The organism is Halodesulfurarchaeum sp. (assembly GCF_036626455.1).
Taxonomy (GTDB): Archaea; Halobacteriota; Halobacteria; order Halobacteriales; family Halobacteriaceae; genus Halodesulfurarchaeum.
Genome location: NZ_JAZKRK010000012.1, coordinates 1 through 53,784 on the forward strand (window position 1 = coordinate 1; position 53,784 = coordinate 53,784).

51 protein-coding genes are annotated in these 53,784 nt (G+C 57.5%); 38 read left to right on the forward strand and 13 right to left on the reverse strand.

Going from position 1 to position 53,784, the window contains the following annotated elements:
* The first annotated feature begins 36 nt into the window (after nt 1-36).
* Nucleotides 37-726 (forward strand): type 1 glutamine amidotransferase, encoded by a 690-nt coding sequence (locus V5A26_RS05390; RefSeq protein WP_332320984.1) that lies wholly within the window; start codon nt 37-39, stop codon nt 724-726.
* Here the strand turns inward: V5A26_RS05390 and V5A26_RS05395 are convergent.
* Nucleotides 723-983, reverse strand: coding sequence for a hypothetical protein (locus V5A26_RS05395; RefSeq protein ID WP_332320985.1), 261 nt, complete (start codon nt 981-983; stop codon nt 723-725). The genes V5A26_RS05390 and V5A26_RS05395 overlap by 4 nt on opposite strands.
* A gap of 429 nt (nt 984-1,412) precedes the next feature.
* Between V5A26_RS05395 and V5A26_RS05400 the strand changes: the two genes are divergently transcribed.
* From V5A26_RS05400 to V5A26_RS05470, 15 genes are all read left to right on the forward strand, one after another.
* Complete coding sequence (locus tag V5A26_RS05400; protein ID WP_332320986.1) at nt 1,413-2,519, forward strand: hydrogenase small subunit; 1,107 nt, start codon at nt 1,413-1,415, stop codon at nt 2,517-2,519.
* A 24-nt stretch (nt 2,520-2,543) separates the two neighbouring features.
* Nucleotides 2,544-4,085 (forward strand): nickel-dependent hydrogenase large subunit, encoded by a 1,542-nt coding sequence (locus tag V5A26_RS05405; RefSeq protein ID WP_332320987.1) that lies wholly within the window; start codon nt 2,544-2,546, stop codon nt 4,083-4,085.
* Nucleotides 4,085-5,083, forward strand: a complete 999-nt coding sequence (locus V5A26_RS05410) for a cytochrome b/b6 domain-containing protein (protein ID WP_332320988.1) — start codon at nt 4,085-4,087, stop codon at nt 5,081-5,083. Before V5A26_RS05405 ends, V5A26_RS05410 begins: the two co-directional genes overlap by 1 nt.
* A gap of 2 nt (nt 5,084-5,085) precedes the next feature.
* A complete protein-coding gene (locus tag V5A26_RS05415; protein ID WP_332320989.1) occupies nt 5,086-5,628 on the forward strand; it encodes a hydrogenase maturation protease in 543 nt (180 codons plus the stop codon).
* Nucleotides 5,629-5,756: 128 nt separating this feature from the next.
* Nucleotides 5,757-5,960, forward strand: coding sequence for a hypothetical protein (locus tag V5A26_RS05420; protein ID WP_332320990.1), 204 nt, complete (start codon nt 5,757-5,759; stop codon nt 5,958-5,960).
* A complete protein-coding gene (locus tag V5A26_RS05425) occupies nt 5,960-6,364 on the forward strand; it encodes a HypC/HybG/HupF family hydrogenase formation chaperone (protein WP_332320991.1) in 405 nt (134 codons plus the stop codon). Before V5A26_RS05420 ends, V5A26_RS05425 begins: the two co-directional genes overlap by 1 nt.
* Nucleotides 6,357-7,463, forward strand: a complete 1,107-nt coding sequence (gene hypD / locus V5A26_RS05430) for a hydrogenase formation protein HypD (RefSeq protein ID WP_332320992.1) — start codon at nt 6,357-6,359, stop codon at nt 7,461-7,463. Before V5A26_RS05425 ends, hypD begins: the two co-directional genes overlap by 8 nt.
* A 26-nt stretch (nt 7,464-7,489) precedes the next feature.
* A complete protein-coding gene (hypE, locus tag V5A26_RS05435; protein WP_332320993.1) occupies nt 7,490-8,560 on the forward strand; it encodes a hydrogenase expression/formation protein HypE in 1,071 nt (356 codons plus the stop codon).
* Nucleotides 8,560-8,967: a hydrogenase maturation nickel metallochaperone HypA/HybF gene (locus V5A26_RS05440; protein ID WP_332322260.1), complete on the forward strand. Its 408-nt coding sequence runs from the start codon at nt 8,560-8,562 to the stop codon at nt 8,965-8,967. The genes hypE and V5A26_RS05440 overlap by 1 nt, the downstream gene beginning before the upstream one ends.
* On the forward strand, nt 8,918-9,850 hold the full coding sequence (gene hypB, locus V5A26_RS05445) for a hydrogenase nickel incorporation protein HypB (protein WP_332322261.1): 933 nt from the start codon (nt 8,918-8,920) through the stop codon (nt 9,848-9,850). Before V5A26_RS05440 ends, hypB begins: the two co-directional genes overlap by 50 nt.
* Before the next feature lie 3 nt (nt 9,851-9,853).
* Entirely contained in the window at nt 9,854-12,229 is a 2,376-nt protein-coding gene (hypF, locus tag V5A26_RS05450) for a carbamoyltransferase HypF (RefSeq protein ID WP_332320996.1), read from the forward strand.
* A gap of 206 nt (nt 12,230-12,435) precedes the next feature.
* Nucleotides 12,436-13,107 carry an energy-coupling factor ABC transporter permease gene (locus tag V5A26_RS05455; RefSeq protein WP_332320997.1) on the forward strand — a complete coding sequence of 224 codons (672 nt, stop codon included), beginning with the start codon at nt 12,436-12,438 and terminating at the stop codon, nt 13,105-13,107.
* The gene (locus tag V5A26_RS05460) at nt 13,107-13,418 is read left to right on the forward strand and encodes a hypothetical protein (RefSeq protein WP_332320998.1); all 312 of its coding nucleotides are present in this window, start codon (nt 13,107-13,109) and stop codon (nt 13,416-13,418) included. The genes V5A26_RS05455 and V5A26_RS05460 overlap by 1 nt, the downstream gene beginning before the upstream one ends.
* A 12-nt stretch (nt 13,419-13,430) precedes the next feature.
* On the forward strand, nt 13,431-14,243 hold the full coding sequence (gene cbiQ / locus V5A26_RS05465; RefSeq protein WP_332320999.1) for a cobalt ECF transporter T component CbiQ: 813 nt from the start codon (nt 13,431-13,433) through the stop codon (nt 14,241-14,243).
* Nucleotides 14,240-15,151, forward strand: a complete 912-nt coding sequence (locus V5A26_RS05470) for an energy-coupling factor ABC transporter ATP-binding protein (RefSeq protein ID WP_332321000.1) — start codon at nt 14,240-14,242, stop codon at nt 15,149-15,151. Before cbiQ ends, V5A26_RS05470 begins: the two co-directional genes overlap by 4 nt.
* 6 nt (nt 15,152-15,157) lie before the next feature.
* Here the strand turns inward: V5A26_RS05470 and V5A26_RS05475 are convergent, their stop codons facing one another.
* The 6 genes from V5A26_RS05475 to V5A26_RS05500 form a co-directional block, all read right to left on the reverse strand.
* Nucleotides 15,158-16,330 (reverse strand): cystathionine gamma-synthase, encoded by a 1,173-nt coding sequence (locus V5A26_RS05475; RefSeq protein WP_332321001.1) that lies wholly within the window; start codon nt 16,328-16,330, stop codon nt 15,158-15,160.
* Nucleotides 16,327-17,313 (reverse strand): PLP-dependent cysteine synthase family protein, encoded by a 987-nt coding sequence (locus tag V5A26_RS05480; protein WP_332321002.1) that lies wholly within the window; start codon nt 17,311-17,313, stop codon nt 16,327-16,329. Before V5A26_RS05480 ends, V5A26_RS05475 begins: the two co-directional genes overlap by 4 nt.
* 631 nt (nt 17,314-17,944) lie before the next feature.
* A complete protein-coding gene (locus V5A26_RS05485; protein WP_332321003.1) occupies nt 17,945-19,870 on the reverse strand; it encodes an ASKHA domain-containing protein in 1,926 nt (641 codons plus the stop codon).
* 78 nt (nt 19,871-19,948) lie between these two features.
* Nucleotides 19,949-21,394, reverse strand: coding sequence for a trimethylamine methyltransferase family protein (locus V5A26_RS05490; protein WP_332321004.1), 1,446 nt, complete (start codon nt 21,392-21,394; stop codon nt 19,949-19,951).
* Between the two features lie 6 nt (nt 21,395-21,400).
* Nucleotides 21,401-22,054 carry a cobalamin B12-binding domain-containing protein gene (locus V5A26_RS05495; protein WP_332321005.1) on the reverse strand — a complete coding sequence of 218 codons (654 nt, stop codon included), beginning with the start codon at nt 22,052-22,054 and terminating at the stop codon, nt 21,401-21,403.
* A 538-nt stretch (nt 22,055-22,592) separates the two neighbouring features.
* Complete coding sequence (locus V5A26_RS05500; RefSeq protein WP_332321006.1) at nt 22,593-25,193, reverse strand: heavy metal translocating P-type ATPase; 2,601 nt, start codon at nt 25,191-25,193, stop codon at nt 22,593-22,595.
* A 288-nt stretch (nt 25,194-25,481) separates the two neighbouring features.
* On the opposite strand from V5A26_RS05500, the gene V5A26_RS05505 reads away from it, so the two are divergent.
* The 13 genes from V5A26_RS05505 (at nt 25,482) to V5A26_RS05565 (ending at nt 36,594) form a co-directional block, all read left to right on the forward strand.
* Nucleotides 25,482-25,679 (forward strand): heavy-metal-associated domain-containing protein, encoded by a 198-nt coding sequence (locus V5A26_RS05505; protein WP_332321007.1) that lies wholly within the window; start codon nt 25,482-25,484, stop codon nt 25,677-25,679.
* Between the two features lie 159 nt (nt 25,680-25,838).
* A complete protein-coding gene (locus V5A26_RS05510) occupies nt 25,839-26,072 on the forward strand; it encodes a DUF2249 domain-containing protein (protein WP_332321008.1) in 234 nt (77 codons plus the stop codon).
* Between the two features lie 338 nt (nt 26,073-26,410).
* Nucleotides 26,411-26,977 carry a hypothetical protein gene (locus V5A26_RS05515; protein WP_332321009.1) on the forward strand — a complete coding sequence of 189 codons (567 nt, stop codon included), beginning with the start codon at nt 26,411-26,413 and terminating at the stop codon, nt 26,975-26,977.
* Nucleotides 26,970-27,560 (forward strand): QcrA and Rieske domain-containing protein, encoded by a 591-nt coding sequence (locus V5A26_RS05520; protein WP_332321010.1) that lies wholly within the window; start codon nt 26,970-26,972, stop codon nt 27,558-27,560. The genes V5A26_RS05515 and V5A26_RS05520 overlap by 8 nt, the downstream gene beginning before the upstream one ends.
* A gap of 2 nt (nt 27,561-27,562) precedes the next feature.
* Nucleotides 27,563-28,870, forward strand: a complete 1,308-nt coding sequence (locus V5A26_RS05525; RefSeq protein WP_332321011.1) for a cytochrome b — start codon at nt 27,563-27,565, stop codon at nt 28,868-28,870.
* A complete protein-coding gene (locus tag V5A26_RS05530; protein WP_332321012.1) occupies nt 28,870-29,061 on the forward strand; it encodes a hypothetical protein in 192 nt (63 codons plus the stop codon). Before V5A26_RS05525 ends, V5A26_RS05530 begins: the two co-directional genes overlap by 1 nt.
* Nucleotides 29,058-31,895, forward strand: coding sequence for a molybdopterin-dependent oxidoreductase (locus V5A26_RS05535; RefSeq protein ID WP_332321013.1), 2,838 nt, complete (start codon nt 29,058-29,060; stop codon nt 31,893-31,895). Before V5A26_RS05530 ends, V5A26_RS05535 begins: the two co-directional genes overlap by 4 nt.
* Nucleotides 31,892-32,947, forward strand: a complete 1,056-nt coding sequence (locus V5A26_RS05540; RefSeq protein WP_332321014.1) for a 4Fe-4S dicluster domain-containing protein — start codon at nt 31,892-31,894, stop codon at nt 32,945-32,947. Before V5A26_RS05535 ends, V5A26_RS05540 begins: the two co-directional genes overlap by 4 nt.
* Nucleotides 32,944-33,765, forward strand: a complete 822-nt coding sequence (locus V5A26_RS05545) for an ethylbenzene dehydrogenase-related protein (RefSeq protein ID WP_332321015.1) — start codon at nt 32,944-32,946, stop codon at nt 33,763-33,765. Before V5A26_RS05540 ends, V5A26_RS05545 begins: the two co-directional genes overlap by 4 nt.
* 4 nt (nt 33,766-33,769) lie before the next feature.
* Entirely contained in the window at nt 33,770-34,411 is a 642-nt protein-coding gene (locus V5A26_RS05550; RefSeq protein ID WP_332321016.1) for a molecular chaperone TorD family protein, read from the forward strand.
* Nucleotides 34,411-35,271 (forward strand): hypothetical protein, encoded by an 861-nt coding sequence (locus V5A26_RS05555; protein WP_332321017.1) that lies wholly within the window; start codon nt 34,411-34,413, stop codon nt 35,269-35,271. Before V5A26_RS05550 ends, V5A26_RS05555 begins: the two co-directional genes overlap by 1 nt.
* On the forward strand, nt 35,268-36,041 hold the full coding sequence (locus V5A26_RS05560; protein WP_332321018.1) for a HEAT repeat domain-containing protein: 774 nt from the start codon (nt 35,268-35,270) through the stop codon (nt 36,039-36,041). The genes V5A26_RS05555 and V5A26_RS05560 overlap by 4 nt, the downstream gene beginning before the upstream one ends.
* Before the next feature lie 313 nt (nt 36,042-36,354).
* The gene (locus V5A26_RS05565; protein ID WP_332322262.1) at nt 36,355-36,594 is read left to right on the forward strand and encodes a hypothetical protein; all 240 of its coding nucleotides are present in this window, start codon (nt 36,355-36,357) and stop codon (nt 36,592-36,594) included.
* Between the two features lie 70 nt (nt 36,595-36,664).
* Here V5A26_RS05565 and V5A26_RS05570 read toward each other — a convergent pair whose 3' ends face one another.
* Nucleotides 36,665-37,903 (reverse strand): P-loop NTPase, encoded by a 1,239-nt coding sequence (locus V5A26_RS05570; protein WP_332321020.1) that lies wholly within the window; start codon nt 37,901-37,903, stop codon nt 36,665-36,667.
* 282 nt (nt 37,904-38,185) lie between these two features.
* Here V5A26_RS05570 and V5A26_RS05575 point away from each other — a divergent pair, with 282 nt between their 5' ends.
* From V5A26_RS05575 to V5A26_RS05585, 3 genes are all read left to right on the forward strand, one after another.
* A complete protein-coding gene (locus tag V5A26_RS05575) occupies nt 38,186-40,765 on the forward strand; it encodes a bacterio-opsin activator domain-containing protein (protein ID WP_332322263.1) in 2,580 nt (859 codons plus the stop codon).
* A gap of 264 nt (nt 40,766-41,029) precedes the next feature.
* Nucleotides 41,030-41,692 carry a helix-turn-helix domain-containing protein gene (locus tag V5A26_RS05580; protein WP_332321022.1) on the forward strand — a complete coding sequence of 221 codons (663 nt, stop codon included), beginning with the start codon at nt 41,030-41,032 and terminating at the stop codon, nt 41,690-41,692.
* A 91-nt stretch (nt 41,693-41,783) separates the two neighbouring features.
* Entirely contained in the window at nt 41,784-42,404 is a 621-nt protein-coding gene (locus tag V5A26_RS05585; protein WP_332321023.1) for a cyclodeaminase/cyclohydrolase family protein, read from the forward strand.
* A gap of 44 nt (nt 42,405-42,448) precedes the next feature.
* Here V5A26_RS05585 and V5A26_RS05590 read toward each other — a convergent pair whose 3' ends face one another.
* Nucleotides 42,449-45,130, reverse strand: a complete 2,682-nt coding sequence (locus V5A26_RS05590; RefSeq protein WP_332322264.1) for an efflux RND transporter permease subunit — start codon at nt 45,128-45,130, stop codon at nt 42,449-42,451.
* Nucleotides 45,123-46,709, reverse strand: a complete 1,587-nt coding sequence (locus V5A26_RS05595; protein ID WP_332321025.1) for a COG1361 S-layer family protein — start codon at nt 46,707-46,709, stop codon at nt 45,123-45,125. The genes V5A26_RS05590 and V5A26_RS05595 overlap by 8 nt, the downstream gene beginning before the upstream one ends.
* Before the next feature lie 110 nt (nt 46,710-46,819).
* Between V5A26_RS05595 and V5A26_RS05600 the strand changes: the two genes are divergently transcribed.
* A complete protein-coding gene (locus tag V5A26_RS05600; protein ID WP_332321026.1) occupies nt 46,820-47,458 on the forward strand; it encodes a helix-turn-helix domain-containing protein in 639 nt (212 codons plus the stop codon).
* Between the two features lie 359 nt (nt 47,459-47,817).
* On the opposite strand, the gene V5A26_RS05605 is transcribed toward V5A26_RS05600, so the two are convergent.
* Complete coding sequence (locus V5A26_RS05605; RefSeq protein WP_332321027.1) at nt 47,818-48,120, reverse strand: DUF2249 domain-containing protein; 303 nt, start codon at nt 48,118-48,120, stop codon at nt 47,818-47,820.
* A gap of 143 nt (nt 48,121-48,263) precedes the next feature.
* On the opposite strand from V5A26_RS05605, the gene V5A26_RS05610 reads away from it, so the two are divergent.
* A complete protein-coding gene (locus V5A26_RS05610) occupies nt 48,264-49,604 on the forward strand; it encodes a hypothetical protein (protein ID WP_332321028.1) in 1,341 nt (446 codons plus the stop codon).
* A gap of 15 nt (nt 49,605-49,619) precedes the next feature.
* On the opposite strand, the gene V5A26_RS05615 is transcribed toward V5A26_RS05610, so the two are convergent.
* Both V5A26_RS05615 and V5A26_RS05620 read right to left on the reverse strand, forming a co-directional pair.
* Complete coding sequence (locus V5A26_RS05615; protein WP_332321029.1) at nt 49,620-50,084, reverse strand: hypothetical protein; 465 nt, start codon at nt 50,082-50,084, stop codon at nt 49,620-49,622.
* Nucleotides 50,085-50,145: 61 nt separating this feature from the next.
* Nucleotides 50,146-50,793, reverse strand: coding sequence for a helix-turn-helix domain-containing protein (locus V5A26_RS05620; RefSeq protein ID WP_332321030.1), 648 nt, complete (start codon nt 50,791-50,793; stop codon nt 50,146-50,148).
* 130 nt (nt 50,794-50,923) lie between these two features.
* Here V5A26_RS05620 and V5A26_RS05625 point away from each other — a divergent pair, with 130 nt between their 5' ends.
* From V5A26_RS05625 to V5A26_RS05640, 4 genes are all read left to right on the forward strand, one after another.
* On the forward strand, nt 50,924-51,349 hold the full coding sequence (locus V5A26_RS05625; protein WP_332321031.1) for a hypothetical protein: 426 nt from the start codon (nt 50,924-50,926) through the stop codon (nt 51,347-51,349).
* Nucleotides 51,350-51,478: 129 nt separating this feature from the next.
* Nucleotides 51,479-52,600 (forward strand): TIGR04053 family radical SAM/SPASM domain-containing protein, encoded by a 1,122-nt coding sequence (locus tag V5A26_RS05630; RefSeq protein ID WP_332321032.1) that lies wholly within the window; start codon nt 51,479-51,481, stop codon nt 52,598-52,600.
* Between the two features lie 160 nt (nt 52,601-52,760).
* Nucleotides 52,761-53,156 (forward strand): pterin cluster protein, encoded by a 396-nt coding sequence (locus V5A26_RS05635; protein ID WP_332321033.1) that lies wholly within the window; start codon nt 52,761-52,763, stop codon nt 53,154-53,156.
* An 80-nt stretch (nt 53,157-53,236) separates the two neighbouring features.
* The gene (locus tag V5A26_RS05640; RefSeq protein ID WP_332321034.1) at nt 53,237-53,659 is read left to right on the forward strand and encodes a universal stress protein; all 423 of its coding nucleotides are present in this window, start codon (nt 53,237-53,239) and stop codon (nt 53,657-53,659) included.
* Nucleotides 53,660-53,784: the final 125 nt, after the last annotated feature.

The following is a 53,784-nucleotide window of genomic DNA, read 5'->3' on the forward strand; positions in this document are numbered from 1 at the left end:
CACAATATAATACGCATCGGCCGCGTAGGACCTGTTGTGTCAAATACGCTGCTCATCGATGCGTCGATCGGGGAGACACCGGCCCAAGAAAATCTGGAACGGATGACGGAGGGCGAGACGACGACGTACAAAGTCAGTGAAGATGACATCCCCCCTCCACCTACTGACGACGCGTGGGTGTTCGATGGCGTCATCATCAGTGGCTCCCAGGTCTCGGTGTACGAAGACCGCCTGTGGATCCACGACCTCACCGATTGGGTTCGACAGGTCCATGCCGCCGGCGTTCCAGTTCTCGGCATCTGCTGGGGGCATCAGTTCCTCGCGCAGGCGTTAGGTGGGAGAATCGTGGCGATGGGCGAATACGAACTGGGATACAAAACGATTTCTCAGGTTCAGGAAAGCCCGTTATTCGAGGATATTCCGACCGAGTTTGTCGCCTTCGAAACCCATTCGGACCGAGTGTACGAACTGCCGGAGAGCGCCACGCTTCTTGCGGAAAACGAAATGGGCATTCAAGCGTTTGCCATCGGGCGAAGCTGTGGAATCCAGTTCCATCCCGAATACGATATGGAGACCGCCGAGCATGTGACCAAACGCAAGGACCTCCCTGAATCGCGGATCGAGGCGGTGCTTGACGGAATCACGGACGAAACCTACGAGAAAGCGAAATTCGCCGCGCAGGTGTTCGATAACTTTGCCTCGATCATCGAAAGCAAACGGTGTTAGGTCTCTCGTGTCACGATAACTTCGTCGGTTTTCGCCTCTTCCATCGGGATTTCGATCTGCACGAACTCCTCGGTATCCATGTCACAGACGACTATGACGTCCTCTGACGTGCAGAACATATTGTAGGATTCGACGCTGTACTTCGTTTGTGTCTCGAGATCTGCTAGGATTTCTTCGAATTCGTCGATGGTGAGGGTATCATCTCCTTCTGCGACGTCGATCAGGCGGTTTAGCGTCCCGTTTGTCGTTTCGGTCATACTGGTTCATTTCAACTTGGGGCGTGAGGTAACTAAAGGTTGTTATCGGTATTGTGAATATTGTCCCACTCTCTTCTCTCGAACGCCAGTTTTGTAGCGTTCGAGGAACCGGATTGGATCTGATAGAATGGCCACCCCACCATTTCCAAATCAATTGCATGTGTCAATAATCCACAAGCAGCGGAATCCGCCCATATCAAAACCAAAAAGTCCACAATAGCACCGATTTTTGCATACGTTTCACAATATACCAGTAGAAAACATTTGATGCAAACTACTTTACCGTCCTGTAGAGCGTTGGTAATCGTTTGAGATCCACTATATTCGTTTCTGGTGAATTCTTAGATGTGTGAACATTTCCAACAGCTGAGAAGAACGCTCTTGGTTTAAAGAAACTCACGTTGTCTGTTAGCATGGTACTGAAAAGCTATGACAACCCGTCGAAATTTCCTCAGGCTCGTCGGCACGACGGCGGCCGGAGGGGTCATTTCCCAACACTCGACAGAAATCGCTCGCGCCTTCGAACAGGCAGCGGATGGGTCAATGGATGTCGTCTGGTTCCAGGGGCAGTCCTGTACTGGCTGTACGATATCGACACTCCAGGCACAGTATCCGACCCTCGAAGAGGCGTTGAACAAGTTCCGGCTCGAAGTGACCTTCCATCCGACGATCATGGCGGAGGCGGGGGAACCAGCCATCGAATCGATGAGTAAAGAGCCGGATATTCTCATCGTCGAAGGCTCGATTCCAACGGACATTCCCGAAGCGGCGATGATTGGTGGCAAGTCGGCGGAGGATTGGGTGAACGAACTCGCACCCGCAGCCGACATCGTTGTGGCTGTCGGGAACTGTTCGTCCTTCGGCGGGTGGCCGGCCGCGGAAAACAAAAAGCGGCTGTACGGCCTCGGAGAAAACGTTACGGGGGCCAAAGGGCTCCAGTTTGAGAAACGCGAAAAAGGCGGTGTTCTCGGTGCTGATTTCACCGGTGGGGCCGGGCTCCCGGTCGTGAATCTTGGTGGGTGTCCACCGAACCCAGATTACGTCCTGTTGACACTTGCGACGGTCCTGAACGGGCATATACCGGAGTTAGACGAGTATCACCGTCCCATGCCGTTCTACGAACCGCTGGTGCATGACAATTGCATGCATCGGGGGTACTTCGATCGCGGGGAGTTTGCCGACACGCCGGGAGCGGCCGAAGGCTGTCAGCTGAAAAACGGATGCAAGGGACCATATACGCACTGTGACGACCAGTCCAGGCTGTGGAATGACGGTACCTCGGTCTGCCTGAATGTCGGTGCCCCCTGTATCGGTTGTATGGAACCGGGATTCTGGGATCGGTTCTCACCCTTCCAGCAGGAACTCGAAGGCAGTGGAGTCCTGGGCAGCATCAGCGCAACCCAGGCTGGTGCGGCAGGCGTGGCCGCCGGGGCCATCGGAATCGGCGCCCACCTCGGCCGTCGGGCGATGGGGTATGGGAAATTCGAATCCGCCGAATCAGGCGGCGAAGAAGTCGAATCGAAGAGTTCGGACTGATAAACATACCGCCATCACACAACAATGCCAGAAATCGACATCGACCCGACGACACGAATCGAAGGCCACCACGGGATTCACCTGGAGGTCGACGAAGACGGCACCGTCACGCACGCTGAGAGTAAAATGGAGATGTTCCGGGGGGCGGAGATCGTCACACTCGGTCGGCCACCATCGGATGCCCCGCAGATCACGGGCATGGTCTGTGGTGTCTGTTTCCTCTGTCACCGGCTTTGTTCGTCGAAGGCGGCCGAGGACGCCGCGATGAACGCAGATGGCATCGACTTCGGTGGACCGCCCGACAACGCGGTGTTGCTCCGGGATGCCGTCGAAGGGATATTCTACCTCTGGAATCACGCGGTCCATCTGTTCGCGCTGGTGGGCCCGGACTACAGCGACGCAGTGGCCGGGACAGGCTTTGACCGCCTCGATCCATTGGAAGGCGACGGGTACATGGGAGCGATGGAGAACCAGCGTAAGATTATGAAGGCGCTGGCCCAATTCGGTGGCCGCGCACCCCACCCGGTCTCCTACGTCCCGGGCGGACTGGCTACGAACGCGGATGCCACGACGATCGAGTCGGTCAGATCCAGGGTTGCGGAGGTGAGCAACTGGCTTGGAGCGACCGAAAACGTCCCACAGGTCCTCGAGAACGTGCAAAACGGCGAATTTGATCCGTCCCTTGGACCGGGTCTCCACGATATCGTTTCGATTCTGGTCGGCGCTGCACAGGAAGGGGCCGCAGGGATCGGCGAAGGTCCGGGTCGGTACTACAGCAACGGGATGTTCGAGCAACCGGGGGAAGACGACCTCTACCTCAAACGAGGTGTCTATCGCAATGGTTCGGTCGAGCTGATGGACAAAGAGGAAATCATCGACGGGATCACCGAAGACACGGAGTACGCCTGGTACACGGACGAATCTGGCGGTGATCCCACCAAAGCCCAACCGCCAGAGCCGAAACCTGAGAAGGAGCAGGCCTATTCGTGGGGTAAAGCGCCGCGGTTCGAAGGTGACTCTATGGAGGTAGGCCCACTTGCTCGAATGGTCATCTCCGATCTCGATCCGTTTGATTTGCGTGCTGCCCTCGGTGGCGGTGCGGCCAAAAGCAACACCCTCAATCGACTGATTGCCCGGGCTCAAGAAGCCCTGGTCGTCCGGGACAAAGTCATGGATTGGCTGGACGCCATTGATCCGGCGAAACCATTCATGGCCGACGACTGGACGGACGACTTCACCGGGAAGGGCGTCGGACTCTTCGAACCGTCACGTGGGACCCTCTCCCATTACATGGACGTGCAGGACGGCGAGATCGAGCGCTACCAGATCATCACGCCGACGATCTGGAACCTCGGTCCACGGGACGCAAATGGCCAACCAAGTCCCCTCGAAGAGGGCGTGCAGGGTGACGTGGTCCAGAACATGGACAATCCGATGAACGTCCTCAGAACGATTCGCTCGATGGACCCATGTCTGGCCTGCTCGGTCCACGTGCAAAGTCCAGAAAAAGAATACGAAGCCGACATCGAACCGGTCGCCCCCGACATCGGGGGCAGGAGGTGTTAATGACCGATAAACGCACCGACGGCGGGACAGCGGAGGGGACAGTCGGAAGCCATGACTCCAGTGGCGGATTCCTCACTCGATTGTGGGTGAAGGTCGCCAAACGATACGAGCGGTTCCAGCACCTCGACAAGGAGGACAAGCAGGTCATCGACATACACGGCTATGGCACGATCATTTCCCACTGGCTCCTCCTCGTCTTTATGATCACGACGACCCTTACGGGGCTTTCGAAGTGGTTGGGTGTCTACGGTCCGCTTAACATCGGCATTTGGGGTGGCTACAATCCGGCCTTCCTGACCCACGTTTGGACCGGCCTGTTCCTCGCCATTGTTGCCTTTATCATCTATCCGTTCTACGCCTTTGTCGTCGACAAGAAACAGTTCATCATGACATGGGAGCAGATTCAAGAAAATATCGTCATCGGACTTGCGTTCCTCGGGTTGGCGAGTTACATCCCGGGATACAAGAAGTCCCGTCGATGCATCGAAGCGGACACCGGTCACTGGGTCGGTCACCATCCGATGCAGACCGCCTTCTGGTACGTGACGTGGTTCTTTGTCGGCCTCCTCACGCTGACTGGGTTCGCCCTCTGGTCGAATTTGTGGGCCGAATCTTCGTGGTGGATCGACGGGTTAGGATTTCTGCAGGCCTGGTTCGGCTTCGAGGCACTCCTCAGGATTCATCTGGTCTCGACTGCGTGGGTACTCGCCGCAGTGGCCTTGCACGCCTATTTCGCCTTGATGCCGAGTAACTGGGATATCCTCAAATTGATGGTTGACGGCAACCTCTACGGCTGGCTCATCAGTGACGAGAACCGGCCGGAACACAAAGGAACGACCAGGTCGAAAGACGCCATGATCGGTCCGTTAGCCGGTATCTCTCGGCTGTTCGGTACCGGCCCTGAAGTGCAGGAACAGCTTTCAGAACCCACTGAAACACCAGAAAGCGAACCCGCTCAGAGTACGTCAACCGGTGCAGACACGGACGATGAGACGTGACTATGGCACACACAGGAGACCCCGACGGACAAACCGAACTCGCTTCCACACCCATCGCGGAGAGTGACGAGAACGCCACCGCCATCGCAGTCGTGGCCGTCGGGAATCCGATAATGGGGGATGATGGAATCGGTGCGCAGGTCCTCGAGACCCTCGAAACCTCGACCGTCAGCGAACGGTCCGACGTTACCCTAGCAAACGGCGGGACGACAGCGTTCTTCGCCCTCGAGGCGATGAGCGGGTGCGATCGGGCGATCGTCGTGGACGCCATTTCGACTGGTGCGGAGCCGGGAACCATCCACACGTTTCGGTACGTCGACGGAGCCTTCGCGGATGACGTCCCGGAAATGACGATGCATGACTTTTCCTTCGCGGAGGCGTTGCAGGCTGGTCGCGACGCCTACGAGATACCGGAGGAGGTGCTGATCTTCGGAGTCGAACCGAAACGGATCGAGATGTCGATGGAACTGAGCGAGGAGATCGAACAAACGGTCCCGGATCTCGTGGATCTCATCCACGATGAACTCCCCGAGCGGCCACCGTGACCACGGAACGCCCGGTAGCATTAAGCTGGCGGCGACGGCATTCGCTATGCAGAAGGACACGATATGACCCATATTTCCCCACCGATGATCCGATTACCCGCCGACCGAGCGGCCGAGGTGAACACACTATGACCACGAGCTGGTATTGCACAGACTGTGAGACCCGAATCGACTCCGAATCGATCACCGAGCACGAGGAACAAGGCCATACCGTCAAAGGGGTGATACGCCCCGACCGCCTCCTCGGCAATGACCCCTGGAACATGCAGGTCGAAATCGACGGGGAGCTCAACGGAACCACCCCGGTCAGGGAAGACGGAGGTGAGAGCTGATGTGTCTGGGAATTCCCGGCGAGATCCTCGAAATCGACGGCCAAACCGCTCGGGCGGAGTTCTGGAACGTCGAGAAAGCGGTTCGACTCGACATCGTGGGCGACGACGTCGAGGAGGGCGATTACGTTCTCAATCACGCGGGCTTTGCGATACGCAAGATTCCGGACGATGAGGTCGAGGAGACGATGGAACTATACGAATCACTCTTGAGCGGCGACGAGGAGGACGCCTTGGAGGAAATCGGCGCTACCGACGCCACACTCGAGTTCGGCGACCGACCGGCCGCCGTCGAAGAGGGTGACACCCCCGTTGCCTCGACGAACCGGATGCCCCGAGGACCGGGTGACGCCCGCACCGGTACCGAGGATTCCGACCCTGATCCGCGGCCGGAAACCGATGAGTAGCGATCAAACCCTGCAGTTTCGGAACCCCGACCAGGCCGACCAGTTGGCCGAGCGATTGGAAACGTTGATGGCTGACATCGACGAGCCAGTGACCTTGATGCACGTCTGTGGTTCTCACGAGCAGGCAATCGCCAAGTTCGGGCTCCGGAGCTTGTTGCCCGACGGCCTCTCAGTGCGGATGGGACCGGGGTGTCCGGTTTGTGTGACGAACATGCCCGAGGTCGACGAAGCCGTCGCTGTCGCGGAACAGGGAGCGATCGTCGCAACGTACGGCGACATGTTTCGAGTGCCTGGAACTCAAAAGAGCCTCGCGGACGCCAGGGCGGATGGCGCGGACGTCGAAGTGGTCTATTCTGCGAGCGAAGCGGTCGAACTCGCCGCGGAGCACCCCGACCGAGAGGTCGTTTTCTTTGCGACCGGGTTCGAGACGACGGCGGCCCCGACTGCCGCCATTTTGGCAAATGACCCACCCGAGAATTTCTCAGTTCTCTCAGCGCACAAATACGTGCCACCCGCGATGGAGGTCGTGGCTGAGATGCCGGATGTCGATATCGACGGCTTCCTCGCTGCGGGTCATGCAGCGACCATCACCGGCTATGGTCTGTTCGAACCCTTTGTCGAGGAGTTCGAGTTGCCAATTGTGGTGGGTGGATTCGAACCGATCGACGTATTGCTCGGGGTCGAACGGCTTCTTGAATATATCGAGGCTGACGTGGCTGGACTCGAAAACGCCTACCCTCGCTGTGTCTCGAAGGAAGGCAACGAGCAAGCACTGGAGACGATGTGGTCGGTCTTCGAAACGACGTCCGGGGAATGGCGCGGAATCGCCGAAATTCCCGGCGCGAACCTCGTCATCCGGGACGAGTACGCTGCCTACGATACCCGCGAACGGTTCGACGTCGAACCGGCCAGTGGTGGCCCTGATCCGCTGACAGAGCAGTGCATCTGTGGGGATATCATGGCCGGAAAGGCAGACCCGGACGAATGTGAACTGTTTGATGAGGAGTGCACGCCGGGGAACCCGGTGGGCGCCTGCATGGTGAGTAGCGAAGGAACGTGCAAGATCTGGCACGAATACGGGGGCCACCCCGACTTCTAACAATGGCAGAGAACCAATCGACAGATATGGACGATTCCGAAGATGTCGTGACCCTCGCCCACGGTGCAGGCGGTGGAGCGATGCGGTCGATGTTGCAAGACCTCGTTGTTCCCAGGTTTGCCGGGAACGGAGCCGCGACCGACGGGACCGAAGTAGCGGACGTCGGCGATACACCCAGGGTCGGGCTCCCGGAACTCGACGACGGTGCCGTCCATCCAGTCGGGGACGATGGGGCGCTCGTGGTTACGACTGATAGTCACGTCGTCAAACCCTTGTTTTTCCCGGGCGGGGACATTGGCCGGCTTGCGGTAGCCGGCACCGTCAACGATCTGGCGATGATGGGAGCGACCGAGCCGACTGCCCTGACCTGTTCGCTTGTTCTCGAGGAGGGAACTCCAACTTCGGACGTCCAACGCGTGATCGAATCGATGGCAGCGACCGCCGAGGAAGCGGACGTTTCTATTTCCACAGGCGACACGAAAGTGATGGGAAATGGCGATGTGGATGGGATCGTGATCAATACAGCCGGGGTCGCCTATCTGGATGGGAACGCCCCAGTGAGTGATGCGGGTCTGGACCCAGGCGATGCGCTCATTGTGAGCGGTCCAATGGGAGACCACGGTATCGCACTGCTCTCCGCCCGGGAAGGGTTCGACTTCACGGGCGACCTCGAAAGCGACGTTGCGCCGGTCAATGGATTCGTTGGGGCGGCGATGGATGCCGGTCGGATCACCGCCATGAAAGACCCGACTCGGGGCGGACTAGCGAACGCCCTGAACGAGATGGCCGAGAAGGCCGACGTCGGCATCGATATCGACGAACAGCGAATCCCGATCTCGGGGGCGACTGCATCGGCTGGCGAAGTGCTTGGCATCGACCCGCTTTCGGTTGCTAATGAGGGGAAAGTCGTCATGGGCGTCGATCAGAACGATGCCAAAGCCGTTCTCGAAGCGATCCAGGCCTGTCCAGGTGGCAAAGACGCGGAAATCGTCGGCCAGGCGTCTGAAGACCATACTGGACGAGTCGTCGTCGACACCGGCTTTGGCCGGCGCTACCTGAGTGAACCGGAAGGTGAAGCACTCCCCAGGATCTGTTAATGCACGAGATCAGCATCGCAAAGGGTATTCTGGACCGGGCCTTGGAAGCGGCGGACGCGCACGGGGCTGACCGCATCGACGAGTTGACGCTGGAGATCGGACGTGTGACCCATGTCAACCCCGAACAACTCGAGTTTTGTCTGGAAGCCATTACCGAATCCACACCGGCAGCGGATGCGACGATCCGTACCCAACCTGTCGAGCCAGTAGCCGTGTGTGACTGTGGCTGGCGGGATACGCCGGATGAGTTAGCACTCGCCGGCGGGTTCGCCCCAGACATCAAGTGTCCCGAGTGTGGTAATCGAGCCGAACTCGTATCGGGACGAGAATGTCGGCTGAGTAGCATCGAAGTCCCCGATGAAACAACAATGGATCGACCGGCGACACGGGCCGAAAACCCCCAGTGACACAGATATGTACCACGAATTGCCGACTGGACCGGATCGACTCGACGTATCGAATCGCACACTTGGCTGGGTCGACGGCCTTGGAACCGTACTGGAGCGGGTGCTCGGGCCGGCTCGGGCTCACAGACTCGGACACGAGGACTTCGGAACAGACGCGAGTGGGTCTGATGCCGAAGCCGACGTCTTGGCAGCGATCCGCGAACGCGCTGGGGAGCTTCACGAAACGCTGGTCCACGATCACGGCGTATTTGCCGTCGAGTTCGTCGGCAGCACTGGTGGTGGCAAGACCCGGCTGATCGAGGAGTTGCTCGACCGAGCACCGGCAGACGAGGAGATTGGGGCAATCGTCGGCGACGTGGCCGGCGAAGACGACGCGAAACGCCTCCGAGAATACGGGATTCAAGTCGAGAACATCAATACGGGCAAGGAATGCCATCTCGACCCGGATGGAGTTGGGTCGGCCATCACGGATTTTGACCTCCAAATGTTGGACACGCTCTACGTCGAGAACGTCGGCAATATGGTTTGCCCGGCGGACTTCCCGCTTGGAGCGAGCCTTCGGGTGTTAGTCGTTAGCACGACAGAAGGCGACGACGTCGTCGGCAAACATCCCTTGTTGGTCCAGTCCGTCGACGCGGCAGTCATCAACAAAGTTGATCTCGCAGCGGCCGTCGGGACTGATCTCGAACGCTTGCGAGACGATATCGAGCGGGCTGCTCCTGACCTCCCCGTTTTCGAAACGAATGCCATGGACGGGGTCGGAATCGATGCCCTGCGATCGTTTCTCGAGTCTCATCGAGGGACTGGTCACGAGCATGATCATGCACACAGCCACGCCGCGGATGGGCATGGCCACGACTATTTGGACCATCCGAACCACTGAGTGATGACGGCCGCTCGAAGCCAGGTGTCGGTGCGAGTCACCGGGGTTGTTCAGGGCGTTGGCTTCCGACCGTTCGTTTACAGGCGAGCAACCGCCCACGACCTTGGAGGCACAGTCAGAAACACGGGTGACGCTGGCGTGAAGATCATTTTGAATGGTGACCGGTCGGCGATCGATGCGTTCCTGCAGGACTTGCGCAACTCTCCACCGCCGCTTTCCCGTGTGGAAACCGTTACCGTCGATCGCGCACCGAACGCGAGTGAGACTCGACTGCAGGCCCCTGACGAATTCCGGATTCTCGAATCGGTTGACAGCGCCGGTGGAACCGGAACAATTCCACCTGATACGGGCATCTGTGAGTCGTGTCTCGAGGACGTTTTCGACCCAAAATCCCGCTATTACCGGTACTGGGCCACCTCCTGTGTCGACTGTGGCCCCCGGTACACGGTGATTCGAGGGCTACCTTACGATCGGCCTCGGACCTCGATGGACGCTTTTCCGATGTGCGAGACCTGTCGCGACGAATACGAGGACCCGGCTGATCGACGCTATCACGCGCAGACGATAGCCTGCCAGGATTGTGGGCCAACGCTTTCACTTGAGGAATCTACTGCTGAAGGCCGACACACTGCAGCCACCGGACCTGCGGCCATCGCAGCGGCTGTAACGCGGTTGCAACGAGGGGAAATCGTCGCCATCCGCGGGGTCGGCGGGACGCATCTCGCTTGCGATGGGACCGACTCGGCGGTTGTCAAACGGCTCCGGGAGCGGACGAATCGGCCGGCCAAACCCTTTGCCGTCATGTCGCCCTCGGTCGACCAGGTCCGCTCGTTCGCCGCTGTTTCGGATGCCGAAGCAGACTCTCTCCAAGACGTCCGACGACCGATCGTTGTGCTCGAGCGTGACGACAACGGGGCAATTGACGACGTTGCGCCAGGATTGCATACGATTGGTGTGATGTTGCCATACGCTGGACTTCACCACCTCCTGTTCGACACCGAACGTCGATCGGGGAATACCGGGCTCGAGGGTCCGTTGGTGATGACAAGTGGCAATCTTCCGGGAGAACCGATGTGTGTGACCGTCGACGCGATATTCGAGCAACTCGGAGACGTGATCGACGCGGCACTCGTTCATGACCGAGAGATCGTTGCGCGGTGTGACGACAGCGTCGTACGGCACGTCGATGGGGCCAGACGCTTTCTCCGACGATCCAGAGGCTGGGTCCCACAGCCCCTTCCACGGCGGCAAAGCGGGCCATCGGTGCTTGCAGTCGGGGCCGAATTCGACGGAACGATCGCGATTGCCCGAGACGAGGACGTGATCCCGTCACAACATCTCGGCGACATCGACGGCCCCGCGACAGAAACGTTTCTGCACGAAACAACTGCCCATTTGACGGACCTACTCGGTGTCGACCCAGAGATCGTCGCCTGTGACGCCCATCCCAACTTTCTCACGAGCCACTACGCGTCGGAGTACGTGGGTCGAACGAACAACAAGCCCGCGGCAAACGGGATCTCACAGCCCATCAGGGTGCAGCATCACCACGCGCACGCGGCATCGCTCCTTGGCGAACACGACCGGGAGCGAGCGCTCGTGATTGTCGCCGATGGAACCGGGTATGGCTCCGATGGGACCATCTGGGGCGGAGAAGTCCTTGATGCCGAATTGAGCACCTTCGAGCGTGTCGGTGGTCTCGACACGTTTCACCTCCCAGGTGGCGAAGCGGCCATCGAACACCCGGCACGAATCCTCGCGAGTCTGCTCGAGGATCCGGATCGGATCGACGAACTGCTGACAAGCCGAACCCCGCTCGGCAGAACCGAGGCAGAAACGGTTCGAAAAACCGTCGAGTCCAGTGTGAATGCACCGGAGACGACGAGCGCCGGCCGGTTTCTGGATGCAATCAGCGCACGTCTGAACATCTGTCCCAGGAGACGGTACGAGGGCGAACCGGCGATTCGGCTCGAGGCCGTCGCGGCTGGAGCCGAACCAGTTGCAATCGAGCTTCCATTCGGGCGTCGCGACGGGCAGCACGTTCTTGACATCCATGCGGTCACACAACGGGTCGACGAATTGGCTGAAACGGAGTCACCTGCTGTCGTCGCCGCGACAGCGCAGGATGTGCTCGCCCGAGGACTTGCCCAGATCGCGATCAATGCTGCGGCCGATCGTGGCGTCACGGCTGTCGGATTTTCGGGCGGCGTCGCCTACAACGAAGCTATTTCTCGCAGCATCCGAGCACAGGTCGAAGCGGCTGGACTCGAGTATCTCGACCACGAGGCTGTTCCACCTGGGGATGCGGGCATTTCGTACGGTCAGGCTGTCGTCGCAAGCGCAATCGCAAACGCCGAGAAAAAACTAGCTAAGGGCTGAAACCAAAACGTGCTGATCCGGTTCGGATACCGTCGACGGGTACTGCCGCTGGTTTCGTTGCCTGATGAGCGTTCTAACGACCATGCCAACCGATTCCACACTCGGTGTTTGCCTCACAGATTGCAATCAATATTCGTCTCTATAATATCTTAGACTACTAAGATACCAAGATTTATTATTTCGAAGCAAGTTATTGTTAATAACGAATGGCACACATCCATCTTCCTGAAGGTGCCCTCCCCCTTTGGGCGGTTGCCTTGTGGTCAGTTCTCGCTGCGGCCGTCCTCGCGTCTGCCGTGTTTTCGCTCCGGCGCGATGGGCTCGAAGCAAAGCACGTCGCGCTTGGCGGGATGGTCGCCGCGGCGAGTTTCGCGGTCTTTCAAGTGAACATCCCGGTTTTGGGTGGTGTTCACCTCTCCTTGACAGCGCTCGTTGGCATTCTCGTGGGCCCGGCATTGGGGGCAATCGTGGCCTTTGTCGTCAACGTCCTGTCGGCCTTGTTGGGTCACGGTGCGTGGGGGTTTCTCGGTGCGAACACCCTGGTCGGTGTCACAGAAGTGTTTGGAGGCTACTACGTCTTTTACACCCTCCGAGCCCGACAGTGGGAACATTTCACGGCTGGGACCGTGGCGACGATTGTCGGTCTGGCTGCGGGCTCGATATTGATGGGGGCGATTCCAATCGTGAGTGGTATTCGGGGGGTCGCGATCACTGGCGGAGACCTCGCTGTCTACATGTCCGCACTGGTTGCTGTCAACCTCGGAGTCGCTGTGATCGAGGGACTCATCACTGGATCGGTGGTCCAGTATATGGCGTCCATTCGGCCCGACCTCCTCGGCGAACGGACAGAGCCCGGCACGTCGGAGGTGGCTGACTGATGAACCGGCACACCCAATACGCACTTTCACTGGGTCTGGTCTCTGTGGCCGTCGCCCTCAGTTACCTCGGGTTTGTCTACACAGGCGGGGCCGTTCCCTGGGGCGATCGCTTTGCAGCCGTGATGGACGGTGGGGTGAATGGGGCAACCGGCTCACTGTTCCAGTTCGGGCGCGGCGGCATTGGGGGGTTTGTTCTGGCGGGGCCGCTGCGGGATAATGTCATCCCCTTTGTACTGCTGGTTTTGGTTCTGGTCGGAGCTAGCGCCTTCCTGTATTGGTGGGCCGGTGGGACTGAGGAAAACGGGCACTAGTCTGCAACACAGATGAGTGAACTTACCAGTCACGTCCCCGACCCCCGCCTCCTTACGACGTATGCGGAGCACGGCGATGGTCCACTCCACCGGGTTAACCCCTGGACGAAAATGAGTGTGCTCGCGATTCTGGTGGTCGCTGTGACCGTTGCTGAGGGGTTGCTCACCGTCACAGCAATCTATGGTGTGGTCATACTCGGCTATGCGGCAGCAGGCCTCCCGATTCGCCGTCTCATCGGATGGTACACCCTGCCGTTCGTCTTCGTTACCGTGATCGCGGGCCCGTTGGCCTTTGGAATCCCTGGCGAGGCGATCGTCGCGGTCGGGCATCCGTTCGGCGAACTTTCCGTGACCTGGACGGGGTTGATGACATACCTCACCCTGCTCGGACGCGGCCTCACCGTCGTCACGTTCTCCCTGGCCATCTGGATGACGACCACTTACGCTGATCTCGTCCACGTTCTCGGTCGCTCGCTGCCATCACCGATCGATCAGGTCGCACTCTTCGCCTACCGATTCACGTTCGTGATTCTCGAGGTTATCGAGGACCTGCTCAAGGCGACTCGGTCGAGGGGCGGCTCCATCCGGGAGAACTTCTGGGCGAACCGGGCTCTTTACGGACGGATTTTCGGCCATACGTTCCTCAGAGCCCTCGAACGGTCCGAAACCCTCCTGAAATCGATGGAGGCCAGGGGCTATCACGGTGATCTGACCGTGTATAGCCAGGTCGATCGACCACCGGCCCACGAGATCGCTGCCGTCTTCGTCTTGACAGTCGCAGTCGCGGCATATAGTCTGACGATTCGCTATGGAGTGATCCCATGAGTTACGACACCCAATCCACCCACGTTGTCCCGTCCACGGCCCACGAACAGCCACCCGACTGCAGCCACGAGGCGCCATTCGAGTACGAGGTGGCACCTCTCGTGGCACTGCACTGTCTGTCCCATACCTATCCGGACGGTACTGCTGGCGTTCACGACGTGAGCTTTGCTGTCCATCCCGACGAAACGGTCGGTTTGATCGGTGGCAACGGAGCCGGCAAATCGACGCTGATGGAACACCTAAATGGCTTGCTTGACCTCCAGGAGGGCACTTTACGGATCGATGGGACCTCGATCACGGAGGCCAATATCGACGTGGCTCGGCGAGCGGTCGGGTTCGTCTTCCAGGACGCGGACTCCCAGATAGTTGCGCCGACGGTCATCGACGACGTCATGTTTGGCCCACTGAATTACGGGGCGAGCCCGTCAGAAGCGAAAGAACAGGGCATCGCAGCACTCGATCGGCTTGATGCATCCCACCTAGTCGACCGAGTTCCCCACCATCTCAGCGGCGGAGAGAAGCGATTGGTCGCCATCGCGGGCGTGCTCGCGATGGACCCGACTACCATCGTGATGGACGAACCACTCGCCGGACTGGACCCGGCCCGGGAAGAGCGGGTCCGGGAGGTCATCGAAACGCTTCAGGAGGACCACATCGGCCTGGTTATCGCGACCCACGACGTCGATTTTGCCGCCGAGGTCAGCGACCGACTCGTCGTGATGGAGGACGGGAATATTGTCGGGTCCGGACCGCCCCAATCAGTCTTTTACGACGACGAGTTACTCACGACAGCGAACCTTCGCCCGCCGACAGCGGTTCGAATGGCCCGGCGCCTCGGTGTGGACACACCGCACCCGGTGACTGAAGACGAACTCATCGACCTGCTTGAACAGCCCCCAATCGTTTGATGGGGATCAGGACCCAGCGTCGATGGCCTGGTCCAAATCTGCTTTCAGATCCGAGAGGCCTTCGAGTCCGACACTCATTCTGATCAGGCTGTCCGAAACTCCCGCCTGCAGGCGTTCGGCCCGAGGGACTGTCGCGTGAGTCATCGTCGCCGGTTGCTCAATGAGACTCTCCACGCCGCCGAGACTCTCGGCGAGGGTAAACACCTCCGTTTCTGAGACGATCGATTCGACGATATCGATCGGATAGTCGAGTTCGACACCCACCATGCCCCCGAAACCGTCCATCTGCCTGGCGGCCAATTCGTGTTGTGGATGGCTCTCGAGCCCCGGATAGTAGACTGTCTCGACTGCAGGATGGGTTTCGAGCCAGGTGGCCACCGCCTGGGCGTTTTCGGTGTGTCGCTCCATCCGAACGGGGAGGGTTTTGATGCCCCGTAACACGAGGAAGGCATCGAAGGGACTGAGGGTGGCACCGACGCTATTCTGATAGAATCCGAGTTGCTCGTCAAGAGTGGATTGGTCTGTCAGGAGTGCGCCCCCAATAATATCGGAGTGACCACCCAGGTATTTCGTCAGGGAGTGGGCCACGATGTCCGCGCCCAGGGAGAGCGGTCGCTGGAGGACGGGCGTGGCAAACGTGTTGTCGACAGCCAACAGCGCATCTTCCGAATGGGCGAGCTCGGACATCGCTTCGATGTCGACGATTCGGAGGAGCGGATTCGTCGGCGTTTCGATCCAGACGAGTTCAGTTGCCGGTCGGATGGCCTTCTGGACTGCTGTCGGACTGGTCGTGTCGACGAAGTCAAATTCGAGATCGTAGTCCTCGTAAACATCCGTGAAGAGACGATGAGTCCCCCCGTACACGTCGTTACCAACGACGACGTGATCACCTGACTCGAGCAGGTTCAGGACCGTACTGATCGCAGCGAGGCCGCTGGCAAAGGCCCGACCGTACTCGCCCCCTTCGAGATGGGCCAGGTTCGATTCCAGCGCCGATCGCGTGGGATTCCCGGAGCGTGAATATTCGTATCCCTGGTGCTCTCCGGGGGCGTTTTGAGCGAACGTCGAGGAGGCGTAGATCGGTGTCATGACCGCTCCCGTTTCGGGGTCTGGCTCCAAACCGCCGTGGATCGCCTCGGTTTCGAGCGTGGGGGTTCGCGGTGGGTTTTCGTCAGTCATGCTTTGCCCTCCCAGTCAGCGAACTCCCCATAGAGCCCTTTCGAGAGATATCGTTCTCCGCTGTCCGGGAACACCGTGACCACGCTTTCGGCTGGGCCACCAAGGTCACCGGTTTGGAGTCGGTTCGCGACACGCCTCGTGGCCACGCTCGCGGCGCCGGAACTGGAGCCGACGAGGTGGCCTTCGTTTCTTGCAAGCCTCGCAACCTCCTCGTGGGCTGCTCGATCCGAGACGCTCACGATGTCGTCGATCCGATCCGGTTCGATGAGTTCCGCAAGTTCAGGTTCGTGGGTGCCGATCCCCTCGGTTTTATACGCTTCTTCTGTCCGTTCAACCCCAAATTTCTCCCCGAACGTCGATCCCTCCGGTTCTACGGCGACGATTGCAGCGTCGATCCCAGATTTTTCGAGTGCATCTGCGATTCCCATGAGCGTCCCACCGGAGCCGATCCCGACGACGATCGCACCCACCTCGCCTTGAAGCGCTTCGATTATTTCGGGGCCAGTCGTTTTGGCGTGGGCTTCACGGTTGTAGGGTGAGGCAAACTGTTGTGGAACGACTGCATTCGGTTTCTCGGCAGCGATCTCGTGGGCCCTCTCAATCGCGCCGTTCATGCCGGCCTCGCCTGGGGTGGTGACGATCTCACCCCCTAATGCAGCCATGAGGGTTTCTTTCTCCTCGCTGAACCCCTCGGGCACGACGAAGATAGGATGGATATCCTGTTGCCTGGCTGCGATCGCCATTCCGATCCCCGTGTTTCCGGCCGTCGGTTCGACAATTGTCCCGCCCTGGGACAGCTCGCCAGTTTCGAGGAGCCGCTTGAGAATGTGCTGTCCGATCCGGTCTTTGATGCTTCCTCCGGGATTGAACGTCTCGAGTTTGGCGTAGCAGTCGATTCCATCCGGGCCCGTTTCGAGTTCGACGAGGGGTGTTTGGCCGATCGTTTCGAGGACTGAATCAAGTGGTGGAGTTTGGATTGTCATGGCAAATGGTGGGTGTGCGGTCGATAACTGGCAACGGAACTGTCGGGTGTGCTCACCGACAGCGACAATATTGCGGGACCGGACACGGAGAACAGGAACGTAAGGGGTCGGCACTCGGCCGAATGTCAGTGGGGGTCGGGGCCAACCGATCGAGCCCCCGCCGTCCCGAAATCGGGACGGTATCCAACTCTTGGGTCGTGGTCATCTCCTCACCGTTCATCGCCTCTTCTCTTACTGGATGGAGGTTTAACCCGATTCCCGTTCACACCTTCTAAACAGGGCATCAAAGCCATTGAGCAGTCTCCATCCTATTTTGAGTCGCCTTGAAGCGGCTGGCCTTGGGAAACGAAAAGTACTGTCACCGACCAGTGGCAATCGAAACTCCCCCTTCTAGATTGACAGTGTTGGGCCGTTTCGCATCCGGAATCTGGATTGGAGTCTGCATTTCTCTAACCAGGAGGAACGTGCCGTCGAGTTTGAATCAGTGACGCAAGGAGATAGTAATGAGTGGTCAGTCCACAGCCTCACCATATTTGTTTGTTAACCGACCGGCCACAGACGTTTGCAAGGTTGTCTCCGTAGGGAGATTTTGGTTCTCCGTCAAGTCGGGCCGTCGAGTCTCTCCGATAACTCAAATGTCTTCGACCTCGCCTCTGGTTTCTCGAATCCGGCGTTTGACACTCGGATACCGGTCGATATCCCGATGTGGGAAAAACAGCGCTTCCATGAACTCGTCGTTGAACCCGTCCTGGTTGGCCAGTTCGATGTATTCGACTTCCTCGATGATCCGGGACGCTGTCTCGCGGGCCGTTTCATCGAGTAGCGCATAGATCGCCCCGTATCCAGCTGCGTTGCCGAGGAAGTCGACTTCTTCGACCCGCGTTTCCGGGAACAGACCCAGCAATGAGGCCGCATTTGGGTCGATCGAATTCCCGAAGCCACCGGCCATGACGAGTTGATCGACGGAGTCAACGGCTGCCTCATCGAGGAGGAGGTTGGTTCCCGATTGGATGGCCGCTTTCGCGTGCTGGATTTCCCTGATGTCGTCCTGGGAGATCACGATTTCCTCGCCGTGGCTCGATTTTGATTCCTCGACCAGCACGAACTCCCGTTGCCCTTCGGTGGGCTCTCGGATCCGACGTGGATTCGTTTCCGGGTCTCGGAGTCGGCCGCGCCGCGATATCGCCCCAACTTCGAATAGTTGGGCGACTGCGTCCAGAAGTCCCGAGCCACAGATACCGATCGGTGTGATGTCGCCAATGACACCGAGCTCCGGCTCCCACGTGTCCGGGTCCAGGGAAACCCGTTCGATTGCGCCTCGCTTTGCTTGCACTCCGTCGGTGATTTCAGCACCTTCGAGGGCCGGCCCTGCCGGTGCCGAGGCGGCGAGCAGACGGTCCTCGGTCGAAACCCCGATTTCTCCGTTCGTCCCGATATCGATGTAGACCGTCGTTCCCTCCCGTTCGAACACGTTCGCTGCGAGGAGGTCGGCCACGAAATCGGGACCGACCCAGCCACCGATGATCGGCAGCCAGGAACAGGTCGCAGATTCGTTGATCGGGACATCGAGATCCCGTGCCTTGTACGCAAGGAGCCCGTGGGCGGCGGGGACATACGGTGCGACCGTGACGTGTTTGGTTTCGATTTCGAGAAAGCAGTGATGCATCGCCGTATTGCCCACGAAAACCGCATCCACGATCATCGATGGTGAGATATCTGCCTCGTCGGTCACCTCATCGATCATCTCCGCAACCGCATCTGCGACTTCCTGATGTAACGTCGCCTGTTCGTCTCGGCCGCGCTGGGCGTATTCGACCCGACTAATGATGTCTCCACCGTGGCTGCTCTGGGGATTTAACTGTGAGGTGGTGGCACAAATTTCACCAGTGACTAGATCTGCCAGGTAACAGGCGAGTGTGGTCGTGCCCACGTCGACGGCGATCCCGTAAATATTCTCCTGCTGACCGGGGAAGACCGTGAGCAGTTCCCGTCCCCTGAACACGATCGGGGTGAGGTGAAGGGTGTCCCGGCTCGAGGCTTCGCGTATTCGTTTCGGGAGCGAGCGGAGTCCAAGCCGATCGACTTCCGTGACGGAAAGATCGTATTCCGACGCGAGTCCTGCGAGGATCCGTTCTCGATCCCCGAGGGTGTCTTCCAGAGTGGGGGTGTCAAGTTGGAGCGGATAGCGTCGAGCAGCAGGCTGTCGCTGGAACTCCATGGACCGCCCCGCCGTCATAATGACGCCCTGCTCGATGCGAGACTTCGGCGGCACGAACACAGCGACGTCTCCCTCCTGTATGCTGGCTTCACAGCCAAGGCGCTGACCGTCTTCCAGGACATTTTCGTCCAAGACGGACCGTTCGGCTTCAGAAATGGACGAGAGGTTTTCACTCCCCTCCTCGACTCGGACCGTACAGGTTCCACAGACCCCAGCGCCACCACAGAGTGCCTCGATGCCGATGTCTCCTCGTTTCGCGAGTTCGAGGACGGTCTCCGCTTCGCTCGTGCTAACCTCGACTCCCCACGGTTCGAATCGCACCGACCGATTTGTCCCCATTATTTTCCAACTTCCGACAGTCGCTCAGTTCGAATGCCGTACGACCAGAAGGCCCGAGACGGACCCTGTTGTGAGGGCTTAGAGCGTGGCCAATTCTTTGCCCTCGTGTCGGGCATCCTCGATGATTTTTTGTAACCGGTCGTCCACGTCCTCGGGCAACGGCTTTGGTTCGGCCTGGTCGAGTAAAGTTTTGACCCGTTCGTGTGCGGCATCCATGCCGACGTCCGGGTGCCAGTTCTCCTGCTCTCGCTTTTTCAACAGATCGGCCATGAACAGCTCTGATTTGCCGAACTTCCGGGTGTGGGGCTCCGAAAGGAACGTGCCGCCGTGACCCACTTCGTCGATCACGTCGAGGGCGAGTGTCTCGGCGTTCACGTCGAATCCCTCACAGACGCGCTTGACCATGCCCCCGACCTCGTCCATCGCTGCCACCACTTCGAGGCTGTTCCGGAATCCACTTCCGATGACCCCGAGGTCGTGAATCAGGTTCTGGCCGGTGAGTATGGAGTTCCAGAGCGATATCGTGGTTTCAGAGCCGAGCTGGAAGTCCGAACCGAAGGAGTCCGAGATGCCGCCGGTTCCGAAGACCGGAACGCCGTACTTCCGAGCCCACTGGCCGGTGAAGGACTGGTAGAAGATCCGTTCAGGCAGGTAGTAGGCGTGACTGCCGATTCGCATGTCCATGGGAACCGGGAGCGAACCCATCAACATCGGTGTGCCGGGGTTATTGAGTTCGCCGATGACGATTCCACCAAGTGATTCGGCGAGCCCAAGCGCGGTGGTTCCGGCGAACGTCATCGGGCCAGTCGCGCCCATGTCCGGCATTGGGCTCGAAATCAGCGGGAGGCCGGCCCGGGTCCATTCGAGTAGGGACTCGGTCGTCTCTCGTCTGAGGTACAGCGGCGAGACCGGCTCGTTGTACATCGTTACCAGGTTCTTGTTGCTGACGTCCTCGGCCTCGGCGACGAGTTCGACCATCTCGACCAGCTTCTTCGTCATCTCGCCCCCGTAATGGGAGAGGATACAGTTGTGCTTCGTGTTGTTTGCCAGGAGTTCATAGAGGCTCACGAAGCCCAACATCGGTTCGTCCTGTAGCGTGAACATCGCCCAACTCATGTCGATGTTGGGCAATTCGTTCTGCAATTTGACTGAGTCCCGAACGTCCTCCCGTGTCGGTTTTCGGTCGTCTTTGGCTTCGTAATCGTAGACGTATGGCGGTCCATTACAGGAGGACAGGAAAGACCGTTCGGGCTCCATCAACACGTCCTGGTCTGGATCCCTGGCGGAGAGTCTGATCGATCGGGGAGCCCTTTCAATACATTCGTTGACTACGTGAGGCGGAATCTTTGCGATATCGTCTTCGCGATCCACGTCCGCTCCGGCTTCCTCCAGCAGATCCATCGCTTCTTCGTTCTCGATTTTCAAACCGGTCTCGGACAGGATCTGGAGGGCCGCGTTATGAATCGCCGTTACCTGTTCGTCTGTCAGAAGTTTCAGCTGACCGCCTTTGATTCCAGTTCGCATCGTTTCTCACCCCGTAATTGCCGCTAACTGGTTGTCCCCCAGTTTCTCGACCGACTCGAAGGCGTTCGCACCGTAGAGGTCCGCCCCGATTTCGGCGCGCCACTCGTCGGTAACCGGCGCGCCGCCGACCATGACGAGGACCTCGTCTCTGATTCCGTCTTCTTCCAGGACCTCGATGAGTTCTTTCTGTTTTTCTTTGGTCGTCGTCAACATTGCCGACGCTCCGACCGCGTCGGCGTCGCGCTCTTTGACTTCCTCGACGAACTCCGAGGCGGGTACCTCTACGCCGAGGTCGATTACCTCATAGCCGTTTGCCGCCAGCAGCGACGAGAGGATCTTCTTCCCAATGTCGTGGATGTCCCCTTCGACGGTGCCCAGGATGACTTTGCCCTCGCTCTTGCGCTCGCCACCTCCCGCGACGATTTCCTCTTCGAGGATTTCTCGAGCGGCGTTCATCGCTTCGCCTGCACTGGTGAGATCGAACAGGAACAACTCCCCGTGTTCGAATTTGTCACCGATGTCTCGCATGACCTCCGTCGCGGCCTCGATGGCTTCTTGTGGGTCAACCCCTTCCTCGAGTGCTTTTCGTGTTTTTTCCTCTGCCAGTTCCTCATCGAAGTTCCGGATCGCCTCTTGTAATTCTGTCAGTGTTTCCTCCATATATAATGATTAATCAGGACATCAATAAAATGTCACCCAAATCATTCAGGGTAGCAGTATAATTATATCGCGAGTAATTGGGGCAAATTATACTCGAATTACAATATCTAAATATTAGTTGTATTCCTGCTCAAATTGGCAAAAACATAGTTTAATTTTTTGTGTTACCTTCCATATTGGACCGCCTTCAGACGTAAAAAACATCTATGAAATTGGAACATAAATGTTTTTACCTGACAAAATTTTGATTAACATCCTAAATTTGGTCATGTTGACCGGCTACTGGTTATTCACCAGCATCAATCCGGTTTTGGATTCTTCTCTGAACAGTACTGCGGCGTCATGTTGCAGCAACTCGGCATCCCAAAAGTATTACTGAGCTGATATTATAATCTTGTCGCCTCCGTGGTAAAGCTTGTCGCGTTTTCGATCGGTCGGGCCAGCCAGAGACTGGTCGGGCCCTCCATATTTTGCGCCATACTTTGCTGTGGGAAATCGCCCCGTAGCCGATTGAAACGCGTTCTGCTCGAGACCCCCCTCACAACCGTCCGAGCAGCGAGTAATCGTGATCAGGCGTGTATCGTCTGAACAGGAGGCTGTTTGTCAACACGGACACACTGGAAAAGGCCATGGCGGCCGCCGCCAGGGCCGGTTGCAAAAGCCCGAGCGAGGCAAGTGGGATCATCAGCGTGTTGTATCCCAGTGCCCAGACGAGGTTCTGCTTGATTTTCTCGAGGGTCGCATGCGAGATTCGAATGGCTTTCACCACGTCTAGCGGGTCATCTCGCATCAGTGTGACGTCGGCGGCTTCGATCGCGACGTCCGTTCCTGATCCGAGGGCCGTCCCGACGGCTGCAACGGCGAGGGCCGGCGCGTCGTTAACGCCATCTCCGACCATCATCGCCGACCGGTCCTCCGATTGGATCGCCTCGACGGCGTCTGACTTGTCCTCGGGAAGCACTTCTGCCCTGACGTTTTCGGGATCAATACCGACGTCTTCGGCGACTGATTGAGCCGTTCGCTGGTTGTCCCCGGTGATCATCATCACGTCGATACCTCGTTCTCGAAGCGCGGTGACGGCTCCTTTCGATCCCGGTTTGACCGTGTCAGCATTGGCCACGATTCCAGCCAGTTCGCCTTCGACAGCCACGAGCATTGCGGTCTTGCCGTCGTCTTCGAGGCGTTCCATCGTCTCCGTGGCCGGGGCGGGATCGATCCCGTTGTCGTTTATCAATTTGCGGTTTCCGACTAGGACCTCTTGCCCGTCCACGGTGGCTCTGATCCCGTGTCCCGGCACGTTTTCGAACTCGGTCGATTCTGCCACATCGAGGTCTCGATCCTGGGCCCCCGAGACGATCGCCTGGGCGAGTGGATGTTCGCTCCCACTTTCGGCCGCTGCTGCAAATTCGAGCACTTGATTCTCCAACCGGTCGCTGGGAGTAGGCGAAGTGCCCCGCTCAGCGGCGACTTTCCCACCATCTGGCACCGTCGACACCTCGTCGAAGCTAATGACGTCAGTGAGCTCCATCGCGCCTTCGGTGAGGGTTCCCGTTTTGTCGAAGACGACTGTGTCGACGTCTTTTGCGCGTTCGAGAATGTCTCCGCCCTTGAAGAGTACCCCATTTTGAGCACCGATCGTCGTTCCGACCATTGTGGCTGCCGGCGTGGCGAGGCCCAATGCACAGGGGCAGGCGATGAGCACGGCAGAGGCGAACACCACAACCGCGAATTCGAAGACCGAGATGGTTCCACCCGCCGCCACCGACCCGCCGCCGACCAGTCCCCAGAGGGGGAGCCACTCGACGAACCCAGCGATGGTTTCAGGGAACAGGAACCAGATCGTCCCCCAGAGGATGGCGTTTGCGATAACTGCGGGAACGAAGTAGGCGGAGATTCGATCGGCGAGGTTCTGGATGTCGGGTTGCCGGGATTGGGCAGCTTTGACCGTCTGGACGATCTGTTGCAGTGCGGTTTCCTGGCCAACACGAGTGGCCTTCACCGTGAGAACACCGTTCTCGTTGATCGTCGAGCCGACGACCTCGTCGCCCTCGCCCTTTTCGACTGGGACCGATTCTCCGGTTACCATGGACTCGTCGACCGCGGATTGCCCGCTCACGACAACTCCATCGGTCGGGATTTTCTCACCGGGACGGACTTTGAGGAGATCGCCTTCCTGCACGTTTTCCAACGAGACAGTTTCCTCAGTCCCGTCCGGACCGATGACGGTGGCCGTCTCGGCTTCCATCTCCAGCAGCTTGCGGAGCGCATCACTTGCTTGCCCCTTCGACCGGGCTTCGAGGTAATTACCTAAGGTGATGAACACCAGGATAAGCGCTGCCGTATCGAAATAGACGCTCCCGGCGACCAATCCACTCAGGACTGCAATGGAGTAGAGATATGCTGTCGAGGAGCCGAGCGCGATGAGGACGTCCATGTTAGCCCGGCGGTTCGTGACGATCGCGGAGTAGGAGTTCTTGTAAAAGGGCCAGCCCAGGATCGTCTGGACAGGGGTGGCAAGCAGAAATTCGACCCAGCCCAACTCAACCCCAAAGACGGTTTCAGGGACGACCGCGCCACCGAAGAGAAATTTGTCTGCCAGAACGAAGAGCAATGGCGCGGATAGGACAGCGCCGAAGAGCGTCAGTCGGAACTGTTTTCGAATTTCGGCCTGTCGAGCGACATCTCGAGCACTGGCCCCCGATTCCTCGTCGGAATCGGACTCCCGGACCGGTGAATACCCTGCATTTTCGATGGCTGAATACAGCGACTTTAGCGAGCCGTCTTGGGGATTGTACGTGACTTCGGCTTCGTCGGTCGCGTAGTTTACCTCAGCACGAAGTACCCCAGGGGTTTTCTCCAGTGCCTCAGCGTTTGCCTCAGCACAGTTTGCACACGTCATATCGGCGATCCCAATCCGTCTCGTCTCCGAGACCGCCCCGTAGCCAGCATCTTCGATTGCTTCGTAAATTCCCTTTAGCGTGACTGACTCGGTATCATAAGTCACGCTTCCCTCGTCAGTCGCGTAGTTGGCATTTGCCTCGGTTACGCCGGCAATGGAATCGAGTGTGTCCTGAATCGTTGCCGAACAATTGGCACAGGACATGCCGGTAATATCGAGATGCGCTGTCCGAGTACCCATGTGTGTACTAAAGGAGGGGCTGGTTCTTTAGGCAGTTTACTGCTTTCGAAACATTGGTTTGCAGGTCTGTAATTTTCGTTTCCAAACTCATGATTGCACACTGAAGCCCAGAAACTCGTTTCGGCCCAGGGACTGCCGCCGTGGCTAGTACCAAAACGGTGTGAAACGAACCGATGTGTCCCGTAGCAGTCTTGAAACACGGTATTTCGAGTCGATTGCTCCCAGCCCCGGGAATCCTTGGAATCGAAACGGCAACTCCCTCCAATCGGGCTCCACTAACCGTTATTGATGCGTCGCGAAATCACGGTCACCGGAATGAGTTGTGGACATTGCGAACAAAGCGTCGTCGAAGCGCTAGAAGCCCTGGATGGAATCGAGAGTGCATCGGCGGATCGGACGACGGATTCGGCGACGGTCGAGGGAACCGCTGATTCGGCGGCTCTTCTCGATGCAGTCGAGTCGGCCGGCTACGAAGCCACACTGTGAGCCCGCGGCGATTTTGCGGACTCCACGGCAGTTCGAAGCGCTGAGCTGGGCAATCTGATTTGATGCCCCGGTCGGTTTTCGGTAGGCTCAGACCGAACTAGACACCTGGGAGAACATGTTCGGGGCAATCCCCAATTCGACTCTCCCTGAGTGATTTGTATGGTCGAAGAAACGATTGATCTTCGAGATGTTCCGCCGCAAAAGCGACACGGCCTCGTGATGGACACTTTTGAAGCCCTTGATAGTGAGGGAACACTCACCCTGGTCAACGATCACGAGCCACGGCCCCTTTTCTATCAGATGCAGGCGGAAGTCGATACGTTCGACGCTGAAGGGTATTCGGTTGAGGAAAGAGGGACTGAGGAGTTTGTCGCCACGCTCCCAAAATTGTGAGGCACGGTACCAAATAACGACCTGCGTCCCACCGGTCTTCGCACCGTCTTGTGAGTGGTAATACTGTCCAATATACTAAAATTCCAACTATTATTTCCGTGCTGATTTATAGGCTGAATTCGACTTCTATACGGCTTCTAAACCGAATATACTGGGTTGCATATATACCTTTATAATAAAGAATCAGTCATATACCTGTCGACGTACTATACGAGAGTATGGATAGTGCTATCCAATTACCGATCGCTGCCGCGGATCGGGAGCGAACCAGTCACACGAACGGTTCCGGTGGGCAGACACCGAACCGTGTCGCTGACCGAAGAGGTGGTTTCTGACAGATGCGAACTCGGACTGTCGCGATACTTCTGATACTGCTGCTCGTTCTCGCTCCAACGTGGTTTGCCGCGGTTCAAACCTCTGGCGAGCACGTGGGCGAGGTGGAAATCGACACGTCAGAAACCGATATGCGACCTCTCCAAACGTTTCTGGCCACACCCGCGGAGTTCACGCCCGCGCAAGTCGGGGTTGTGATCTGGATTGCCCTCGGCCTTCTGGGGGGCCTTCTCGCAGTCGTTCATCGAGCGATGCACGGGTCTGGAGAGGCTGAACCGGATGTAACTACCGCCGACGCGACCAGTCCGTGGTTTCAGACCGACCACCGGTGGATCGCAGAGTTCCAGTCCGCTGCCGAAAGTGCGGATGGACTGTACGTCATCCTGGGTTTGATCGCGGCGACAGTGGCCTTTGCACTTCTCGCGATCATGGAATTCACGACGCTGGCCCGAACCCAGTACATCGGGCTCTACGTCGGTGGACTATTCTTCACCCTCGGTGGGGCCACAGCGGCCTATTCCGCGTGGTTCCTGCCACACGTGACTGTCGCGGAGGAACGATATCATGGCTGACAACGAACACGATCCGGACTCGACGGAGAGTGGGTGGCAACGACGGGATATCGCAAAAGCAGCACTGGGAGTCGGTGGCCTGTCGACGGTTCTCTCACTGACCGTTCCCGCAACTGGAATGACCGAAGTACTTTCCAGAGAATTCACGGGGGCGGTATACGCCGATGGAATCTATCTCGTGGACGAAGACCGCAACCGGGTCAGGCCGGGCGCTCTCGAGATGGGGGCCAGAATGACGGTGTTTCCCGAGACCCACCCAGGGGTTGCCGACGCGCCGACACTTCTCGTGCGCAACGAAGAATCAGCCTATGCAGAACCAACCAATCTCGCCTTCACGGTTGCCGGATATGCTGCGTATTCGAAGGTGTGCACGCACGCAGGCTGTATGGTTGCCGAGGTCGAAGAAGACGGCACACTCGTTTGCCCCTGTCACTTCGCGAAATACGACCCGACGGCTGGTGCCGAAGTGACGGATGGGCCGGCACCTCGGGCTTTGTCACAGCTCCCAATCACCTTGTCCAGTGACGGCTTTTTGATGGCGACAGGAAACTTCGAGGGTGCGATCGGACCGGGGGGTGAGTGATCGTGGGCGCAGGATCGTGGCTCAACGATCGCTTGCACCTGGACGACGAACAGGGCTTCCTCGGGAAGGCGTTTCCGGCAGAGGATTCGTTCCTGCTGGGCGAAGTGGCGCTGTTCTCCTTTGTCACGATCGTCCTGACTGGCATCTTCCTCGGTGTCTTCTATGAACCAAGCACGGCTGACGTGCTCTATCAGGGCGTCGTCGACCAGTTCCAGGGCGAGGAACTTCCGGCCTCGTTCGTGAGCGTGCTCCACATCACCTACGGCGTTCCCTTTGGGATGTTTATTCGGCGACTCCACCATTGGGGTGCCCACTTGTTTATCGCCTCGATCGCCCTGCACATGATGCGGGTTTTCTTCACCGGGGCGTACCGGAACCCGCGAGAAATCAACTGGGTAGTCGGCATGCTTCTGGCCGTCCTCGCAATGGGGGCGAGTTACACCGGGTACGCACTGCCCTTCGACGAGTTCGGCGCGACGGCGACGGGAATCGGATACAATCTCGCCACCTCTGTCCCGGTGTTGGGGGATTTCATCGGGGAACTCGTCTTTGCAGGAGAATTCCCCGCCGCGGGCACTATTCCACGGCTCTTCTTCTTGCATGTATTGGTCATCCCATTGGCCATCATCGTGTTGCTGGCTGTGCATATGACCATCCTGGTGCGACAGAAACACACGGAAGGAGATCGATCGGCAGCAGCGGCAGCAGCGGCAGAGGTTTCCGAAGACGACGATTCAGTGGTGCTTGGTCTTCCAGCCTATCCCAACCAGGCAGCGGTTGGGGCTGTGGTCTTCCTGTTCACTGCGGGCACGCTTTCGCTCCTTGCGGGATTCCTTCCCGTTCATAATATCGTGGCCTATGGGCCGAACGACCCGGCGAGTACGCCAGCCGTGGTGATGCCGGATTGGTTCTTGATGTGGGTCTTTGGGTTCCTCAAGGTCCTGCCCAGTTGGACGACAGTTCACATCGGGGCCATTGAACTAACTGCCGAGTTCTGGGCTGGCATCCTCTTCCCCACACTTGTCATCGGTTTGGTGGTCCTCTGGCCGTTCATCGATCGAAGCGCGGAACCGACCCACTTCACGGCCGATCCATTGGACGCGCCGAGACGGACTGCTGTGGGGGTGGCAGGGATTTCGATGATCCTTGTGGCCTCGCTTGCGGGCATGAACAACCTGTTTGGAGGTGCGCTGGGCGTTTCCACGACTGTCTTGAATCCCTTCCTCCTCTGGGGCATCATTCTTGTGCCGATCGCCGCAGGGATCCTGACGTACGTCCTCTTGGGCGGTCGATCAGGGGGTGGGACCTGATGACGGTTGAAACCCCGGCGGTATCGAAACGCCAGTATCGGTGGCTCGATATTGGCACGAAACTGGGTGGTGTGGCGCTATTCGCTGCCGGACTGGAGGCAGGAATCATTTCGGCTCCAGGCCTGCTGCTGGTATTCACAGGGGCCCTGCTGGGAGTTAGCACTGTTTTCATCACGGAGGAGACCTCATGAGCAACGAACAAACTGACAGCACATCGACGAAGCGACGTGACTTCCTGAAAGGAATCGGGGCGGCCGCCGCTATCGGGGCGACCGGTGTCGGGACGGCCCAGACACTCTCGGAAATGGACCGCCTGCAGGTGGCAGAAGATCCGATCGGGAACTATCCCTACAGGGAGTGGGAAGACCTGTACCGGGACGAGTGGGACTGGGATTCGGTCGGACGAAGTACCCATAGCATCAACTGTACCGGCAGCTGCTCCTGGGACGTCTACGTCAAAAACGGACAAGTATGGCGTGAGGAACAGGCGGCAGATTACCCGCGTATCAGCCAGGACGTGCCGGACTCGAATCCGCGTGGCTGTAACAAGGGCGCCTGTTACAAGAACTACGTTCACGGCGCAAAACGGGTCAAATATCCCCTCAAGCGGACCGGTGAACGCGGTGAAGGCAAATGGAAGCGGATCGACTGGGATACCGCACTCGATGAAATCTCGGAAGAAATGCTCGATACGGTAGTGGAAGGAAACTACGACGGAATCGATGGGTTCACACCGATTCCGGCGATGTCACCGGTTTCGTTCGCGAGCGGGTCGCGGCTCCTCAACCTGCTCGGGGGTGTCAGCCATTCCTTCTACGATTGGTACGCTGACTTGCCACCAGGCCAGCCAATCACCTGGGGCCACCAGACGGACAATGCCGAAAGTGCGGACTGGTATCACGCCGATTACATCATCGCGTGGGGGTCGAACATCGATATCACACGGATCCCCGACGCGAAGTACTACCTCGAGGCAAGATACGACGGCGCGAAAACAGTCGGGGTCTTCACTGATTACTCCCAGACAGCAATTCACTCCGATGAGTGGATTTCACCGGATCCGGGGACTGATCCGGCTCTGGCACTCGGGATGGCCCGGACCATTGTCGATGAAGGCCTCTACAACGAAGCCCACCTCAAAGAGCAGTCCGACATGCCTCTTCTCGTCCGGGAGGATACCGGGAAGTTCCTCAGGGCCTCGGAGGTACCAGGCGTCTCGGGCAACGAGAAGGTGATGGTCTTGGTTGACGAGGACGGGACACTGCGAAAAGCACCCGCCTCATTGGGTGATCGGGACGCCAAGTACGATGCTGACTCGACCATCGAACTCGACTTTGACCCCCAACTGTCAATCGACCGCACCGTCCAGACAACCGATGGGTCTGTCGCCGTGAAGAGCGTCTGGGAGAATCTCAAGGAGGAATTAGGCGACTACACACCCGAGGCCGTGTATGACAAAACAGGCGTCGGCAAAGAAACGATACAGAGAATCGCAAGGGAATTTGCCGAAGCCGATCGGGGCAAGATAATCCACGGCAAAGGAGTGAACGACTGGTACCACAACGATCTGGGTAACCGCGCAATTCAGCTGTTGACGACGCTAACAGGTCACATTGGGCGCCGCGGAACCGGCGTGGACCATTACGTCGGCCAGGAGAAGATCTGGGCGTTCAACGGCTGGAAGAATCTCTCGTTCCCGACCGGGAAGGTCCGGGGCATTCCAACCACCCTTTGGACCTACTATCACGCGGATATCATGGAGGAACAGCCCGAACTCGCAGATCGGATCGAAGAGTCACTTTCGAAGGACTGGATGCCCATGTATCCGGAAGAACGCGAGGACGGCACCCGCCCGGACCCGAGTATTTTCTTCGTCTGGCGGGCGAACTATTATAACCAGGCGAAAGGCGGTGCGGCCGTGCGAGAAAACCTTTGGCCGAAACTGGACTTGGTCGTCGATATCAACTACCGAATGGACACGACGGCCCTGCACTCGGATTACGTCCTGCCTTCCTCCTCGAACTACGAGAAGGACGATCTCTCGATGACGGACATGCACACCTATGTGCACCCGTTTACGAAGGCACTCGAACCGCTGGGTGAGTCCAAATCTGACTGGGAGATTTTCCGGTTGCTGGCCGAACGGATACAGCAAAAGGCCCAGGAACGTGGGATCGACCCGATCGACGATCGTTCGTTCGACCGCCAGATCGACCTCCAATCCGTGCACGACGATTATGTGAAGGACTGGATCACGGGCGAGGCTGAGGCCCTCGAGACGGCCCGCGAAGGTGCGGACTTCATTCTGGAGAACTCAACGGAGACAAATCCCGACGATGGGGGCGAGATAACTTTCGAGGACACGGTCGAACAACCCCAACGGTTCGAAGCGGTCGGTGATCACTGGACCTCGGACTTGGAGGAGGACAAGACCTACACACCGTGGATGGACTTCGTGCAGGACAAAGAACCGTGGCCGACGTTTACCGGCCGTCAGCAGTACTACATCGATCACGATTGGTTCCTCGAACTCGGCGAGGAACTCCCGACCCACAAGGATCCGATTGACGAACAGGACCCGGAGGAGTATCCCCTTCGGTTCAATACCCATCACCCGCGGTATGGGATTCACTCGACCTGGCGGGACGACAAGTACATGCTCCGGCTCAATCGTGGCGAACCGGTGCTTTACATCCATCCCGACGACGCCCAGCGGCGTGGAATCGAAGACGGCGACCGGGTCCGGATCGAAAACGAGGCCGACACCATCTCGGGGATCGCCAAAACCTACCCGAGCGGCCAAGAGGGTGTCGTCAAGATGACCCACGGTTGGGAAGACTATCAGTACGAGGAAGGTGGCAACTTCAACACCGTCGTCACGATGATGATGAAACCGACACAGCTCATCCAGTACCCCGAGGACACTGGCGAACACTTACATTTCTTCCCGAACTTTTGGGGTCCGACCGGTGTCAACAGCGACGCGCGTGTGGAAGTGAGGAAGAAAGGAGGTGATGGTGCATGAGCCTTCAGGACCTCGACACGGATTTGGCGGCCGGTGTGGACCACCAGATAGCCATGGTGATGGATCTGAACAAATGTATCGGCTGTCAGACCTGCACGGTCGGCTGCAAGACCACCTGGACCGAAAGTGAGGGCCAGGAGTACCAGTACTGGAACAACGTGGAGACACGGCCAGGGCAGGGGTATCCCAAAGATTGGGAGGAGAAGGGCGGTGGCTGGGAATCAGCCAACCGGTCTTCGGTCAAAGACGGCGATATTCCGGCCAAGGAGGAGTACGGCGAAGCCTGGGAGTTCGACTTCGAGGCAGCGGTCTCGAAGCCGGATACCGAGACATTGCAACCGAAAGGTGAAGACCCTGAATGGGGCCCCAACTGGGACGAGGACCAGGGTGCAGGAGAGTATCCCAACTCCCATTACTTCTACCTGCCCCGAATCTGTAATCATTGCACCCATCCGACCTGCGTCGAGGCCTGCCCCCGACAGGCGATCTACAAGCGCGCCGAAGACGGGGTCGTGCTCGTGGATCAGGAGCGCTGCCGTGGCTACCGATACTGCGTCGAGGGATGTCCCTACAAGAAGGTCTACTACAACGCGGCCAAGAAAACGTCAGAGAAGTGCATTTTCTGCTACCCGAGGCTGGAAGGCGAGGGTCCGGACGGCGAGGTCCACGGTCCTGTCTGTGCCACCGAATGTCCAACACAACTCCGCCTCGTCGGCTATCTCGATGACCAGGACGGTCCGATCTACAAGCTGGTCGAACAGTACGAGGTGGCTATCCCACTCCATCCCGAGTACGAGACTGCGCCGAATATCTTCTACATTCCACCGTTTGACGCGCCGCCGCAGATCGACGAGATGGGAGAAACGACCGATATCGATCGAATTCCCGAGGAATACTTAGAGGACCTGTTCGGCGACCGTGTGCACCAAGCGCGAGAAACGCTTCAGCGTGAGCGCGAAAAGGTCAACCGTGGCGGATCGAGTGAAGTCATGGAAATCCTCACGAGCAACAATCCTGCTCAACAGTACCGGTTGGAGGTGTTCGACTCATGACTGATAGAACCGTTGCTATTCCGGCTTTGGGTGTGGCATTGGTCGTGCTTGCTTCGGCAGTGCTCTTGCCCGCACTCGCCGCAGGCGTGCCGGCGAATCAGGTTCCGGTGAGTCACCAGCCCGATGCAGGCGAGGAGCTGTCGACACCGGGTGGTGCTGCCTGGTCGGATGTCGACAGCCGTGAGATCCCGTTGACGAGTGCACCATCCGGATTGCCTGGCGCGAACATCGTCGCCACTGAAGCGGTGACGGTCAAAACTGCGCATTCGGATTCACAGCTGTACGTTTGGATGCAGTGGGACGACGAGACGAGTAACGCAAGCGAGGCGTCACTGGATGCGTTTACTGACGGCGCCGCTATCCAGGTTCCGGCGAACGTCACGACAAGCCCGTCTGTGCAACTTGGGAGCCAAGACACGCCGGTCAACCTCTGGTACTGGAGCGCGGCCGACGGTGCCGAAGAAGCCCTCGCTGGCGGCTACAACCCCGGCAGCATCACGGAGATGGAAAACACGACGATCGAGACGACAGCTCGGCACCAAGATGGGACGTGGACGGTTGTCGTTGAACGGCCACTCGAGACGGAAGACGATGTTCGGGCTGACTTCGATCTGGAAACTGACGTCGATATCGCCTTTGCCGTCTGGGACGGTGCAAACGCGGAACGATCCGGCCACCACAGTTACAGTGAGTGGTATACGATTCCGCTTGGCCCCGAGGACACTGGACCGACGGCTCAGTACTTGCTTTGGGCGGTTGCTGGTGTCGGGATCGTTATCGCATTGCTGATCGCCGCGGGGGCCTGGAGGAAGCAGTAACACAATGAGTTCACCAGCAAAACCAACGACTGAGTCAGTTGATGACAACGCGGCCGTCGCTCGGGGAACAGTCTACGGTACCCTCGCCAAATTATACCAAGAGCCAACTGAGGACCTGTTCGAAGCGCTGGCTGACGGAAGCCTTTTCGAGGAACTCGAACGGCTCGTTGAACGGACTGAACTGGATGTCGAGGTTCCGTCGGTTCAAACCACGGACGATTACGAATTGCTCTGTGCCCGATTCAACGATCTGTTCGTCGTTGGCTATCCGGACCCGGTTATCCCACGGCACGAATCCGAACATGTTGAGACGCCGTGGAACGAGGTCAACCTCGATCTCACGCGCGTGTATGACTACTTCGACGTGGAGATCGACCAGTCGGAACGGGAGCACCACGATTTTCTCGTGATCGAACTCGAATTTGCGGGGTATCTTTCCCGGCTGGCGTCGACCGGCCAGGCTGACGCCCGGCGAGCGAGGGCCGATTTCCTGGACCGGCATCTCAAACCCTTCGTTGACGGCCTGGAGGCAGGAATCGAAGACGAGGTGGAAACGGGGATCTACGACGACGTGGTGGCATTCACAGCGGACTTCGTCCGAGCTGATTATCAGAACCTCACCGAAACCCTGGAGGCCGAACCGTAATGACAACGCTGACCGCTCGCAAAAGTGACTCGGTTCCGCCCGATCCCGGGAGCTGGAGCCTCGCTTCCGTGAAAACTGGCGCCGGATTGATAGCACTCCTCCCGATGCTGGCGCTTCTGGCATTCACCGTCGGAACGAACACACCGATCGGCCCGCGGCTCCCGATGGGATCGATCGGGGCCCCGATCGAGGCGGCCGCGCTCGCAGGCCCAGCTCTTGGCGCGCTTGTCCTTGGATTGACATCCGAGTCATCGTTTGTTCGGGTTGGAATGCTTTTCGCGGGTGTCTTCGGGGCGTTGTCACTCGTCTCGCAGTCGGCGATGGGTCCGGCGACAATCGCGATCGGCGCTGCGAGTGTGGTTGTCGGACTCGATCAGGGTCGCTCACGGACGGGGTGGCGAAGTCTCGCGAGGCTCGCCGTCACGGGTGCCTTCGTCTTCGGCATCGTGGTTTCGATGCTCGCAGCCCTTGGCTTTGAGCCGGCACTGACCAGGGGGCTTGGTTCGATCGCCATTGGAGTCGCGATCGCTGGGACGCCCGCGTTTACAGGTTTCTCCCGCCGGAGTGTCTTTGTCGGACTTCTCGGAGGAGCCATTGTCGCTGGAATCGGGTTGGCAGCACCTGTCATCACAGCCGCAGTGAGCCTCCTTGGAATGGGGGTCATCGGGCTTCCGCTGCCGCTCCTCGTTCTTGGCGCCATTGGGGGTGTGTCGGCAGTGGCTGCTGGCCTGGAACACCGTGATGCACCGCCGGCCCTGGCTGGCGCGCTTGTGCTTGTTGCTGGTGTCCCCGCGACGATTCCGTCTGCCATCTCACTGCTTGTTGCACTTGTGCTGTTCACGGGGGCCGAGAGCCGATGACGGATGAGTCCCAGCGACGGGATGCAGTCGGGGCCGACGGAAAGACGGATGTGCGAGACATTACCCTGGGGAACGCGGATCCGGCGGATTATTCCGCGGCAGATATCGGTCCCGTAGAAGATGCCTCGCTCGACAGCTTGAAAGAAATGCTCGACTCGCAGGACGCTCCAACTCGCCGACGTGCTGCTCTCGCCCTGGCACGACGGGAGCCACCAGATGCAATTCGAGACAAACTTGCTGATCTGGCCAGGACGGATTCAGACGACCAGGTTCGGCAATTCGCCATCGAGGCACTGGGGAAACTCGACGGGGACCCCACAGTGGCAATCGACGTACTCGAAACCGACGGGGATCCGTGGGTACGGGCTGAGGCAGCCGTGACACTCGACCGACTCGCTCGTGAACAGTATTCGGATCGATTCGAGGCAATGCTTTACGACGATCACGAAGGGGTCCGTCGAAACGCGCTCATTTCACTGACCAGAATCAAGGGGAGTGACGTTCGGGAGCACCTGTTCGATGCTCTCGATGACCCGAGTGACCGGGTTCGAGAATGGGCGGTCAAACTCATGGGACAGTACGACGACGATTCTGTTGTCGAAGATGCCTTAACGGCGCTCCTCGAGGACGAAGCCGAAACCGAGATCGTTCGCGAGACTGCCGCCAGATCGCTTGGTGCCCGTGGTACTGACGTCGAGGAACTGCTTGAAGAGGGGACTGGTACCGCTTCGGCCGACAACCACATGCTCAATCAGGTACCGGATCGCTAAGAGCGACGCGTTGCAGGAGTTTTCCCGGGTTTCGTCTGCAATTTCTCAGTTTGCAATCTGGATTAGCTCCACATTGGTTCCAAGGGACTATCGAGCAACTGATCCATCTTCTGACAGCGAGTTCGACAAAAAGACCGTACTTTTATCACTACTGACAATACTGACCGGTGGCTTACCGGTGGGACATGATGGCCTTCCTGCTTATCGGTGCTAAATGTATTCGATCGCTGGTTATCGGTGCTACCTTTATACCGTCCGTGGGGCACATGTTCGCGATAACCCCTATTACGCTGTCCATATAACGAAAGGAATGATGCGCATGCAAACGCTCTCGCGAGGGAAAGTGGTCCAATATCTATCCATACTGACATTAGCCGTTACGGTCCTCACTGCGGTGCCACTCTTCCTCGCCTATCTGAATGGAAACGAGGGGTTACAATTCATCACAGACATCCACGTCTGGATCGGTGTGATCTGGGTTATACTAGCAGCCAGTAATTTCCTCGTTTTCAAGCGACCGCTCTTTCAATTTCGTCGATACCTCCCGGATTAAATCGAACACAAAGTTCGAACGGCTGCCAGGAAATTCACCGGACGACGTATTCACATCTACGGCTCGAGCGCTAGGGATGTTCCGTCTCTAGGACCCAGGTATCGGGGCCGTGTCGATAGACCTGGAAGGTATCGAAGACGGCCTCTGTATCCCGTTCATCGAGCAACTCGACGAGATAGCCCTTTACCGGGGAGGGGTCACGATCGCTCAGCATGACGAAGGGCTCACCCGATTCTAAGGCCGTAAACACGGTTGCAACGCGGCGTTTTCGCTCCTCGACGGTATCACCTCTCACATCCAGAGCTTCATCTGGAAAGTCCGGAACCTCGACAGCACGAAGCCGCTCGCGAACCTGATCGATCACCGGTTCAAAGCGGGGAGAAACCGACCCGATAGACGGCATCGTTTGGAGGTCCCGATCGAACGGTAATTCTGCGAGAACTGGGACGTTCAATGCGTCAATCGAGGTGTCGTCATCGAAAAGAGGGTGTTTGTCCCCACAGGTAGGACACTCGAATTGGGCCATATTAACGACGGCGCCCAGCACGGGAATATCGTCGTCGTGGAAGAGTTCGAGCGTTCGTTTGGTGTCAGCGACGCTCGTCTGAAACGGTGTCGTCACGAGGACTACCCCATCGATAGGTATCTCCTGGATGGTGGTCAACACCACATCACTCGTTCCGGGTGGCAAATCCACCACCAGCGTATCAGGCCTCTCCCAGGCGATGTCTTCGAACAGGTCTGAAAGTGCGTCGTGAGCCATTGCCCCTCGCCAGGCAAGTGGACCACCCTCTGTTAGAAATCCCACACTCATTATTTCCATACCATCTTTGGAAATGGGAATCGGACGATTATTTTCGTCCGCCCGGACAGGACCTTCGACGGAGAGTAATTCGGGGACGTTTGGCCCGTAAATGTCGGCATCGAAGAGGGAAACATCTTCTTCGGCAGCCAGGCCAGCGGCAATTCTTGTCGCAACGGTGGATTTCCCGACCCCCCCTTTGGTACTGGCCACCGCAATGATCGTCTCGATTTCAGAGGTCTGAATTCGATTGTCAGTTTTCAACGACGGCTCAATGTATGCGCTCGAAACCCCATCGACCGCCCGAATCTTGTCCAGAAGGGTTTCAGAGAAGCCACTCTCACCGTTCGGATCGAGTCGTTCGATGTCCGCCTCGACGGCGATGGTGCCATCTTCGTTCCGGATTCCGTGGACAATGTTTTCCTCGAAAACGTTGCCTTCGAATTGCGGTTGCTCCAGTTCTTCCAAGATTATTTCGACCGTTCTCGATAGCTCGGTATCTGCCATAGAAATACGTCGCAAGGGCGGGTAATGAGTTCAGTGTCTAGCCAGGTCATTGATTTGTCATTTGTGGGGTCGCCCAACTATGACACAGAAATTTGTAGGCGAAAATTTGTATTGACTGAAATTTGAAGAGTTGTGTACCTAAACTAACACAGTCCCCAATCATAACCCGAAAAGTACGAAGAGAATGATCCAACCCGATTATCGGTTACCACCCTCCGGACCGAAACCCGTTCGATACATTCTTCTTTACTCCGTGTCCTGTTATTGACAGCGAGACGGTTTATGTTCGGACTTCCCACTCATCTCAACACCCGGCTCAAACTCTTCGAGAAGGTGTCTTTGCTGCTGGTGGTTCTGGTGGTGGTGGCTAGTGTCAATATCGGCGTGATTTATACCTATCATCAGCAGGCCGAACAGGTGGGTAACTCAGTCAACATTGCCGGCCAAGAGCGGATGCTCAGCCAGCGAATGGCACGCCTGGCAACCGACGTGCAACAGGGCGAAAACCCCGACAATGCTCGGGATCGTCTCCAAATCGCGAGCGTTCGGTTCGAAGAAAACCTGGCGGCTCTTGAAGGGGGAGGAACGGTACCGGACCTGGCATTGAACCCCGATGCCGCTGCAATAGCGGATCGTCCCCAGGTGACGCTACGCGGAGAGACGCTGACAGCCGCCCCTGATTCCTTGGACCCCGAATTGGCCGCCCTTCGATCGTCGTGGGACACGTATCAGCCTCACGTCGAGACGGTTCTCACGGCTGACCCGAGCACTGCGGAATTTCAGGAGTCAGTGCAATACGTGAACCGCCAGAGCGACGAGTTACTTTCCCGGAGTGATAGCGTTACCGCGGAGTTCGCGCTGGTGCTCCGGGAGCGACGGGGGGTTCTTGTGCAGGTGTTGCTCGTCCTCTTGACTGTCGATATCGGTGTTGCATTGGTCGGTGCAGTTGCTGCACGGCGGTATCTCGGATTGCCAATGGCGGACATTGCACGGGTCGGTCAACGATTAGCGAGAGGCGAGACCGAGCCTATCACTGACATTGGATTGCCGATCGATACATCCCTCCCCGAACATCAGCAACGCTCGGAATTAGCGCAACTCTCACACTCCTTTGAAGCCGTCCAGTCCTATCAGGACACGGCCTCGAAACAGGCCCAAGCACTTGCGCGCCGGGATTTCGATGACCCGGTGTTGGCAGAACGGATTCCGGGCAAACTCGGTCGCTCGCTCGACCAGATGCAGACCGATCTGCCGGGATATATTCAGGAACTCAGGACGACAACTGAGAAACTGGAGGCCCTTATTCGGGCATCGCCGGCAGGGATTCTTATTACGGGCCCTAAAGGACAGGTCAAACGGTGGAATCCCGCTGCCGAGGACATGTTCGGATGGTCGGCCGATGCAGTCGAGGGGGCGGCGAACCCGGCCATCCCCGACGGGGATCGAGCCGATTTCAAGGAATTGCTCTCCACGGCGATCGTCGATGGCCCGATTTCCGGCGCCGAAAAACGGTGGCAGACCAAAACGGGCGACCCCGTTGACGTGAGTTTGTCAGTGGCACCGGTTCCTGGCGGTGAGGAAACCTTAGATGGGGTGATGATCGTCGTCGAGGACATCACTGACCGAAAAGAACGGGAGCGGACACTCAGACAACAGCGGGACGAACTCGAAACGCTCAATCGAATCACTGACCTGGTACTAACGATCACCCAGGAACTGGTCGAATCGTCGGATCAGGACCGGATCGAACGGACGGTGTGTTCCTCGCTTACCGAATCGGAGGTGTACGAATCGGCATGGATCGTCGGACGGCACGGGAGTGATCCATTTTCGGTGCGGACCGCTGCCACTCGATCTCAAATCGAGACTGGGAGTGAAATCGACCAGTCTCATGGGTTGTATTCGCTCGTTTCTACGGCGTTCGAAAGCGGTCAGTTGCAGTTCGAGACCGGCTTTACAGGCCCGGTCTTCGAGGGAGTCGCATTCGGTGAGAACAATCGCGATTTTGCAGCGATTCCATTAGCGTACCGTGAAACTGTATTCGGTGTTCTGGTGGTGGCGACAGGCCGTGAATATGCCTTTTCCGACAGGGAGGTATCCGGATTACGGACCCTGGGGAAGACAGTTGGCTTTGCGATCGACGCCATCACGGACAAGAAACTCCTGTTTGCAGATACGGTCGTTGAACTGACTTTCGAGGTTACGGAGACGACCTTGCCGTTCGTGGAACCGACAACTGGCCTGGATTGTCGGCTCTGGTTGGAAGGAACCGTTGCCGGGACCAAGCCTGAAACCCTCGACGCCTACATCCGGGTCGAAAACGTATCTTTGCAGGCGTTTCTAGACCGGTTGGAAAATGAGCCGGGTATTATTGAAGTATCCCCGATTATGACGGAATCCGAGCCCTACCGGGTCAAAGTCTCCTTCGGGGAGGACTCGAAACTACAGCAATTCTCCCAGCGACAGGCTCGGCTCCAAGCCATTGAATTGGACAAAGGGAGTGGGACATATACCTTAGAAGTGCCCCGGAACGCCGATATTGAAACGACGGTCGGACTGGTTCAATCGATCGATTCGAACTCGGAATTCATCGCGAAGACCGAAGCGGAACGACAGGCTGCCCTCGGTGCTGAAAGTGGTGTGTCGGTTCGTGAGGTGCTCACCGATCGCCAGTTCGAAGTCCTCAAGTCTGCGTATTTCGCCGGGTACTTCGAGTGGCCACGGAATAGCACGATTGAGGACATCGCTGCTGATCTCGATCTAGCCGGTTCGACGGTCAATCACCACCTCCGCCACGCGCAATTGGAACTTGCGGAGTTGCTGTTCGAATCCGACGGTGGTCGCCTGGATGAAGGGACTTGAAACGGCCTCATAGTCTCTCCCCACGCCTGTTCTCCTATGATGGATCAAATTCCGAACCAATTATGTCATTTTCAGCGGGATTTTTCGTTTATCGATGTTAAGATAGCTAGCCCCTAATTTCCCGCCCGGTACAGATAGCTAGACAATACCTTATCGTCGATTCCGGTCCCAGTGTCCACTATGCAATGGAACAAGCAAACCAGATCCGAGCCTAAAGAGACGATAATTGGGCTCGGAAAACCGAACAAACCGCTCTGAAAATCCATGGCTACACAACAACGACAACAGCTTGCTGTCGGGGAAACCGCCGGGGAAGACCATGGACGAACTCGAGCCGATGAGCTCTGGGTTGAACTCGAGATCGATCGCAAGGCTACGGTGTCCTGTCCAGCAGCAACGTACGGAAACGAGACAGTGGACGGTTCGATCCAGCTGACAGGCACCGAGTGCCATGCCACGATTCGATTTGCGGACGAATCGACACCCACAGAAGTGGTGACGACTCCCATCGATGACATGTGTACGTGCAACATCGTGTGCAAGCCGGGCATTACACCGTCGGATCTTCTCATCGAAGACGGCTCGTTGATCATCAATGCCTTCGTGGATTCCCGCGATACGTTGCTTGCGCTCTCCGATCGGCTCCGTGAGAGCGAGGACGAATGGCACTTACGTCGCCTCCAATCAGGCTCCGAATGGTCGGGGTCGGAGACAGACCAAACCGACCAATTTCTCGATGAGGTTTCACTCACCGAAAAACAACGGGAAATCGTCCACGTCGCCGTCTCTAAGGGCTATTACGCCAATCCTCGGGAAGCGTCTCTCTCAGATCTGGCCGAGGAAGTGGGTGTGACACGGTCGGCGCTTTCTCAACGGCTGAATGCCGTCGAAGCGAAACTCATCGAAACGCTCGCGGTGGAGCTGTAACCGATGGAAAGAATCGGCAGGGGACCGCCCTGCGGAATCCGCCAATGGATATGTCCGAGTTCAACGTGGCTCTTGTCAGGATGTGGTAGTAATGGTTGAGGAAACCCAGGAAATCGGCGCGTTTTTCGATAGAGTCGCCTCGAACCGTGTCGCCCCAGCAAGTGGATCCGTGGTAGCTTTGGCTGGCGCTGGTGGGGCAGCGTTGGTCGAAAAGGCAGCAATCCACACGCTTGAAAACCGGTTGGGAGCCGACTCGGAGAAGGAGATGATTCGGGACGTCCGACAATCAGTGCGAAATCATCGGTCAATACTCCTGTCGTTGGCCGCTTCGGACGCAGAGGCCGTGGATGCGTTGTTCGCTGGAGCATCCGACGAAACCGACCAAACGGTGTTGGAGCGGGCGACAGGGATTCCGCTCTCAATAGCTGACTCGTGTTCCAGCATCCTCGAAGACTCGCTTGGTATCATTACAGCCGTAGATGGGGCGGTTGCGCCCGATCTTTACAGCGGATTGTGGATAGTATACAGCGCTACGCTTGCAGCAGTTCGAACCGTCGAAACCAACCTGGAACTGATCGAGGATTCATCCCTCCGAAGCCAGTTCGAAGCCCGGAAAAATACAGTTCTCCAGGACCTTGCAACAAATGTCGGCGAACTTGAGGCAGATTCATCCATCGATTTTGAAGTTTCGGCCGACCGATCGCCCGAATAGTGGGAAAACCGTTCTAAGAAACCATTAGAGCCGAAAATGGCTTTTCACCCGTCACCGATCCATCCGAATTCGTCGTTTTCACCCTCAGCAACCCGTTTGAATTCGTGGTTTCTACCGTCGGCAACCCATTCGAATTCGTCGTTTTCACCCTCAGCAACCCGTTTGAATTCGTGGTTTCTACCGTCGGCAACCCATTCGAATTCGTCGACCTCACGGTCACCACCATCAGTAACAACTGTATCTCCCTGTGGGTGTTTTTGCTCCGTCATCGATCCGAATCGGTCCCAGACAATCAACGCAGCCGGCAAGATGATCATCGAGGTCAGGTAAGCATAGATGATGCTGAGTGCAGTGAGGATACCGAACGTTTGGAGGATGGGCGTGATGGCTATCCCAAGAATCCCCACACCCGCTGCCGTGGTAAGCATACTTCCAGTCAGTGCGCCACCCGTCCCACGCATTGTGGGATACAGGGCGTTGTATACTGACGTCGTTCCCTCGTACTCCTCGATGAAGCGGTGGACGAGGTGAACCGAGTAATCGACACCCATTCCGATGGTGACTGCCAGAAGCGTCGCCGTGAGGGCGTTAAATTTCATGTCGAAGGCACGCATGGTCGCGAGGACAAGTGTCACCGTCAGCAAGATGGGCAACAGGTTCACCAGCCCTAACATCCACTCCCGGAAGAGGAAGTGATAGACCAGGACGAGGAACACGGCCGTAATCCCGATCGCTGCGAGCAAACTGATGATCGCGGATTCGTAGATCAGCCCCGCGATGTCGGCAAAGATGACGGTGGTCCCAGTCGCTGTCGCATCACCACGAAGTCTGTTTTCCAGTAGTGTCCCTGCTGCGGAGACCTCTGACTGAGTTGCATCACTTTCCACGTCGTAATAGACCACGGTCTGTCTGTTCGAATCGGAAAGATAGCGCTCGACAGACGCCTCGTGGGGTGAGTCACGAAGTGCCGCATAGATCGCCTCGAGGTTGTCATCGGGAACTCCATTCCCGTCCCGATCATTTCGAGCGACCAATATGGCGAACTCGGGGGATTGGGACGCATACGTGTCGATCACGGTCTGGATACTCCTGCTTTCGGTGCGGACACCGGACTGCTCGATCGCTGACGGGGGAATCGAGCCGGCTTGATCGATCAGTTCGAGGCTGGTATCGCCTGTCATCGGCCGTTCGTAATAGATCGTGAGTGAATCCGAACTGGAGGGTTCGAAGTTGGCTTCGAGGAAGTTCGTCGATTCTGTCACAGTGTACGTCCCGGTTCCAAACGGCTCAGGCGCGTATTCAATGTAATCGGGAATGTCCTCGGGCGGGAGGAAATCCTCGTCCGAGAAACTGGTTTCGACGCCTGCTCCGTACCCCCCGGCAACGATGCCGGTGAGCAGAACACCGACGAGAACCAGCTTTGGTGCTCGTCTGCCGAATACGATGCCAGCGGTCAGCAACGGTTCGAGGACGCTGCCGTCCTTTCCGATCGGACTCTTGACCCCCGTCTGTTGGGTCTCTTCGCTCTGGGATCCGAGTCGTTCTCTGAGACGCTCCACGAGCACTTTGATTGCTGGTAGGTAGATGCCGAAGACGAGGAACGTGACCAGGATGCCGAGCGCTGCGATGACACCGAAGTCACGGATCGGCGCGAGTTGGCTCGTCAAGTTGGCTGAAAAGCCGAGGACGGTCGTGCCAGTTACGATGCCAAAGGCGACGACTAATTGACGCATTGTTGGCCGCATGGCGGCCGCCAAACCCTCTTTTGTGGCCCGTTCGCGATAGCCGTTGATCACGTGGATGCCAAAGTCGATCCCGACTCCCAGGAGAAGCGGTGGGATCGCAATGAGGAGTTGGGAAAACGCTATTCCAGCCCACCCCATGAGGCCGAACGTCCAGACGAGGGCCGTCACCAGGGCGAACACCCCGATCAGGAAGTCGAACAGATCTCGAAACGCGAGGAAGAGCAGCCCCAAAATCAACAGTGAAGCGGCTGGCACCACGATTTGTAACGAATCGACGATTATTTGTCCGAATTCTTCGGCGATGATGCCACTCCCATACACCGTGAAGTCTCCCTCATACGTCGTCACAATATCTTGGAGTTCCAATTGTGTCTCACGGAACGCACTGTCAGCAGTGACTCCGACAGCGGTCTCATCGCGTCCAGGCACCTCATGTGAAAAGACACCAATCGCGGCAGTCGCCCGGGCCGACTCGGAATTGAAGTCCTCACTCAGGAGTTCTCGGAATTCCGGGTTTTGCTCGGCGGTCTCGACTGCACCACCAATTTCTGATGGCGTCGCTCGGTCGATGACCTGGTGTTGGGCTGTGAGTGTGTCGGCAGTGGGGTCCAATTCTCGTGCGATATACGTCGCTGGACTCGACGTGTCCTGTACTCGCAACCCCGACCTGGCGCTGACGCCCTCTTGAACGTCGAGCATTCGGACCAGGGACGCTTTTGACAGGACGTTCTCGTCCCGGTGAATCACGAGGGTGCTTCCAGTCTCGACTGCAAACGGCGACCCGAACTGTGCCTGAACCTCGTCGTAACTCTCTTGGGCCGGTGAGGCCTCGGTGAATTGTCCCGTTCCCCCCGACATCGAGACCTGCTGGAGGCCAGCCCCGAATGCACCCGTGAGTATCAGGAAGACGATCACGACAGTACCGGGGCGGTCGACGACCAGGCTGGCTATTGTCGCTGCGAACCCGTTTGATTCACTCATCGTGGCTGCGACGCCTGTAAACGACCAGTGACGCAAATCCGAGCCCGGAGATCCCGATCCCCGCTGCCCCACCCATGAGGCCGTTCCTTGGAACATCGACCGATTGGATAGACGCGGTCACGCTCTCCCAGAACGTGGTCCCTTCGATGACTGTAATCGGAACATCGTAGGTATCGGTGAGTAGCGTGTCACCGTCGGGTTGGTCGTACTGGAAGTCCAATGAAATCGGATAGTCCTTCATGAGGGTGGTTCCAGGGGCAGATACTTGGAGGGTGACTGTGGTGGATTCACCCGGCTTGAGTTCGCTGATGAAGGCCGAATCGTCGGATATCGATATTGGCGCGTCCGTATAGGCTTTGGCGTTCACCGAATTGACGGTCTCCGAGTCGGTGTTAGTCACCCCAATCGTGATCGTCCCGGTTTCACCAGCGGCAACCGTGGTGTCAACTGTCTCGACCTCGTAGACAGGTTGTTCAGGCTTGACGTCGACTCGGACCGTTTTCGGATCGGCCCGTTGTCGGTCACCATTAGGGTCTTCGTATTCGAAATGAACAGTTAATCGACGGTCCGTCGGAGTCGTCTCCTCGTCAACTAAAATTTCGTATGTGGCCGAGGCGGATTTTCCTGGGTCGAGGTCACCCACGGCGACTTCGGTCTGGGTGGGGTGTAACGAGCGGTCGCCAGTTTCGAGTATCACATTGCCGCCTTGTATCAAACGCGGACCGGTGTTTTTCACGGAGACAGTCACTGTCCCGTCTCGGTCAACGCGGAGATCTGCACTCGTTTTGTTCACTGTGAATGACTGTTCCCGAGTGACAGAGACGGTGCTTGCGAGGGGTGTCGAGGGTTTTCTCGCACCGTCAGCGTCGTCGTATTTGATCGTACCAGTCACGGGATACTGATCGGGCTCAGCCATCTGGCTTGTAGTGACACTATAGTGGAGTGTTCGGTGTTCTCCAGGCTTGAGATCCCCAAGCGAGCGAATTCCGGATTGAGACCCTTCAAAGGTGATAACCGGTGTCCGTGACTCTATCTGAAGCGTAGCATCCGTCGCCAGTTCAGAACCGATGTTTTCGACGGTCACAGACATTGATCCATCCGATTCGACATTAACTTCCGACGTTGTCTCGATGATTTCAAAGCGGGCACGGTCGGAGACGGTCACCGCGAGGTGTCGAGTGGTCGTTTCCCGTTCATCGCCTTCGTATTCGTAGGTAATCCGGACCGGAAGGGTGTAGGTCCCCGAATCGACGTTTTGAGGAACGTCGATCATGAATGCTGTCTGCGTGGACATTCCATCACGAAGCGTTCCGAGGTTTCTCGAGCTGGAGGTTACGGTGAACGGCGTGGCCCCTTCGAGTAATTCCACATTGACGTTTGTTGCCTTCTCGACTTCCTCATCGGCGTCTTCGGCGTCGTTGAGCACCGTCACGGAGAGGGACTCGGTCTGACCTGGCGTGACGTAGCGTTCGGAGACAGTCGTTTCGAAACGGGGATCCTCTGTCCCAACGGCAATCCCTGGGCCGAGCGCAAGGCTCGCAACCATCACCACGACCACCAGTCCTGTAAGACGAGACATGTGGACCTGCGTTCGGGCCAGTTGCTGGAATGGATTATTGGGAACATGTGGCGGTAGCCGAACATGGACGGGGGTATTTATAAAGGCAAGAGCGTTCACCTCTATTGTAGATGCCAGGTGTCGAACTAACGATCGAGATGCCTAAGGATTCGTGGATCGGCCAGATCACGGATTCGTTTTCCGAGACGGACTTTCGAGTCCTGACAATACTCGTGAATGAAGGAAGCGGACATGCAGTTTTGGAAGTCGAAACTACCGAACCAAGTGCGGTTCTCGGCAGTCTCCAGTCACGAACCGAATTGGAGACGGTCGATCTGCTCTCAGTGGACAGTACTCGTGGCGTTTTTCAAATCGAAACTCGGGAAACCAGCATTCTCGAACCGTTTCTTGCGGCCGGAGTCCCACTCGAGACACCGATTCATATCACGAGGGGAATCGCCACTTGGGAGTTTACCACCTCACAGGACCGACTTTCGAATCTCAGCACACATCTCCAACACTCCGGATTGGCCTATACTGTGGACCGGATCGGGACTGGGGAACCAGAGACGGCGAATCGCCCCGGCTTGACCGCCCGTCAGGAGGAGGTGTTCGAGGCCGCCCACCGCGCCGGCTATTTCGAAATTCCGCGCGAAGCAACAGTTCGAGATGTTGCCGAACGGACCAGTGTAAACAAATCGACGGCCAGTGAGACGCTCAGACGGGCCGTTCGGAATCTCGTCGAGTGGTATGACCCTGCCGAGACGTAGAGTCCGATTGGTACTCGGACTGTCCGTGAAAGAGTTCCGGGCCAAGTGAGAACGAAAACACGCAGGAGCATCGCTTCTGATTCTCCGAGTCCCTTAAGCGAGCGAACTCTTACAGTTCATTTGGATGGACTGATCGCAGATCTGAAGGACCGAAAGGGACCGGTGCTCCAATATAGGGGCTGTCGATATTCAATCCGATCAATAGTATCCCCACTGCAATAATCGAAACGGGCGATGCTGTTATTTACACCGTATCAGAGCCACCGACGACTGATTCCACTTTGGGCACTACCAGAAAATGATTTGTGAGGAAGAGCCCACCCACCACGGCGAACGAAATCGGACCGTTTGCTTCTATCCTAATCCTCCCAGATCGCTGTATACGCGGGGTCCTCGCCAGTACTTTCATACGCATATCCACGCTCCTCAAGCATCGGAAACAGGTGCTGTGGCTGTCGGTCGTTGATCTGAACAAGGAGCCCAGCGCCATCCATCGACTCGAGGGTTCCGAGGGTTTCTTGCAACGGTTCGGGCGGTGGAAGGTCTCTGACATCGACTTCGGTCGGCTCGCTCACTGCTGGGACATGTGCCTCTTCTAGTAGCCCGTTGTATTCCATGGCGACCCATTGGGCAGTCTCACTATCAACGATTTCCCCGAACATATTCGATTGTGACGACCTCCAACTTTGCCGAATATATTCGGGGGAGGAACTTCGGCGTCCCCCGGTGGAATTAGCACAGCGATGCATCTAACTGCGGGTGAGGAGAATGAAGCAGTGACGGAACGAGATTTTGCCTTCTGATTATGCAACCATCTACCTCTGACCTGGAAACCGACCAGCAACCACCAGTATCACTCCCGTTTGCTCATTTTCTGGCCGGAGCGGGGTTGTTGTTACTCGGTGGCGGCGTTGCCAGTCTTGGACCATTGTTCCTCCCAATTCGGGCGAGCAGTGTCGGTACCCTTCATCTCCTCCTCGCTGGATGGCTTGGCCTCACGATTATGGGCGCGATGATCCAGTTTGTTCCCGTCTGGTCCGGCACGAAATTACACTCCGAACGCCTTTCACTCGTGAGTTTGTGGCTGGTTCTGATTGGGGTTGGTGGGGTGGTTGCCGTATTTTTCACGAGTGCATACGAGTGGTTTCCGCTGACAGCGGGTGTCCTTGTGGTCGGATTTTGGCTGTTCGGGTACACGATAATCCGGTCATTGCCTCCGGTGGGGGAGATGGACATCACCGAGGCCCATTTTCTCGTTGCGGTTGGGGCTCTTTTGGTCGCGACTGTCCTTGGCTGGCTCCTTTCCAGTGATTTTGCGTTCCGGTTTCTGGAGCCACTCCCATTCACCGCACACGGCTTGCTCATGGCCCATCTAACTCTCACTGTCTTCGGGTTTGTTTCGCTCACCATCGTTGGGGCACTGTATCAACTTGGGCCGATGTTTACCCAGGCGGCCCCCAGTCAGTTGGATACCTCCCTTGCCCAGGTAGAGATGGTTGCACTGCCTGTGGGTGTGTTTTTGCTGTCCGGCGGTCGATTGTTTCAGTCCCTCATTTTCGCACGACTCGGCGGATTTCTCCTCCTCACGGGAATGGTGGCTTTTGCTCTGGTGCTTATCCGCCGTTTGTGGGCAGCACAAGTTGACCCAGGCCCAATGCTCCGGCGCTACTGGCTAGTTGCCCTGTCAGTTATTGGGTGGGTAGGGCTCTCGATCCCGAGGTGGCTTGGCGATCCACTCTCCTACTTTCTCCGATTTGGCAGTCCGCAGGGGACACATCTCCTCTTTGTCGGATTTTTCACGTTCACCGTAATCGGGACCTTCTACCACGTTGTCCCCTTTATTATCTGGTTTCACCAATACAGCGACAAACTCGGATACGAACCAGTCCCAATGATCGACGACCTCTATCATGCGGGACTTGCACGGGTCGAGTTCTGGTTGCTCGCATTCGGACTGGTGACACTGTGGGTTGGAGAACTGCTTGGCGCCCAGACGTGGGTCCTCGTTCTCGGTGGGAACGTTCTCGGAGCGGGGGTCATCATGTTCGCGTTCAACATGGGCCTGGTCGTATGGCGGCACCGTCCAGAAACAATCCTTGAAGTCATCGCGCTGATGACGTTTCGTCATCGAGAGCCAGCGAACTGACGGGGTGTGAGTCGATCACTCCGTTGGTGTTAACTCGGTCAGTTTCTCGTTCACTGCCTCGCTGTGTTGGTGCATCGGATCGATGCGGATTTCCACGGTCTCGAAATCGTGCTCCTCGGCCTCTCCGTTCCAGGCTCGATGTGCTGCAGTCGTCAGGACTGAACTTTGGGGGCAAAACGGTGTGGTCGGCCTGAACTCCGCGATGAGCCTCAAATCATCCGTGACCGCGTACCGAAATCCGGCGTTTTGATGCCGGTGGTCGAGGTTCAATTTTGCGAGATTGTATCCGAAGGTGCTGTCATAGACGCCCCGCATTTCGAAAACGTCCCTGGCGATCTTGTGCACCCGAACGTGCTCCGATCCGGTCAATAGCTCGTACTCGCTGAGCGCCGGTCCAGGTTCGGGGATGTGTTCGGGAACGAACTCATCGTATTCGTCGAACCCGTGTTTGACGTCCGGTTCGCTCTTGAAGAGTCCCATGCAAATCGGTAGGAGTCACGTTCACGTGACAGGAACCCCGAACATGTTCAGTTTGGCTGACTTACTGAAATTCACTCATAGACTCTTCATCAGAGAGGAACTCGCCGATGATTTTCCCTTCAGCCCGCTGCAGCGTTTCACTACACGTGGACTTCGCTATGTCGGCTGCATCGGCCACCTCTGTCAGGGTTGCGTTTCGTGGTGAATCGTAGTAGCCAGCATCGGACGCTGTTTTGATCAACGAGAGTTGTCGATCCGTCAGGAGTGTCTCCGTTTCGAGGGTGTACCTGATCTCCTCGACTGTATACTGGATCTGGAACGCTGAGAGTTCCTCTCCCAATTGGGAGAGCCGCTCCTGAGAGGTTGTGATCTCCCAGATCGCTTCACCGTTCTGCAGTTCGAAGGGCATTTCCAAGGGGATTCCGGAACCGACGATCGGAAAGAGAAGTGTCGGTTCGGTGGTTTCGAACTGGACTAACCCAGTCTGGTTTTCTCGGCCCAGGACGTTCAATTCCCGTGTTTCGGGGACGGATTCGAAGGCCGAGAGGACTTCGTCTACCATTGCGCCGGTTATTTCGACGAGGCCGACCCCCGTTTCGTCCCCAGAGACCGCAGAGAGAATTCTGAATTCCGCGTTGGGGTAGTCTCGGGTTATCGCTCCGATCCAGAGCGTGTCCGGGATTGTGATCGTCAGGGTGGCTTGGGGCATACGTGGAATCGGGGGTAACCGGGCTATCCCCGAATATGTTCGGAACACATCAGCTCTTGGGATAAATCGCTATCGGTCTACCGAACAGGTTCGCCAAAACCTATCAAGGCCCTTCGTGAGTGGTCTGGATATGGAAACAGTAACCGTGAAACGATCCTTCGACGCGCCTGGAAGTGCTGTGAGGGATTGTATTCTCGAGGATGTGCCTGCGTTTATTCGTGCATCCGGATTCGACAGGGTAACCGTCGATGGAACGTCGTATAGGGTGTCTCGAGATATCGGGATTGCAACCTTCGAACTCACTCTTGATCGAGTCGAGAGTGAGCGGCTCCTCGAATTCGACCAAGTTGAGGGGGTTTTCGACCGGATGTGGACTGAATATCGCCTCGAAATGACAGTGGAAGGCTGTGAGCTCATCGCAACAACCGAATTTACCTTGGGGGGTGTTCTGGCCCCGGTGCTCGATGGTACGATGATCAAAACCCAACGGAAGCGGGAATTCGAGCTCCAGTTCGATTACGTCGCTTCACAAATCGACGCAAAGCACCCTGCCTGACCAATCCATCTCGGAGTCGGCGGCCGGTCAGTCGACTGTTGTTATTACAGGCACAAACGGTCGATGGAGGTCGTTCGGGAATATGTTCGGCCCTGCACTCATAGTTAGGCAAAGATTAGCCCGAGACATATGGGTCCGCCGAGTGAAGTCGACACGGATCAGCGACCGTTCGTTCTCATTTGGGAGGTGACACAGGCTTGTGATCTCGAATGTGAGCATTGCCGAGCTGATGCCCAACCCGATCGCCATCCATTAGAATTGGACACGGTGGAGGGCAAAGCGCTTCTCGACGAGGCTGCTCGATTCGACGAAAACCAACTCGTCGTTCTCTCGGGTGGTGACCCGTTGGCCAGGGATGATGTGCCGGAACTGATCGAATACGGGACCGATCTGGGCCTTCGAATGACGCTCACACCAAGTGGAACGTCTTCTCTCGATCCGGCCGTCATCGACGACCTGGCCAATGCTGGATTGAAACGACTCGCCGTGAGTATCGACGGATCGACCGAAGCGGCCCACGATACGTTTCGGGGCGAACCTGGGACGTTCGAACAGACACTGGATGCCGCGACCTATGCGAAGCAGCAAGGCATCCCCCTGCAAGTGAATACGACAGTCACCCAGGAGACAGTGGATGATTTGCCCGAACTTGCAGATCTGGTCGAGGCACTCGGTGCCGTTCTTTGGTCCGTCTTTTTCCTTGTGCCGATCGGACGGGGCCGGATTCTCGACCCTGTCAGTCCCGAGCGGGCGGAGGATGTGATGAATTGGCTCCTTACCCAAGCGACGGAGCGTGACTTCGGCGTCAAAACGACTGAAGCCCCCCACTACAGGCGCGTTGCGATGGAAACGAACCGTTCAGCCGAGAAACCGGCGGCAAACACGGACTTGATCGGTCGGCGGGGCGGCGTGCGGGCTGGGGATGGGTTTGCCTTTGTGAGCCACACCGGGACCGTCTTTCCGTCCGGCTTTTTACCATTGTCTGCAGGCTCAGTTAGGGAGACATCGCTGGTCGAGTTGTACCGGGACAGCGAGCTTTTCCAGTCGCTTCGCGACGAGAACCTGTTCCGCGGCAAATGTGGGGCCTGTGAGTACCGTAACGTCTGTGGCGGTAGTCGGTCTCGCGCGTATGCGTATACGGGCGATCAGTTAGAGAGTGACCCCTTATGTCCCTACGTTCCCGAAGGGTACGATGGTCCGCTTCCGAACCAAGTGCTTGACTATGAAGAAGGGGTTGAAGCCGATGACTGATTTTTCCTGTCGAATCTGAGTTGGGGGGTGGGGGGTTGATCGGTGGACTGTACTGAACGTATTCTGCGACCCACAACTCGATACGGTTGACAGATCCCCATCTGAGAGGTCGAACATGTGCGGCTTTCTTCTTTTGCCCCGTGAAACCCTCTATACCTTTATGGAAACTGCCAACGTAGACAGAAAGGGTCAATCAACGACGACGATAACCGCTCGGTGTACGGGCCATATCTACGATGCAGTCGGACAGTCTCGCTTCGAGTATGAGTTCGAGGGAACGACGTTATCCGACTTTCTCGATTCGTTTTTCGAGGAATACGCGGTCGAGGACCTTGTCCTTGCAAGTGAAGAAAGCGAGGAAGCCTCAAGCGGATGGGCAAAGCCGCCCGAGAAGTTGCCGGGAACGTGGAATCAAAATCCAGATGGCGAACGGGTCCGCCGCTATGCCCGCGTCACTGTCAACGGTCGGTTCAACGAGCATCTCGGTGGCTTTCAAACACAGTTGGAGGACGGTGACAGAATCGGGTTGCTGTATCCGTTTGTATACTGTTTCTGACTAACCCAAACCCTGTCGATGGCATTCTACCTGCGGACTCCGCAATTAGATTAATAATCTTGTCCAGTATATTTTGATATATGGGTGGAATACTCGTTCCAGTCGACGGCTCGAAACACGCCGAAGATGCACTTGAGTACTCGATTAATCACTTCTCGGACGAGGAAATCACGGCGCTGCACGTGGTCGAAATCCCACAAGGGTACTTCACGGCGACTGCACCCGATCCCGAAGACATTCCGCAAGTGGAGGCCCACAAGGAAGAGGCAGAAAAACTCCTTGATGATATCGAAGCGAAGGCGACTGAGATGAGTGCGGTAATCGAGACCGACTTCGAACTCGGGGATCCCGAGGACGTGATTCTTTCCTACGCGGAGGAAAACGACATCGACGAAATCGTCATCGGGAGTCGGGGGATTTCAGGTGTCGGTCGGATCATGTTTGGAAGTGTGGCCGAGAAAGTCGTCCGTCGGGCGGAAATCCCCGTGGTCGTCGTCCATTAGGTGGACGGCTTGGTCCCGCAACTACATCTCTCTGGACCCGCCGCTCGCTCAAACGAATTTCCGTCGCCACTCAAGCGATACTCTCGGCGAGACCGACGGCACCGGGGACATGCGGGTCTTTCCCC

What these genes read in the sequence shown, in the direction of transcription:
- V5A26_RS05420 (WP_332320990.1), top strand. Translation starts at nt 5,757, where the DNA reads ATGACCACGAGCTGGTATTGCACAGACTGTGAGACCCGAATCGACTCC.
- V5A26_RS05545 (WP_332321015.1), top strand. Translation starts at nt 32,944, where the DNA reads ATGACTGATAGAACCGTTGCTATTCCGGCTTTGGGTGTGGCATTGGTC.
- V5A26_RS05415 (WP_332320989.1), top strand. Translation starts at nt 5,086, where the DNA reads ATGGCACACACAGGAGACCCCGACGGACAAACCGAACTCGCTTCCACA.
- hypF (WP_332320996.1), top strand. Translation starts at nt 9,854, where the DNA reads ATGACGGCCGCTCGAAGCCAGGTGTCGGTGCGAGTCACCGGGGTTGTT.
- V5A26_RS05610 (WP_332321028.1), top strand. Translation starts at nt 48,264, where the DNA reads ATGCAACCATCTACCTCTGACCTGGAAACCGACCAGCAACCACCAGTA.
- V5A26_RS05535 (WP_332321013.1), top strand. Translation starts at nt 29,058, where the DNA reads ATGAGCAACGAACAAACTGACAGCACATCGACGAAGCGACGTGACTTC.
- V5A26_RS05550 (WP_332321016.1), top strand. Translation starts at nt 33,770, where the DNA reads ATGAGTTCACCAGCAAAACCAACGACTGAGTCAGTTGATGACAACGCG.
- hypE (WP_332320993.1), top strand. Translation starts at nt 7,490, where the DNA reads ATGGACGATTCCGAAGATGTCGTGACCCTCGCCCACGGTGCAGGCGGT.
- V5A26_RS05400 (WP_332320986.1), top strand. Translation starts at nt 1,413, where the DNA reads ATGACAACCCGTCGAAATTTCCTCAGGCTCGTCGGCACGACGGCGGCC.
- V5A26_RS05630 (WP_332321032.1), top strand. Translation starts at nt 51,479, where the DNA reads ATGGGTCCGCCGAGTGAAGTCGACACGGATCAGCGACCGTTCGTTCTC.
- hypB (WP_332322261.1), top strand. Translation starts at nt 8,918, where the DNA reads ATGAAACAACAATGGATCGACCGGCGACACGGGCCGAAAACCCCCAGT.
- V5A26_RS05635 (WP_332321033.1), top strand. Translation starts at nt 52,761, where the DNA reads ATGGAAACTGCCAACGTAGACAGAAAGGGTCAATCAACGACGACGATA.
- V5A26_RS05440 (WP_332322260.1), top strand. Translation starts at nt 8,560, where the DNA reads ATGCACGAGATCAGCATCGCAAAGGGTATTCTGGACCGGGCCTTGGAA.
- V5A26_RS05425 (WP_332320991.1), top strand. Translation starts at nt 5,960, where the DNA reads ATGTGTCTGGGAATTCCCGGCGAGATCCTCGAAATCGACGGCCAAACC.
- V5A26_RS05595 (WP_332321025.1), bottom strand. Translation starts at nt 46,709, where the DNA reads ATGTCTCGTCTTACAGGACTGGTGGTCGTGGTGATGGTTGCGAGCCTT.
- V5A26_RS05585 (WP_332321023.1), top strand. Translation starts at nt 41,784, where the DNA reads ATGGTTGAGGAAACCCAGGAAATCGGCGCGTTTTTCGATAGAGTCGCC.
- V5A26_RS05605 (WP_332321027.1), bottom strand. Translation starts at nt 48,120, where the DNA reads ATGTTCGGGGAAATCGTTGATAGTGAGACTGCCCAATGGGTCGCCATG.
- V5A26_RS05515 (WP_332321009.1), top strand. Translation starts at nt 26,411, where the DNA reads ATGCGAACTCGGACTGTCGCGATACTTCTGATACTGCTGCTCGTTCTC.
- V5A26_RS05530 (WP_332321012.1), top strand. Translation starts at nt 28,870, where the DNA reads ATGACGGTTGAAACCCCGGCGGTATCGAAACGCCAGTATCGGTGGCTC.
- V5A26_RS05560 (WP_332321018.1), top strand. Translation starts at nt 35,268, where the DNA reads ATGACGGATGAGTCCCAGCGACGGGATGCAGTCGGGGCCGACGGAAAG.
- V5A26_RS05580 (WP_332321022.1), top strand. Translation starts at nt 41,030, where the DNA reads ATGGCTACACAACAACGACAACAGCTTGCTGTCGGGGAAACCGCCGGG.
- V5A26_RS05640 (WP_332321034.1), top strand. Translation starts at nt 53,237, where the DNA reads ATGGGTGGAATACTCGTTCCAGTCGACGGCTCGAAACACGCCGAAGAT.
- V5A26_RS05600 (WP_332321026.1), top strand. Translation starts at nt 46,820, where the DNA reads ATGCCAGGTGTCGAACTAACGATCGAGATGCCTAAGGATTCGTGGATC.
- V5A26_RS05615 (WP_332321029.1), bottom strand. Translation starts at nt 50,084, where the DNA reads ATGGGACTCTTCAAGAGCGAACCGGACGTCAAACACGGGTTCGACGAA.
- V5A26_RS05495 (WP_332321005.1), bottom strand. Translation starts at nt 22,054, where the DNA reads ATGGAGGAAACACTGACAGAATTACAAGAGGCGATCCGGAACTTCGAT.
- V5A26_RS05620 (WP_332321030.1), bottom strand. Translation starts at nt 50,793, where the DNA reads ATGCCCCAAGCCACCCTGACGATCACAATCCCGGACACGCTCTGGATC.
- hypD (WP_332320992.1), top strand. Translation starts at nt 6,357, where the DNA reads ATGAGTAGCGATCAAACCCTGCAGTTTCGGAACCCCGACCAGGCCGAC.
- V5A26_RS05485 (WP_332321003.1), bottom strand. Translation starts at nt 19,870, where the DNA reads ATGGGGACAAATCGGTCGGTGCGATTCGAACCGTGGGGAGTCGAGGTT.
- V5A26_RS05540 (WP_332321014.1), top strand. Translation starts at nt 31,892, where the DNA reads ATGAGCCTTCAGGACCTCGACACGGATTTGGCGGCCGGTGTGGACCAC.
- V5A26_RS05590 (WP_332322264.1), bottom strand. Translation starts at nt 45,130, where the DNA reads ATGAGTGAATCAAACGGGTTCGCAGCGACAATAGCCAGCCTGGTCGTC.
- V5A26_RS05575 (WP_332322263.1), top strand. Translation starts at nt 38,186, where the DNA reads ATGTTCGGACTTCCCACTCATCTCAACACCCGGCTCAAACTCTTCGAG.
- V5A26_RS05490 (WP_332321004.1), bottom strand. Translation starts at nt 21,394, where the DNA reads ATGCGAACTGGAATCAAAGGCGGTCAGCTGAAACTTCTGACAGACGAA.
- V5A26_RS05455 (WP_332320997.1), top strand. Translation starts at nt 12,436, where the DNA reads ATGGCACACATCCATCTTCCTGAAGGTGCCCTCCCCCTTTGGGCGGTT.
- cbiQ (WP_332320999.1), top strand. Translation starts at nt 13,431, where the DNA reads ATGAGTGAACTTACCAGTCACGTCCCCGACCCCCGCCTCCTTACGACG.
- V5A26_RS05565 (WP_332322262.1), top strand. Translation starts at nt 36,355, where the DNA reads ATGCGCATGCAAACGCTCTCGCGAGGGAAAGTGGTCCAATATCTATCC.
- V5A26_RS05410 (WP_332320988.1), top strand. Translation starts at nt 4,085, where the DNA reads ATGACCGATAAACGCACCGACGGCGGGACAGCGGAGGGGACAGTCGGA.
- V5A26_RS05500 (WP_332321006.1), bottom strand. Translation starts at nt 25,193, where the DNA reads ATGGGTACTCGGACAGCGCATCTCGATATTACCGGCATGTCCTGTGCC.
- V5A26_RS05470 (WP_332321000.1), top strand. Translation starts at nt 14,240, where the DNA reads ATGAGTTACGACACCCAATCCACCCACGTTGTCCCGTCCACGGCCCAC.
- V5A26_RS05555 (WP_332321017.1), top strand. Translation starts at nt 34,411, where the DNA reads ATGACAACGCTGACCGCTCGCAAAAGTGACTCGGTTCCGCCCGATCCC.
- V5A26_RS05405 (WP_332320987.1), top strand. Translation starts at nt 2,544, where the DNA reads ATGCCAGAAATCGACATCGACCCGACGACACGAATCGAAGGCCACCAC.
- V5A26_RS05520 (WP_332321010.1), top strand. Translation starts at nt 26,970, where the DNA reads ATGGCTGACAACGAACACGATCCGGACTCGACGGAGAGTGGGTGGCAA.
- V5A26_RS05625 (WP_332321031.1), top strand. Translation starts at nt 50,924, where the DNA reads ATGGAAACAGTAACCGTGAAACGATCCTTCGACGCGCCTGGAAGTGCT.
- V5A26_RS05505 (WP_332321007.1), top strand. Translation starts at nt 25,482, where the DNA reads ATGCGTCGCGAAATCACGGTCACCGGAATGAGTTGTGGACATTGCGAA.
- V5A26_RS05510 (WP_332321008.1), top strand. Translation starts at nt 25,839, where the DNA reads ATGGTCGAAGAAACGATTGATCTTCGAGATGTTCCGCCGCAAAAGCGA.
- V5A26_RS05460 (WP_332320998.1), top strand. Translation starts at nt 13,107, where the DNA reads ATGAACCGGCACACCCAATACGCACTTTCACTGGGTCTGGTCTCTGTG.
- V5A26_RS05475 (WP_332321001.1), bottom strand. Translation starts at nt 16,330, where the DNA reads ATGACTGACGAAAACCCACCGCGAACCCCCACGCTCGAAACCGAGGCG.
- V5A26_RS05395 (WP_332320985.1), bottom strand. Translation starts at nt 983, where the DNA reads ATGACCGAAACGACAAACGGGACGCTAAACCGCCTGATCGACGTCGCA.
- V5A26_RS05480 (WP_332321002.1), bottom strand. Translation starts at nt 17,313, where the DNA reads ATGACAATCCAAACTCCACCACTTGATTCAGTCCTCGAAACGATCGGC.
- V5A26_RS05570 (WP_332321020.1), bottom strand. Translation starts at nt 37,903, where the DNA reads ATGGCAGATACCGAGCTATCGAGAACGGTCGAAATAATCTTGGAAGAA.